The organism is Streptosporangium fragile (assembly GCF_039534445.1).
GTDB lineage: Bacteria > Actinomycetota > Actinomycetes > Streptosporangiales > Streptosporangiaceae > Streptosporangium > Streptosporangium fragile.
The window spans coordinates 53,933-111,603 of record NZ_BAAAVI010000002.1; the positions used below are offsets into that span (position 1 = coordinate 53,933).

General features: G+C 71.2%; 50 protein-coding genes, 1 tRNA gene and 1 pseudogene (1 of these 52 cut by a window edge). 39 read left to right on the top strand and 13 right to left on the bottom strand.

Annotation, left to right across the window (positions count from 1 at the left end):
* Positions 1-356: 356 nt before the first annotated feature.
* A complete protein-coding gene (locus tag ABD841_RS01965) occupies positions 357-704 on the bottom strand; it encodes a hypothetical protein (RefSeq protein ID WP_344967157.1) in 348 nt (115 codons plus the stop codon).
* A 218-nt stretch (positions 705-922) separates the two neighbouring features.
* Between ABD841_RS01965 and ABD841_RS40730 the strand changes: the two are divergent.
* Positions 923-1,250 (top strand): annotated as a pseudogene (locus tag ABD841_RS40730) (IS982 family transposase); the annotation flags it as partial.
* Positions 1,251-1,309: 59 nt separating this feature from the next.
* Here ABD841_RS40730 and ABD841_RS01970 read toward each other — a convergent pair.
* Positions 1,310-2,305, bottom strand: coding sequence for a hypothetical protein (locus ABD841_RS01970; protein ID WP_344967159.1), 996 nt, complete (start codon positions 2,303-2,305; stop codon positions 1,310-1,312).
* 86 nt (positions 2,306-2,391) lie between these two features.
* On the opposite strand from ABD841_RS01970, the gene ABD841_RS01975 reads away from it, so the two are divergent.
* Positions 2,392-3,027 (top strand): MerR family transcriptional regulator, encoded by a 636-nt coding sequence (locus tag ABD841_RS01975; protein ID WP_344967161.1) that lies wholly within the window; start codon positions 2,392-2,394, stop codon positions 3,025-3,027.
* 94 nt (positions 3,028-3,121) lie between these two features.
* Here ABD841_RS01975 and ABD841_RS01980 read toward each other — a convergent pair whose 3' ends face one another.
* Positions 3,122-3,754: a TIGR03085 family metal-binding protein gene (locus tag ABD841_RS01980; protein ID WP_344967163.1), complete on the bottom strand. Its 633-nt coding sequence runs from the start codon at positions 3,752-3,754 to the stop codon at positions 3,122-3,124.
* Between the two features lie 247 nt (positions 3,755-4,001).
* Between ABD841_RS01980 and ABD841_RS01985 the strand changes: the two genes are divergently transcribed.
* From ABD841_RS01985 to ABD841_RS02060, 16 genes are all read left to right on the top strand, one after another.
* Positions 4,002-5,789, top strand: a complete 1,788-nt coding sequence (locus ABD841_RS01985; protein WP_344967466.1) for an ABC transporter ATP-binding protein — start codon at positions 4,002-4,004, stop codon at positions 5,787-5,789.
* Between the two features lie 165 nt (positions 5,790-5,954).
* Positions 5,955-7,733 carry an ABC transporter ATP-binding protein gene (locus tag ABD841_RS01990; protein WP_425581932.1) on the top strand — a complete coding sequence of 593 codons (1,779 nt, stop codon included), beginning with the start codon at positions 5,955-5,957 and terminating at the stop codon, positions 7,731-7,733.
* Positions 7,734-7,892: 159 nt separating this feature from the next.
* Positions 7,893-8,855 carry a polyphosphate kinase 2 gene (gene ppk2, locus ABD841_RS01995; protein WP_344967167.1) on the top strand — a complete coding sequence of 321 codons (963 nt, stop codon included), beginning with the start codon at positions 7,893-7,895 and terminating at the stop codon, positions 8,853-8,855.
* 55 nt (positions 8,856-8,910) lie between these two features.
* Entirely contained in the window at positions 8,911-9,258 is a 348-nt protein-coding gene (gene hisI / locus ABD841_RS02000; RefSeq protein WP_344967169.1) for a phosphoribosyl-AMP cyclohydrolase, read from the top strand.
* Complete coding sequence (locus ABD841_RS02005) at positions 9,255-9,854, top strand: Trp biosynthesis-associated membrane protein (RefSeq protein WP_344967171.1); 600 nt, start codon at positions 9,255-9,257, stop codon at positions 9,852-9,854. Before hisI ends, ABD841_RS02005 begins: the two co-directional genes overlap by 4 nt.
* A gap of 91 nt (positions 9,855-9,945) precedes the next feature.
* Positions 9,946-10,509: a DUF4190 domain-containing protein gene (locus ABD841_RS02010; protein WP_344967173.1), complete on the top strand. Its 564-nt coding sequence runs from the start codon at positions 9,946-9,948 to the stop codon at positions 10,507-10,509.
* Between the two features lie 104 nt (positions 10,510-10,613).
* Complete coding sequence (locus tag ABD841_RS02015) at positions 10,614-11,045, top strand: DUF2752 domain-containing protein (RefSeq protein ID WP_344967175.1); 432 nt, start codon at positions 10,614-10,616, stop codon at positions 11,043-11,045.
* A 169-nt stretch (positions 11,046-11,214) separates the two neighbouring features.
* Positions 11,215-12,024, top strand: a complete 810-nt coding sequence (gene trpC, locus ABD841_RS02020) for an indole-3-glycerol phosphate synthase TrpC (RefSeq protein ID WP_344967177.1) — start codon at positions 11,215-11,217, stop codon at positions 12,022-12,024.
* Between the two features lie 29 nt (positions 12,025-12,053).
* The gene (gene trpB / locus ABD841_RS02025; protein ID WP_344967468.1) at positions 12,054-13,274 is read left to right on the top strand and encodes a tryptophan synthase subunit beta; all 1,221 of its coding nucleotides are present in this window, start codon (positions 12,054-12,056) and stop codon (positions 13,272-13,274) included.
* A 68-nt stretch (positions 13,275-13,342) separates the two neighbouring features.
* Positions 13,343-14,137, top strand: coding sequence for a tryptophan synthase subunit alpha (gene trpA, locus ABD841_RS02030; RefSeq protein WP_344967179.1), 795 nt, complete (start codon positions 13,343-13,345; stop codon positions 14,135-14,137).
* A gap of 241 nt (positions 14,138-14,378) precedes the next feature.
* Complete coding sequence (locus ABD841_RS02035; RefSeq protein WP_344967181.1) at positions 14,379-14,891, top strand: MauE/DoxX family redox-associated membrane protein; 513 nt, start codon at positions 14,379-14,381, stop codon at positions 14,889-14,891.
* A 1-nt stretch (position 14,892) separates the two neighbouring features.
* Positions 14,893-15,657, top strand: a complete 765-nt coding sequence (locus ABD841_RS02040) for a DsbA family protein (protein ID WP_344967183.1) — start codon at positions 14,893-14,895, stop codon at positions 15,655-15,657.
* 26 nt (positions 15,658-15,683) lie between these two features.
* Positions 15,684-16,871, top strand: a complete 1,188-nt coding sequence (gene lgt / locus ABD841_RS02045; protein WP_344967185.1) for a prolipoprotein diacylglyceryl transferase — start codon at positions 15,684-15,686, stop codon at positions 16,869-16,871.
* Entirely contained in the window at positions 16,868-17,587 is a 720-nt protein-coding gene (locus ABD841_RS02050; RefSeq protein ID WP_344967187.1) for a VIT1/CCC1 transporter family protein, read from the top strand. Before lgt ends, ABD841_RS02050 begins: the two co-directional genes overlap by 4 nt.
* A 37-nt stretch (positions 17,588-17,624) precedes the next feature.
* Positions 17,625-18,434 carry a death domain-containing protein gene (locus ABD841_RS02055; protein WP_344967189.1) on the top strand — a complete coding sequence of 270 codons (810 nt, stop codon included), beginning with the start codon at positions 17,625-17,627 and terminating at the stop codon, positions 18,432-18,434.
* A 38-nt stretch (positions 18,435-18,472) separates the two neighbouring features.
* The gene (locus tag ABD841_RS02060; RefSeq protein WP_344967191.1) at positions 18,473-19,093 is read left to right on the top strand and encodes a hypothetical protein; all 621 of its coding nucleotides are present in this window, start codon (positions 18,473-18,475) and stop codon (positions 19,091-19,093) included.
* 110 nt (positions 19,094-19,203) lie between these two features.
* Here ABD841_RS02060 and ABD841_RS02065 read toward each other — a convergent pair whose 3' ends face one another.
* On the bottom strand, positions 19,204-20,925 hold the full coding sequence (locus ABD841_RS02065) for a bis-aminopropyl spermidine synthase family protein (protein ID WP_344967193.1): 1,722 nt from the start codon (positions 20,923-20,925) through the stop codon (positions 19,204-19,206).
* Positions 20,926-21,145: 220 nt separating this feature from the next.
* Between ABD841_RS02065 and gltB the strand changes: the two genes are divergently transcribed.
* The 3 genes from gltB (at position 21,146) to ABD841_RS02080 (ending at position 29,017) form a co-directional block, all read left to right on the top strand.
* The gene (gene gltB, locus ABD841_RS02070) at positions 21,146-25,651 is read left to right on the top strand and encodes a glutamate synthase large subunit (protein WP_344967195.1); all 4,506 of its coding nucleotides are present in this window, start codon (positions 21,146-21,148) and stop codon (positions 25,649-25,651) included.
* A gap of 14 nt (positions 25,652-25,665) precedes the next feature.
* Complete coding sequence (locus ABD841_RS02075; RefSeq protein ID WP_344967197.1) at positions 25,666-27,144, top strand: glutamate synthase subunit beta; 1,479 nt, start codon at positions 25,666-25,668, stop codon at positions 27,142-27,144.
* Positions 27,145-27,337: 193 nt separating this feature from the next.
* The gene (locus tag ABD841_RS02080; protein ID WP_344967199.1) at positions 27,338-29,017 is read left to right on the top strand and encodes a S8 family peptidase; all 1,680 of its coding nucleotides are present in this window, start codon (positions 27,338-27,340) and stop codon (positions 29,015-29,017) included.
* 61 nt (positions 29,018-29,078) lie between these two features.
* Here ABD841_RS02080 and ABD841_RS02085 read toward each other — a convergent pair whose 3' ends face one another.
* On the bottom strand, positions 29,079-31,346 hold the full coding sequence (locus ABD841_RS02085; protein ID WP_344967201.1) for an ArnT family glycosyltransferase: 2,268 nt from the start codon (positions 31,344-31,346) through the stop codon (positions 29,079-29,081).
* A gap of 196 nt (positions 31,347-31,542) precedes the next feature.
* On the opposite strand from ABD841_RS02085, the gene ABD841_RS02090 reads away from it, so the two are divergent.
* The 3 genes from ABD841_RS02090 (at position 31,543) to pyk (ending at position 34,075) form a co-directional block, all read left to right on the top strand.
* Entirely contained in the window at positions 31,543-31,962 is a 420-nt protein-coding gene (locus ABD841_RS02090) for a hypothetical protein (RefSeq protein WP_344967203.1), read from the top strand.
* 211 nt (positions 31,963-32,173) lie between these two features.
* Positions 32,174-32,566: a DUF2784 domain-containing protein gene (locus tag ABD841_RS02095; protein WP_344967205.1), complete on the top strand. Its 393-nt coding sequence runs from the start codon at positions 32,174-32,176 to the stop codon at positions 32,564-32,566.
* Between the two features lie 78 nt (positions 32,567-32,644).
* Entirely contained in the window at positions 32,645-34,075 is a 1,431-nt protein-coding gene (pyk, locus tag ABD841_RS02100; protein WP_344967207.1) for a pyruvate kinase, read from the top strand.
* A gap of 225 nt (positions 34,076-34,300) precedes the next feature.
* Here pyk and ABD841_RS02105 read toward each other — a convergent pair whose 3' ends face one another.
* Positions 34,301-34,879 carry a GNAT family N-acetyltransferase gene (locus ABD841_RS02105; RefSeq protein ID WP_344967209.1) on the bottom strand — a complete coding sequence of 193 codons (579 nt, stop codon included), beginning with the start codon at positions 34,877-34,879 and terminating at the stop codon, positions 34,301-34,303.
* A 286-nt stretch (positions 34,880-35,165) separates the two neighbouring features.
* A tRNA-Leu gene (locus ABD841_RS02110) sits at positions 35,166-35,240 on the bottom strand.
* A gap of 134 nt (positions 35,241-35,374) precedes the next feature.
* Between ABD841_RS02110 and ABD841_RS02115 the strand changes: the two genes are divergently transcribed.
* The 6 genes from ABD841_RS02115 to ABD841_RS02140 all read left to right on the top strand — a co-directional run bounded on the left by ABD841_RS02115 (position 35,375) and on the right by ABD841_RS02140 (position 41,578).
* Complete coding sequence (locus tag ABD841_RS02115; RefSeq protein WP_344967211.1) at positions 35,375-35,962, top strand: ANTAR domain-containing response regulator; 588 nt, start codon at positions 35,375-35,377, stop codon at positions 35,960-35,962.
* Positions 35,963-36,474: 512 nt separating this feature from the next.
* Positions 36,475-37,632 carry a branched-chain amino acid ABC transporter substrate-binding protein gene (locus ABD841_RS02120; protein WP_344967470.1) on the top strand — a complete coding sequence of 386 codons (1,158 nt, stop codon included), beginning with the start codon at positions 36,475-36,477 and terminating at the stop codon, positions 37,630-37,632.
* 161 nt (positions 37,633-37,793) lie between these two features.
* Positions 37,794-38,786, top strand: coding sequence for a branched-chain amino acid ABC transporter permease (locus ABD841_RS02125; RefSeq protein WP_425581933.1), 993 nt, complete (start codon positions 37,794-37,796; stop codon positions 38,784-38,786).
* On the top strand, positions 38,783-40,006 hold the full coding sequence (locus tag ABD841_RS02130) for a branched-chain amino acid ABC transporter permease (RefSeq protein WP_344967213.1): 1,224 nt from the start codon (positions 38,783-38,785) through the stop codon (positions 40,004-40,006). Before ABD841_RS02125 ends, ABD841_RS02130 begins: the two co-directional genes overlap by 4 nt.
* On the top strand, positions 40,003-40,836 hold the full coding sequence (locus ABD841_RS02135) for an ABC transporter ATP-binding protein (RefSeq protein ID WP_425581934.1): 834 nt from the start codon (positions 40,003-40,005) through the stop codon (positions 40,834-40,836). Before ABD841_RS02130 ends, ABD841_RS02135 begins: the two co-directional genes overlap by 4 nt.
* Entirely contained in the window at positions 40,826-41,578 is a 753-nt protein-coding gene (locus ABD841_RS02140; RefSeq protein WP_344967215.1) for an ABC transporter ATP-binding protein, read from the top strand. The genes ABD841_RS02135 and ABD841_RS02140 overlap by 11 nt, the downstream gene beginning before the upstream one ends.
* Positions 41,579-41,807: 229 nt before the next feature.
* Here the strand turns inward: ABD841_RS02140 and ABD841_RS02145 are convergent, their stop codons facing one another.
* Positions 41,808-42,383 carry a DUF4352 domain-containing protein gene (locus ABD841_RS02145; RefSeq protein WP_344967217.1) on the bottom strand — a complete coding sequence of 192 codons (576 nt, stop codon included), beginning with the start codon at positions 42,381-42,383 and terminating at the stop codon, positions 41,808-41,810.
* A 386-nt stretch (positions 42,384-42,769) separates the two neighbouring features.
* Between ABD841_RS02145 and ABD841_RS02150 the strand changes: the two genes are divergently transcribed.
* The 3 genes from ABD841_RS02150 to ABD841_RS02160 are packed head-to-tail and all read left to right on the top strand — an operon-like array spanning position 42,770 to position 45,269.
* Positions 42,770-43,651, top strand: coding sequence for a transporter substrate-binding domain-containing protein (locus ABD841_RS02150; RefSeq protein WP_344967219.1), 882 nt, complete (start codon positions 42,770-42,772; stop codon positions 43,649-43,651).
* An 11-nt stretch (positions 43,652-43,662) separates the two neighbouring features.
* On the top strand, positions 43,663-44,505 hold the full coding sequence (locus ABD841_RS02155) for an amino acid ABC transporter permease (RefSeq protein ID WP_344967221.1): 843 nt from the start codon (positions 43,663-43,665) through the stop codon (positions 44,503-44,505).
* A complete protein-coding gene (locus ABD841_RS02160; protein WP_425581937.1) occupies positions 44,505-45,269 on the top strand; it encodes an amino acid ABC transporter ATP-binding protein in 765 nt (254 codons plus the stop codon). The genes ABD841_RS02155 and ABD841_RS02160 overlap by 1 nt, the downstream gene beginning before the upstream one ends.
* Before the next feature lie 443 nt (positions 45,270-45,712).
* Here ABD841_RS02160 and ABD841_RS02165 read toward each other — a convergent pair whose 3' ends face one another.
* Positions 45,713-46,057: a PaaI family thioesterase gene (locus ABD841_RS02165; RefSeq protein WP_344967476.1), complete on the bottom strand. Its 345-nt coding sequence runs from the start codon at positions 46,055-46,057 to the stop codon at positions 45,713-45,715.
* A gap of 146 nt (positions 46,058-46,203) precedes the next feature.
* Here ABD841_RS02165 and polA point away from each other — a divergent pair, with 146 nt between their 5' ends.
* The 5 genes from polA (at position 46,204) to coaE (ending at position 53,631) form a co-directional block, all read left to right on the top strand.
* On the top strand, positions 46,204-48,927 hold the full coding sequence (gene polA, locus ABD841_RS02170; protein ID WP_344967225.1) for a DNA polymerase I: 2,724 nt from the start codon (positions 46,204-46,206) through the stop codon (positions 48,925-48,927).
* A 107-nt stretch (positions 48,928-49,034) separates the two neighbouring features.
* Positions 49,035-50,117, top strand: coding sequence for a polysaccharide deacetylase family protein (locus ABD841_RS02175; protein WP_344967227.1), 1,083 nt, complete (start codon positions 49,035-49,037; stop codon positions 50,115-50,117).
* Positions 50,118-50,339: 222 nt separating this feature from the next.
* Entirely contained in the window at positions 50,340-51,830 is a 1,491-nt protein-coding gene (gene rpsA, locus ABD841_RS02180) for a 30S ribosomal protein S1 (protein WP_344967229.1), read from the top strand.
* 403 nt (positions 51,831-52,233) lie between these two features.
* Positions 52,234-52,689, top strand: coding sequence for a GNAT family N-acetyltransferase (locus ABD841_RS02185; protein ID WP_344967231.1), 456 nt, complete (start codon positions 52,234-52,236; stop codon positions 52,687-52,689).
* A gap of 342 nt (positions 52,690-53,031) precedes the next feature.
* Positions 53,032-53,631, top strand: a complete 600-nt coding sequence (gene coaE, locus ABD841_RS02190; protein WP_344967233.1) for a dephospho-CoA kinase — start codon at positions 53,032-53,034, stop codon at positions 53,629-53,631.
* 196 nt (positions 53,632-53,827) lie between these two features.
* Here coaE and ABD841_RS02195 read toward each other — a convergent pair whose 3' ends face one another.
* Complete coding sequence (locus tag ABD841_RS02195; RefSeq protein WP_344967235.1) at positions 53,828-54,085, bottom strand: DUF397 domain-containing protein; 258 nt, start codon at positions 54,083-54,085, stop codon at positions 53,828-53,830.
* 198 nt (positions 54,086-54,283) lie between these two features.
* Between ABD841_RS02195 and ABD841_RS02200 the strand changes: the two genes are divergently transcribed.
* The gene (locus ABD841_RS02200) at positions 54,284-54,541 is read left to right on the top strand and encodes a hypothetical protein (protein ID WP_344967237.1); all 258 of its coding nucleotides are present in this window, start codon (positions 54,284-54,286) and stop codon (positions 54,539-54,541) included.
* 423 nt (positions 54,542-54,964) lie between these two features.
* Here the strand turns inward: ABD841_RS02200 and ABD841_RS02205 are convergent, their stop codons facing one another.
* From ABD841_RS02205 to ABD841_RS02215, 3 genes are all read right to left on the bottom strand, one after another.
* Positions 54,965-56,431, bottom strand: coding sequence for an FG-GAP and VCBS repeat-containing protein (locus tag ABD841_RS02205; protein WP_344967239.1), 1,467 nt, complete (start codon positions 56,429-56,431; stop codon positions 54,965-54,967).
* Positions 56,432-56,670: 239 nt separating this feature from the next.
* Positions 56,671-57,441 carry a sporulation protein gene (locus ABD841_RS02210; protein ID WP_344967241.1) on the bottom strand — a complete coding sequence of 257 codons (771 nt, stop codon included), beginning with the start codon at positions 57,439-57,441 and terminating at the stop codon, positions 56,671-56,673.
* Positions 57,442-57,480: 39 nt separating this feature from the next.
* Positions 57,481-57,671: the 3' portion of an SPFH domain-containing protein gene (locus ABD841_RS02215; RefSeq protein ID WP_344967244.1), read on the bottom strand. Its footprint extends 1,057 nt past the window's final position; only the last 191 of its 1,248 coding nucleotides appear in the window; the start codon falls outside the window, past its right edge — the gene reads right to left on this strand; it ends in the stop codon at positions 57,481-57,483.

Consider the following 57,671-nt stretch of genomic DNA (forward strand, 5'->3'; position numbering starts at 1 on the left):
GAAGGCGGCGGTGGACGAAGGCGGCGGTGGACGAAGGCGGCGGTGGACGAAGGCGGCGGTGGACGAAGGCGGCGTCATACGGCCCCAGCCCGCATGTGGCCTTCCGGCGCAGGTCACAGTGCATGTGCCCGGCCGCCCGGAGGACGCGTACCAGCGCGCGTCTCCGGCGCGAACAGCGCTCGACGGCGCTCCATCGAGGACGGGGACGCGCTCCCCGTCCGGGACCGGCTCTCCGATCCACTCACCCCGTACGCCCTTGGGCCTGGCCCCGCCTCACCCGCCGCGAGACCGGAACACAGGGGTTTCAGCGGACTTCCGGGGTAGCGGGCGGATCAGTGGAGGGAATCCGACATGGATCACTGCGTGATGGCGCAGGAGACATTCGCGACGGCCTGGAATGACGCCCCGCCCTCGTTTTCGACCAGCAGGAAGTGGCGCCAAGTCTTCGGAGTCCAACCGCTTGTGGTGATAGCCGATCGTATGACCTGGGCCTTGACCGGCTGCGTCGAGCCTACGAACTCGTAGTTTCCGGCGATCGCCTGCTTGCCTGCGGGGCAGTCGACCACCACGTAGTCAGTCTGTCCGGGCTGGATGGTCTTCGACCCATAGATCAGCTCGAATCCCCGCATCACCGGCTCGTCATCCGCCACCGCGCTGCCGCCGGTGAGGAGGCTGGTGAGAACCGCACCGGTGAGAGCCGCCATGACCAGTGCCGATCCCTGCCGCATACTCATCATGTGAACCTTTCGTTCCGGAAGTGATGGCGGAACGACCGTAGTTTCCGAGAACGCGGACGAGCGTCAGACGAAGGGATGATCTTTGGTCACTCTGGCGGATGACCATCGTCACCTTCGGGGGGTGTCCGAGGCCTTTCCGTACCTGCCTGGCCAGTCGGGCTACGACGAGCGCCTGCGAACCGCGCCGCCCCGGCTCGCCGATCGCCGCCGACGCGGGGTGTATCTCCGCCGAGCTGGACCGATATCCGGCCGCACGGGGCATACGGCTGCCGCGGCCGTCCCATCGCGGTCGCGCCCCGTCCCGGCGGGTCGCTTCTCGAACCTGTCCGCCGGTTCATCGCGTCGGTCGACGACACCCTCGAAGGCCGACGCGATCTCGAACCGCACGGCGGGCGCGGCCCTTCGGGGGCGGCCGTCCGCGTCGCCCGGCGCATTCCGGTCCTGACCGCTGTGATCTGGCACAACCGCGCCACCGGTTGGCCGGTCACCCGCCCGCTGATCGTCTGTGGCCACCGACCGGACTGCGAACTTGCCCGTCTACAGAGGTGGGAGCCCCGGTCGGGCGGGCGTTGTCAGCGGTGCGTGGTTCCCGTCTCCGGGGCGGTTCCGGCTCTTTCGAGGGCCGGGGCCGGATCGGGGCCGGGAGCCGGGGGCGTGGGCTGTGCCGTCGCGGCGGCGGGACGCGAGGGGGCCGGAAGGCGCAGGGAGAGCAGTGCCGCGACGGCGACCCCGGCGAGGAGCAGGCCCGCCGCGCCGAGCGTGGCGCCGTCGGGGCGGAGCAGCGGCTGGCCGCGCAGCGCCTGCCAGGTCACCAGGGCCAGCAGGGCCGCGTAGCCGCCCCCGGCGACGAGTACCAGCCGCAGCCGGACGACCTCCTCGCGCAGCGGCGCCAGGAGCATGGCGACCAGCGGCAGCACCTGGATGGCGTGCATGCCGACGAAGTGCGGGATGCGCAGGTCGCCGCCGGTGGTGCTCCAGTCGGCCAGCGGCAGGCCCGGCCCGCCGTCGGGGACGCCGACGCTGTGCGCGCCGATGACAGTGGTGGCGGTGTCCGCGAGCTGGGCGGCGGTCGGCGCGGTCATCAGGTAGCCCAGGCCGATGCCGACGGTGGAGATGACCAGCGCGAGGCGGATCGCCCAGGTCTGGGACGGGCTCGCCTGGCGCTCGCGCAGCACCAGGACCGCCGCCGCGATGTTGGCGATCATGAGGGTGACGACGGTGACGCCCATGATCGTGTACAGGGTGGAGTCGAGGGGGGTGGCGAAGTTGAAGTGGCTGCGTCGCCCCCGGGCGGCCTGGGCCGTGATGAGCAGCACCTCGGCGGTGCCCGTGACCGCCAGGACGGTACCGAGCAACCGGCCCGTGCGGGGTGCCCGTCGTCGCAACGACAGCAGCCAGGCCCAGGTGAGCGTGTAGATCCCGAACGAGACGGCGAACTTCAGCGGTTTCGCCCAGACGGGCATGCCGTCGAGCGTGCGGTCATCCAGCAGCAGCCCGGCGAGGGCGACGACCGCGATGACGGCCATGATCGCGGACGAGAACAGGAGGGGGCGATGGAGACGGATCATCGAGAGGGCTCTCTTATAGATAATGGATTTATCCATTATCTATAACTAGACTGTGGGGGAGCGCAAGAGGAGGCCGGGCTGTGCGGATGGCGGAACTGAGCCGGGTGACGGGTGTCTCCGTGCCGATGATCAAATACTATCTGCGGGAGGGCCTGCTCCCCAGCGGGGAGCGGACCGGTCCCAACCAGGCGCAGTACGGTCGGGAGCACGTCCGCCGGCTCAATCTGGTGCGCGCCATGGCCGAGTACAGCGGTCTGTCGCTGGCGGAGATCGCCGAGCTGCTGGAGGGGCTCGAACGGCCGGAGCTGAGCCTGTACGACCGGCTCGGCCTCGCCCAGTGCACCGTCACGTCCAGGCGCGAGCCCGGCGAGGGCGAGGGGTGGGAGCGGGCCGCGCGCGAGGCCCGGGAGCTGATCGCCCGGCACGGGTGGCGGCACTCCCCGGACAGCCAGGCCATGCGCGCCGTCACCGGCGTGCTGCTCACCCTCCGCACCCTGGGGTACGACGGCGTCTTCGCCCGCCTCGACGAGTACGCCGAGGCGGCGGCGCGCACCGCGCGGGCCGACGTGGCGGCCCTGGCCGACGAATCGGACCTGGAGCGGATGATCGAGCTGGTCGTGGTGGGCACCCTGCTCGGCGACACCCTGATCGCCGCCCTGCGCCGGATCGCGCAGGGCAACATCTCGGCCGAGATGCTCGGCGAGAAGCTCGAGGAGTGCTGAGGGCGAGGCTTTTCCCCGGGAGCCTCCGGAGTTTTCCCCGGGAGCCCCCGGAGTTCTCTTCGGGAGCCCCCGGAGGGGGCGGGGCCCTGTGGCGTCAGACGCCCAGCGGGGCGTCCATCAGCCGGGCCACGGCCTGCTCGTCGCCGCTCACGTCGACCCTCGCGTGCGCCTGGCGGCCGAAGCAGAACAGCAGCAGCTCCCCGGCCCTGCCGGTCACCTCGACCTGCGGGGCGTCCCCGGGCCCGCCGATGGCGACGCCGCCGCCGATGCGGTGCATGACGACACGTGCCGGAGACTTGCGCAGGAACACCCTGTTGCCGGCGCGGACCTGCTTCCAGAAGGTCTGCTCCAGGTCGGCGGGCAGCTCGCGCGGTTCCCAGACCCGCTGCGCGCGACGGACGTCCTCGTGGTGGATGAAGTACTCCGTCGTGTTGACCACCTGGTCCAGGCCGGGGATCAGGCGGTAGATCCCGCCGGGGCCGGAGCGCACCAGCTCGACGAGACCGTCGTAGCCGTGCCTGGCCTTCATCGATTCCTGAACCGAGGCCGTGTAGCCCGCCAGGGGCGCCAGGAGGATGCCGCCGAGGGCGTCGGGACGGCTCTCCCGGAGGACGAGGTGGGCGGCGAGGTCGAAGGTGGTCCAGCCCTCGCAGAGGGTGGGGGCGTCCGGGCCGAGCCGGGCGAACAGGTCGCTGAGGGCGGCGCGTTCGGCGCGGGCGTGATTCATCGAATACCTCCGGTGTGGCGACCCGGCTGCGGAACCCCGGCCCGGGAGACCGGAGTCCCCGGTCTCGGCCGAGGAAGGACGTCGGCCGCCGATCCTCGCAAGATTGTTGCACAGGCAACCAGGAAGATCATCGGAACCGGCCAGGTTGGGGAATAAGAATGTGATGGGACGTGATAGGCACTTATGTAGCAATGTTTCCCTTCGAAAGGACAGCCCCCGCGTGGCGACCAAAGTGACTTCCGCAGTCATGCGCCAGGGGCTCCGGCTCCTCGGGCTGGCCATCCGGACGGAGAAGGGGATCTTCGCCGCCGCGGCCCTGTCCAGCACCCTGTACGGCGTGATGACCGTCGCCTCGGCCTGGGCGCTGGGCTGGGCCACGGAGAACCTCGTGCTCCCCGCCTTCCAGCGGGGCGAGATCGCGACCGGCACCATGCTCCTCGGCACGTTCCTGATCCTCGGGACGGCGCTGCTGAAGGCGCTGGGCGTGTCCGGGCGGAGATACTTCGCCGGGGTCATGCAGTACCGGATGCAGGCCCGCTCCCGCCGAGACGTCACCCGGCAGTACCTCAGGCTCCCCCTGGCCTGGCACCACCGGCACCCGACCGGCCAGCTGCTCTCCAACGCCAACGCCGACGTCGAGGCCGCCTGGGCGCCGCTCGCCCCGCTGCCGATGGCGGTCGGCGTGGTCGTCATGCTGGTCACCGCCGCGGTGGCGCTGGTGCTCACCGACCCGGTCCTCGCCCTGGTCGGCTTCCTGATCTTCCCGGCGATCGCCGTGCTCAACCTGGTCTACCAGCGCAGGCTCAACCCCCTGGCCACCCGCGCCCAGCAACTGCGCGCCGAGGTCAGCGAGATCGCCCACGAGAGCTTCGACGGCGCCCTGGTCGTCAAGACCCTCGGCCGCGAGGACGAGGAGACCGCCCGGTTCCTGGCCAAGGCCCACGAGCTGCGCGACGCCAACATCGCCGTCGGCCGGATCCGCGGCCTGTTCGACCCGGTGCTGGAGGCGCTGCCCACCCTGGGCGTGCTCGCCGTACTGCTGATCGGCGCGGCCCGGCTGGAGAGCGGGGCCATCACCTCCGGCGTCCTCGTCCAGGTCGCCTACCTGTTCACCCTGCTGGCCTTCCCGATCCGCGCGCTCGGCTGGGTCCTCGCCGAACTGCCCCGCGCCGTCGTCGGCCACGAGCGGGTCACGGCCGTGCTGGAGGCCACCGGGTCCATGGAGCACGGCTCCGTCGCGCTGCCCGGTACCGAGCCGGCCCGGCTGGAGGTCCGCGACCTCGGGTACGCCTACGGCGACTTCCCGGTCCTGCGCGACGTCAGCCTCGCCGTCGAGCCCGGCCGCACCGTCGCCCTGGTCGGCCCCACCGGCTCCGGCAAGTCCACGCTCACCCAGACCCTCGTCCGCCTGGTCGACCCGGTACGGGGGGCCGTGCTCGTCGACGGGGTCGACCTGCGCGACGTCGCCCGCGGCGGGGTCAGCGACGCGGTCGCACTGGTGCCGCAGCAGACGTTCCTGTTCGACGACACCGTGCGCGGCAACGTCACCCTCGGCCTGCCGGTCGGCGACGACGAGGTCTGGGCGGCGCTGCGCCTGGCCCAGGCCGAGGGTTTCGTCAGCGCTCTGCCCTCCGGCCTGGACACCCGGGTCGGCGAGCGCGGCGCCACCCTGTCCGGCGGCCAGCGCCAGCGGATCGCGCTGGCCCGCGCGCTGGTGCGCCGCCCGCGCCTGCTGATCCTGGACGACGCCACCTCCAGCGTCGACCCGCAGGTCGAGGCCAAGATCCTGTACGGCCTGCGGGACGCCGTCCAGGCCGCGACCGTGGTCGTCGTCGCCTACCGGATGGCCACCATCACCCTGGCCGACGAGGTCGTCTACCTGCACCACGGCCGGGTCGTCGACCGGGGCGCCCACGAGGAGCTGCTCGCCCGCTGCGAGGGCTACCGCAACCTGGTCACCGCCTACGAACGGCAGGAGGCCGAGCGCGAGGCGCTCGGCGCCGACGAGTACGAGGAAGAAGAGGCCATCGCGTAACATCCTCCCCGCCCGAAGGGACGGCGGGGGAGTCCGGCGGCGACCGCCCCACGAAGACACGAAGACACGAAGAGAAGAGGAGCCGACGGTGAGGGAGCACAACCGGCCGCGGAGCCGCCGCGCCGGCGCGACGGGCATCCGGAACGACGCGCCGCTGGGCGGTCGGTGCCGGTGAACTCGCTCCAGGGTGTCGAACGCTCCGCGCTGGCCACCGTCCGGCGCGGCCTCTCGCTCACGCCGGAGTTCCGCAGGGGGATCGCCGTGACCCTCGTGCTGGCCGTGCTGGCCACGGGGGGCAGGGTGATCGTGCCGATCGCCGTCCAGCAGACCGTCGACACCGGCCTCGCCGGCCCGGTCCCCGACCTGGCCCACATCCGCGCCACCGTGCTGCTGTGCGCCGCCGCCGTGGTGCTCACCGCGCTGTGCGCGTACCTGATGAACGTCCGCCTCTACCGGGCCACCGAGTCCTCCCTCGCCACGCTCCGGGTGCGCGGCTTCCGGCACGTGCACGACCTGTCGGTGCTCACCCAGAACTCCGAGCGGCGCGGCGCCCTCGTCTCCCGGGTCACCGGCGACATCGACCAGATCAGCACCTTCATGCAGTGGGGCGGGCTGATGCTCATCGTCGCCCTCGGCCAGCTGCTGGTCGCCACCGCGCTGATGGTCGTCTACTCCTGGCAGCTCGCCCTGCTGGTGTGGGCCTGCTTCCTGCCGCTCATGGTCATGCTGCCGCGCTTCCAGCGCTGGCTCTCGGGCGCCTACACGCAGGTCCGGGAGCGTACCGGCGACCTGCTCTCGGCGGTCAGCGAGTCGGTGGTGGGCGCGGCGGTGATCAGGGCCCACGGCGCGGAGCACCGTACGGCCGAGCGGCTCGACGCCGCGATCGAGGCGAACAAGGCGGCGCAGGCCCGCACGCAGCGGATCGTCGCGACGGTGTTCCCGCTGACCGACATCGTGGCGGCCGTGGCCCTGGCCGCGGTGGTGCTGCTCGGGGTGCGGCTGGGCCTCGACGGCGACATCACCGCCGGGGAACTGGTCGCCTTCCTGTTCGTGATCACGCTGTTCATCTCGCCGATGCAGATCGCCACCGAGGTGCTCAACGAGGCGCAGAACGCGGTCGCCGGCTGGCGGCGCATCCTCGGCGTGCTCGACACCCCGCCCGACGTGGCCGACCCGGGGCCGGAGGGCGTCGAGCTGCCGCGCGGCCCCATCTCGGTCTCCTTCGAGGACGTCGGGTTCGCCTACCCCGGGGGCACGCCGGTGCTGCACGACGTCACCGTGGACATCCCGCCGCGCTCGCGGATCGCCGTGGTGGGGGAGACCGGATCGGGCAAGACGACCTTCGCCAAGCTGCTCACCCGCCTGATGGACCCGGTCTCCGGCCGGGTCCTCATCGACGGGCACGACCTGCGGACCGTCCGGTTCTCCTCGCTGCGGCGGCGGATCGTCATGGTCCCCCAGGACGGCTTCCTGTTCGACGGCACCCTGGCGGAGAACATCCGCTTCGGCCGCCCCTCCGCCACCGACGACGAGATCCGGCTGGCCATGACGGAGCTGGGCCTGACCGACTGGCTGGAGGGGCTCCCCGCCGACCTGGACACCCCGGTCGGCCAGCGCGGCGAGTCGCTGTCGGCGGGGGAACGCCAGCTCGTCGCGCTCGCCCGAGCCTACCTGGCCGACCCCGACCTGCTGCTGCTGGACGAGGCCACCTCCGCGGTCGACCCGGCCACGGAGGTGCGGCTGGCCCGCGCGCTGGAGGGGGTCACCCGGGGCCGCACCGCCGTCTCCATCGCCCACCGGCTGTCCACCGCCGAGGCGGCCGACGAGGTGTTCGTCTTCGAGCGGGGCCGCATCGTCCAGCGCGGCCCGCACGCCGAGCTCGTCCGGCAACCCGGTGTCTACGCGGATCTGCACGCCTCATGGGTCTCCGCGGCCCATTCCTGACGGAACCCGGCCCGCGCGAACCCGGGGGAGGGATCACGCGGGCCGGGCCGTCTCCGGACGACCCGGGGATTAGCGGGTCCTCTTCGAGGTAGGGACGGGGTAGGGCGGTTTTCCCGCCGTGGGAGGGCGGTCCGCCCGTCCGGGAGAAAGCAGGGGGCGATGACAGAGGTGCTGGGTGAGGACCCGGAGGCGCAGGTTCCGCGGTTCCCCGTGCTGGATCCGCAGTCCGCTGCCGCCCGCAGCGAGCTGCTCGACGACCTGCCGAACCTGCGGGTCCTGGACGACGACGATGACGATCCGGTCCTGGTCCGCCTGGACGGGTCCCCGGTCGACACCTGGCGGGAGAAATACCCCTACTCCGAGCGCATGGACCGGCCGGAGTACGACCGGCTCAAGCGGCTGCTCCAGATCGAGCTGCTCAAACTCCAGTACTGGATCAAGGACACCGGCGGGCGCCTGGTGATCCTCTTCGAGGGGCGCGACGCGGCCGGCAAGGGCGGCACGATCAAGCGCTTCATGGAGCACCTCAACCCGCGCGGCGCCACCGTGGTCGCGCTGGAGAAGCCGAGCGAGCGCGAGAGCACCCAGTGGTACTTCCAGCGCTACGTCTCCCACCTGCCGGCCGCGGGGGAGATGGTCTTCTTCGACCGCTCCTGGTACAACCGCGCCGGGGTGGAGCGGGTGATGGGCTTCTGCACCCCGGAGGACTACCTGCAGTTCATGGAGCAGACACCCGAGTTCGAGCGCATGCTCGTCCGCGACGGCATCCACCTGGTCAAGTTCTGGTTCTCGGTCTCGCGCTCCGAGCAGCGCACCAGGTTCGTGATCCGCCAGGTCGACCCGGTGCGCCAGTGGAAGCTCTCGCCGATGGACCTGCAGTCGCTGGACAAGTGGGAGCAGTACACCCAGGCCAAGGAGGACATGTTCCTGCACACCGACACGGAGGAGGCCCCGTGGACGGTGATCAAGAGCAACGACAAGAAGCGCGCCCGGATCGAGGCCATGCGCCACGTGCTCAGCCTGTTCGAGTACGAGGACAAGGACCACGAGGTCGTCGGCGTCCCCGACCCCAACATCGTCGTGCACGCCGCCGACGTGCTCGACGACGACCGCGCCCACTGAGCGCCCACGCCGGGCCGGACGCCGCACCGTTCCCCGGTTGCGGCAGAATTGCCGCATGTCCCTTGACCCCGCCATCGCGGCCCGGCTGAAGCGCACCGCCGACGGGCTGGTGCCCGCCGTCGTCCAGCAGTACGACACCGGTGAGGTGCTCATGCTCGCCTGGATGGACGACGAGGCGCTGCATCGCACGCTCACCACCGGCCGGGCCACCTACTGGTCGCGCAGCCGCGGGGCCTACTGGGTCAAGGGTGACACCTCCGGCCACGTCCAGCACGTCAAGTCCGTCGCCCTCGACTGCGACGGCGACACGATCCTGCTCAAGGTCGACCAGGTGGGCGCCGCCTGCCACACCGGCGACCGGACCTGCTTCGACGCGGCGCCGCTGGCGGTGACCGGGGGGTGACCGCCGGGCGCGAGCTGTGGACCTGGGCGGCCGCCTGCACGGCAGGCGCCGCGCTCGTGCTGCTCGCCTCCGGGCGTGAGTGGTTCACCGTGACGTACGGGACGCGGCAGGTGCCGGTCTCCGCCGCGGAACTGGCCCCCGCGCTCGGCCCCGCGGCCTGGGCCTCCCTCGCCGCGGTGGTCGCCGTGCTCGCGACGAGCGGGATCTGGCGCAGGTCCGTCGGTGTGGTGATGGCGCTCTGCGGAGCCGGAGTGATCGCCGGATCGTGGTGGGGGAGCGGCATGGGCGCGGCGCTGCGGATCTCCGCGGAGCAGGTGCCGGTGGCCGCGGGCGTCACCCCGCAGGTCGCCTCGGTCCTGGCCTGGCCGGTCGTCTCCTCCGCGGGCGGCCTGCTCCTGGTGGCCGGCGGCGTGGTGGCGGCCCTGCGGGGCGCCCGCTGGCCCGGCATGTCCGACCGCTACGACCGATCCGGGACGGGCGCCGGCGGTGCGGCCTCCTCCTCCGGCGCCTCCGGCGCCCTCGGTGAGCGGGCGCTGTGGGACGCCCTCGACCGCGGCACCGATCCCACGGCCGGTCCGGACGACGAGGACCGCTGACGGCCGCGATCCCGTAGGCGTGCGCGAATCCCCTCGGCGGAGGGCTGTTTTCGCTAAGATTCCGCCTTCAACGGGATAATTGGAGTCATTCATGAGCTATGACAATCAGCCGGGCGGCTACCAGCAACCCCCGGGAGGTGGTGGCTACGGTTCCCCCGGCGGTTACGGCTCATCCGGTGGCTACGGCTCCCCCGGTGGTTACGGGCCGCCGCCCGGCGGCCACGACCCGTACGGTGGTTATGGGCCGCCGCCCGGCGGCCACGACCCGTACGGTGGTTACGGCGGTCCCCCGCCCCCGCCTCCGCCCCAGCGCAACAACGGCATGGCCGTCGCCGCCCTCATCCTGGGCATCGCCGGCCTGTTCTTCTGCGGTCTCCCCTCGGTCGTGGGCGTCGTGCTCGGCCACGTCTCGCTGGGGCAGATCAAGCGGACGGGCGAGGACGGCCGGCCGATGGCCCTCACCGGCCTGGTCCTGTCCTATGTCGGAGTCGCCCTGTGGCTGATTCTGGTGCTGGGATGGGCGGTCACGTTCGGGGTGATCTTCGACTCGGCCCTCAACCCGGATCCGGACTACGGGTACGACATACCCGAGGTGCACGAGGATCCCGAGGTGTTCGACCTCCCGACGACCGAGGCGACCGCGCCGGGTCTGTGACCGGCACGTCGGCCGCGTACCCGGGCGGCTCCCGGACCGGGAGCCGCCCGGCTTGAGTATCGTGGCCGTCGGGGGAGACGTCGGCGGAGGGGGTCCGAGACGCCATGGTGACGGGGAAGACCGCCGGTCCGCGCGCGTCGCGGGCGCGGGCGATGCTGGCGCCTCTCGGCACCGCGCTGGCGGCGGGCGCCGCGGTCGCGTTCGTGGGGGCGGTCGACCCCAACGAGCCCGGCCACTACCCGACCTGCCCGTTCCTGGCGCTCACCGGGCTCTACTGCCCGGGCTGCGGCGGCCTGCGGGCCGTCCACGCTCTGGTCCACGGCGACCCGGCCACGGCCGTGGGGCTCAACCCGGTCGTGGTGGTCATGATCCCGGTGCTGGCCGTATTCTGGGCGTACTGGGCGCTGCGCTCCTGGCGCGGGGGACCGCCCATCGGGAAATCCGTACGGCCGGTCTATGTTTGGCTATTCCTGGCCTTAATGATCGTCTTTTGGATAGTGCGAAATCTTCCTTTCGGGGAATTCCTGGCCCCGTAGTCGCCTATAGGTCTCACCCGGTGGCAGGGCGACCCCGGTCGGGCCGATAGCATCGGCGGGACAAGGGCAATCGATCGGGAGGGGCCTTACTCGTGAGCGAGCGGAGTGAGCGAACCATGAGCATGGCAACGTTCGCGAACCTGGCCTCCGAGCTTCGCGAGGAGGGCAAGTGAGCGTGCTGGAGGAGATCCTCGAAGGGGTCCGCGCCGATCTCGCCCAGCGGCAGGAGAACGTGTCGCTGGCCGAGCTCAAGGAGCGGGCCCAGCGGGCGCCCGCCCCCCGCGACGCCTACGCGGCGCTGGGCGGCGACCAGGTGGCGGTGATCGCCGAGGTCAAGCGGTCCAGCCCGTCCAAGGGGGCGCTGGCGGCGATCGCCGACCCCGCCGCGCTGGCGGGCGACTACGAGTCCGGTGGCGCCCACGTCATCAGCGTGCTGACCGAGAGGCGCCGTTTCGGCGGCAGTCTCGACGACCTGGCCGCCGTGCGCGCCGTGGTCGACATCCCCATCCTGCGCAAGGACTTCATCGTCACCTCCTACCAGCTCTGGGAGGCCCGTGCCTACGGCGCCGACCTGGCGCTGCTGATCGTGGCCGCGCTCGACCAGAACGCGCTGGTCTCCCTCATCGAGCGGGCCGAGTCGATCGGGCTGGCCCCGCTGGTCGAGGTGCACACCGAGGAGGAGCTCGACCGGGCGCTCGCCGCCGGAGCCAGGATCATCGGTGTCAACGCGCGGAACCTCAAGACCCTCGAGGTGGACCGCGAGGTGTTCGCCAAGCTGGCCCCCAAGATCCCCGACGGCATCATCAAGATCGCTGAGTCGGGCGTGCGCGGCCCCCACGACCTGCTCGCCTACGCCAGGGCCGGCGCCGACGCCGTCCTGGTCGGCGAGAGCCTGGTCACCGGCAAGGACCCCCGGGCAGCCGTGGTCGACCTGGTCACCGCCGGCGCCCACCCCGCATCCCGACCTGAGGGGCAGTAAGCGAAGTGACAACGCAAGACGGAACCGTCCTGACCGCCGCGGACCTCGCCGGGAACGGTGTCCACGGTGACGATCCGGACACCCACGGCAAGTTCGGCGTGTTCGGCGGGCGTTACGTGCCCGAGGCGCTGATCCCCGCCCTCGACGAGGTCGCCGCCGAGTACGACAAGGCGAAGAACGACGCCGAGTTCATCCGCGAGTTCGACCACCTGCTGCGCACCTACGCCGGCCGGCCGACCACGCTGACCGAGGTCCCCCGCTTCTCCGAGCAGGCGGGCGGCGCCCGGATCATCCTCAAGCGCGAGGACCTGACCCACACGGGCGCGCACAAGATCAACAACGTGCTCGGCCAGGCCCTGCTGACCAAGCGCCTGGGCAAGACGCGGGTGATCGCCGAGACCGGCGCCGGCCAGCACGGTGTCGCCACCGCCACCGCCGCCGCCCTGATGGGCCTGGAGTGCGTCATCTACATGGGGGCCGTCGACTGCGAGCGCCAGGCGCTCAACGTCGCCCGCATGAAGCTGCTCGGCGCCACCGTCGTCCCGGTCACCAACGGCAGCCAGACCCTCAAGGACGCGATCAACGAGGCCTTCCGCGACTGGGTCGCCAACGTCGACCACACCCACTACCTCTTCGGCACCATCGCCGGGCCGCACCCGTTCCCGGAGATCGTCCGCGACTTCGCCCGCATCATCGGCGTCGAGGCCCGGCGCCAGATGCTGGAGCTCACCGGCAAGCTGCCGGACGCGGTCGCCGCGGCCGTCGGCGGCGGTTCCAACGCGATCGGCATCTTCCACGCCTTCATCGAGGACGAGAACGTCCAGCTGCACGGCTTCGAGGCCGGCGGCCGCGGCCTGGAGAGCGGCGAGCACGCCCTGACCCTCACCGCGGGCTCCGTCGGAGTGCTGCACGGCTCGCGCACCTACGTGCTGCAGGACGACGAGGGTCAGACGGTCGAGTCGCACTCGATCTCCGCCGGCCTCGACTACCCGGGCGTCGGCCCCGAGCACGCCTGGCTCAAGGACAGCGGCCGCGCCACCTACCACGGCATCACCGACGCCGAGGCGATGGAGGCCTTCGCGCTGCTCGCCCGGACCGAGGGCATCATCCCGGCGATCGAGTCCTCGCACGCGCTCGCCGGCGCCCTCAAGCTCGGCCGCGAGATGGGCCCCGGGGCCACCATCCTGGTCAACCTGTCCGGCCGGGGCGACAAGGACATGGGCACCGCGATGAAGTACTTCAACCTCTGACGACCGACTCGCCTCCCCTCCGGGACCACCGGAGGGGACGGAGGCCACGACCCGCAACGGAACCAACGATGACGACTCTTCAGACGGTGTTCGCCAAGGCGAAGGCGGACGACCGCGCCGCCCTCATCGGATACCTCCCCGCTGGATTCCCCAGCAAGGACGGCGCGATCGCGGTCGCCACCGCCATGGTGGAGGCGGGCTGCGACGTGATCGAGATCGGCCTGCCGTACTCGGACCCGCTCATGGACGGTCCGACGATCCAGGACGCCGTCCACCGGTCCCTGACCAACGGCACCCGCATCGCCGACGTGCTGCGCACGGTCGAGGGCGTGGCCAAGACGGGCGCCGCCACCCTGGTCATGACGTACTGGAACCCGATCGACCGCTACGGCGCCGACCGCTTCGCCCGCGACCTGGCGAACGCGGGCGGGGTGGGCACCATCACGCCCGACCTGACCCCCGAGGAGGCCGGGCCCTGGCGCGCGGCCAGCGCCGGGGCCGGGATCGACACGGTCTTCCTCGTCGCGCCCAGCTCCACCGAGGCCCGTATCAAGGCCGTCGTCGACAGTTGCACCGGCTTCGTCTACGCCGCCTCGCTGATGGGCGTCACCGGGGCGCGCGAGCAGGTCGGCGCCGCCGCGCACGGCCTGGTCGAGCGGACCCGCCGGCACACCTCCCTGCCGGTCTGCGTCGGCCTCGGCGTCGGCACCGGCAAGCAGGCCGCGGAGGTGGCCGGCTACGCCGACGGTGTGATCGTGGGCTCGGCGTTCATCCGCCGTGTCCTGGACGCCCCCGACGAGGCCTCCGCCCTGGCCTCGGTCCGCGAGCTGGGCGCCGAACTCGCGGCCGGCGTCCGCGCCTGACCGGTGTTCTCCGGATGCGGCCGCCCGGAAAGGGCGGCCGCGTTCTCGTTTCTCCCTGCCTGTCCCCCCACCCGGCCGGCTTATCCGACGCTTATCGCGCCCGTGATGGGGTTTCCTTGAATATCGTGCACCCCGCCGGAGACGTCCGCGCCGAGGCCCTGGAAAGGAGAAGTTGGCGCTCGTGACTTCTGAGAAGCCCGCGTCCGAGAGGCCGCGAAAGGTGATTTCGGCGCTACCCTGGGTGACGACCGTCTCGCGGCTGATTATGGCGGGCGTGCTGATCGTCGCCGGCTGGGGCAAGATCGGAACGCCGGTTCTCTCGGTCCAGGCGGTCGAGGCATACGAACTGCTCCCGGAATCGCTCGCCAGGGTGGTCGGCTACGGCCTGCCCATCCTGGAGATCGTGGTGGGGGTGTTGCTGGTTGTCGGGCTGCTCACCCGCGTCGCGGGCGTCGTCTCGGCGCTGCTGATGCTCGCGTTCGTCATCGGCATCGCCTCGGCGTGGGCGCGCGGGCTGCGGATCGACTGCGGCTGCTTCGGCGGCGGCGGTCAGCTCGCCGCGGGGGAGGAGCCCGCCTACCTCGTCGACATCCTGCGAGACTTCGGTCTCTTCGCGCTCGGTGTGGTCATCGCCTGGTTCCCGCCGGGACGCTTCGCACTCGACTCCGCGCTGGGGCTGACCCCGGATCGGGGACCGGACGACGACACCGAGATCATCGAGGACGAGGAGCCACCTGAGAAGGAGAACGACTGACATGGGCAAGGCCGCGCGGGACCAATCGGCGCGTGAACGGATCAAGGCGCAGCGCGAGCAGCAGCGGCGCAAGGACAAGGCCAGGCGGATCACGACGATAGCGGCCGCGGCCGTGGTCGCGATCGCCGCGGTCGGGGCCGGATGGTGGTACGCCGCCCAGAGCAGCAAGTCCGAGCAGGCGACCGCCGCGCTGGCGCCGATCACCGTGACCGCGGACGGGGCCGTGGTCATGGCCAAGGCCGGCGTGGAGAAGCCGGTCCTCGACGTCTACGAGGACTTCCAGTGCCCCGCCTGCAAGTCGCTCGAGGAGGCCAGCGGTCCCACGATCAAGAACCTGGCGGCCGAGGGCAAGGCCAAGGTGGTCTTCCACCCGATCACGATCTTCCCGGAGCAGATGAACAACGGCATCACCCGGGGCAACTCCGTCCGGGCCGGCGTCGCCTCCCGCTGCATCGCCGGCGGCACCCCCTGGATGCAGTTCCACGACAAGGTGTTCAAGGAGCAGCCCCTCGAGAACGTCGAGGGATTCAAGATCTCCGACCTGGTCGAGTGGGGCAAGGAGGCGGGCGTCACCGACCCGAACTTCGAAAAGTGCGTGACCGGTCAGGAGAAGGCGGCTCAGCACACCGCCTACAGCCAGAAGATCCTCGACACCCAGAAGCTCCAGGGCACTCCCACGCTGAAGCTGAACGGCACCGAGGTCCCCAATGACGTGGCCTTCTCGCCGTCGGGGCTGCGCCAGGCCGTTCTTGATGCCGCCAAGTAGCCCGCGACACGGTAACGTCACCTGACATGCCCCTCGCCTCGATTCCCAGCCCCTCGCAGGGGGTCTGGTATCTCTTCGATGTGGTCCCCATCCGGGCCTACGCACTCTGCATCGTGCTCGGCGTCGTCGCCGCCGTGATCATCGGTGAGCGCCGCTGGCGCGCCCGCGGCGGTGAGCCCGGGACCATCGTGGACCTCGCCGTGTGGGCCGTGCCGTTCGGCCTGGTCGGTGGACGGCTGTACCACGTCATCACCGACTGGCAACTCTACTTCGGACCCGACGCCCCCAATGAGCCGATCGAGGCGCTGTTCATTTGGAACGGCGGTCTGGGCATCTGGGGTGCCATCGCGCTCGGCGCCCTGGGCGTCTGGTTCGGCTGCCGGGCCAGGGGGATCTCCCTGTCCGCGGTGGCCGACACCGTCGCCCCCGGCGTCGCGGTGGCCCAGGCCATCGGCCGCTGGGGCAACTACTTCAACCAGGAGCTGTTCGGCAGCCCGACCGACCTGCCGTGGGGTCTGGAGATCGACCCCGACCGGCCGGGCACGGTGCCGGGGGAAGACACCTACCACCCCACGTTCCTGTACGAATCGATCTGGGACCTGGGCCTGGCCCTCGTCCTGATCTGGGCGGGGCGCAGGTTCGCGCTCCGCCACGGCCGGGTGTTCGCCCTCTACGTCGCGGGTTACACCGTGGGCCGCTTCTGGATCGAGGGCCTGCGCGTCGACGCCGCCCACCACATCCTGGGCCTGCGCCTCAACCAGTGGACCTCGATCATCGTGTTCCTGGGGGCCGTGGCCTACTTCTGGTACGCCAGGAACAAGACCGGCGAGGAGAAGGTCCGGGCCACGCCCGACCTCGCCGCGGACCTCGGCGACCCGGCCGACCCGGCCCACCCGGCCGACCAGGCCGACGACTCGGAGAAGGCCGACCCCGAGGCGGGCACCGAGGCGGACGCCGTCGAGGACGCCGTCGAGGACGCCGTCGAGGACGACGGCCCCGGGGGCGACGCCGAGGCGGAGGCCCGCGCCGGGGAGCCGCGCGCCTCGCTTGGTACGCTCGCAGGCGAGGGCCCGGCCGACCCGGCGCATCCGGCGGACCAGGCCGAGCCCGGCGAGAACGACGACGAGCCCGGCGCGGCCCCCGCGGCGGACGGTGACCACCGCGAGGAGACCGCGGAGAAGGCCACGGCCGAGGGCGAGAAAGAGAGACGATGAGTGCAGGCGGCGCGGGGAGCCGCGCCGAGATCCACCATCAGCACCGTGACGTCAACGGCGGCTGGCTGCGGCCGTCGGTGTTCGGCGCGATGGACGGCCTCGTCTCCAACTTCGCCCTCATCGCGGGCGTCGCCGGCGGCACCGACAGCACCAAGGTCATCGTGCTCGCCGGCGTCGCCGGGCTGGCCGCCGGCGCGTTCTCCATGGCCGGCGGCGAGTACGTCTCGGTGGCCAGCCAGCGTGAGCTCGCCCTGGCCGAGATCGACGTCGAGCGGCGCGAGCTCGAACGCCACCCCGAGGCCGAGCAGGAGGAGCTGGCCAAGCTCTACGAGGACCGCGGCGTCGAGCCCGCCGTGGCGGCCGAGGTGGCCCGGCAGATCTCACGGGATCCCGACAAGGCCCTGGAGGTGCACACCGAGGCCGAGCTCGGCGTCACCCCCCGGGACCTGCCCTCGCCCAAGGTCGCCGCGGTCTCCTCGTTCCTGTCCTTCAGCGTGGGCGCGATCCTGCCGCTCCTGCCGTACCTGCTCGGGGTCACCAGCCTGGTGGTCTCGGCGGTGCTCTCCTGCCTCGCCCTGTTCGGCGCGGGCGCGCTGGTCTCCCGGGTCACCGCGCGCAGCTGGTGGTACAGCGGGCTGCGCCAGCTCTTCGTCGGGGCGCTCGCCGCCGGCCTGACCTTCGCCCTGGGCAACCTCCTGGGAGGGACCGGACTGTGACCATCCCCACGTGTGGGCTTCCGGGAGAGGCCGGACTGTGACCACCCCCGCGCGCAAGCGCCGTCGCTCCTCCGGCAAGACGCAGGAGTGGAGCATCCCCCTGCTGGAGGAATGGGGCCTGACCCCGACGCAGCAGCGGCTGCTGGCGGTCCTCGCCTCGGTGGCCGGTGTGCTGGTCGCCGCGGTGGGGCTCACGTTCGCGATCGAGGCGATCGGCAACGACTACACGCCCGAGCGGGCCACCGCCGCGGCCGTCGTCACTCAGCCGCGGCCCGACACCTACCGGGCCTGGCCCTCGTCGAAGGTGTTCGCGCCGATCGCGGAGAGCAAGGCCGACCCCAAGCCGATGACGCTCAAGGACCTCTTCTCCGCCAAGACGCTCAAGGAGGGCGGTGTCACGCTGCGGTTGGCCGGCACCGGGCTGGAGACCGACTGCGCGGCGGCGGTCTGGGGCCGGGAACTCGTCGACCTGCTCGCCCAGGGCGGCTGCACCCAGGCGGCCCGGGGCGCCTACGTCAGCGCCGACGGCCGCTACGTCGCCCAGTACACCCTGTTCAACCTCCGCGACACCGCCTCGGCCGACACGCTCGTCAAGGAACTGACCACCCTGTACCGCGGCGGCTGGGTCCAGCCGCTGGAGGCGGGCCGGGCGGTCTTCCCGTCCGGCGGCCACACCGAGTCCAGCGGCCATGCCATGGGTCACTACGCGGCCCTGGTCTGGATCGGCCGGGCCGACGGCGCCGAGCCCGGCCCCAAGGACGACTTCGTCTCGCTCTCCCTGACGGTCCGCGGCGCGGAGAAGGCGGTCTTCCGGCGCGTCGTCGCCGCCTCCGAGGGCTCGTCGTAGCCTCCGGCGCGCCCTCCGTCGCAGTAGGCTCACTCGTCATGCGCAAGTGGATCGCCGTCGTCGCCGTGCTGGTCGTGGTCGCCGGGGTGGCGGCCTTCCTGTGGCTGGGGGGTGACGCGTCCGCCGCGCGCCCGGCCACCTTCCGCGCCGAGCCCAGCACGGCCCACTACGCGCCGATCGCCACCCGCGCCCTCGACCCCGACCCCCTGACCGTCGCCGAGATGTTCCCGGGCGCCTCGGTGAGCGCCGGTGAGGTCACGCTGGGCCGCAAGGGCACCGAGGCCCTCGACGACTGCGCCGAGGTCGTGTGGGGGAGCGCCCAGGACGCGCTGGCCGGGTGCACGCAGGTGCTCCGCGCCCACTACGCCACCGCGGACGGCACCGTCTCCGGGCAGTTCCTCATCTTCAACCTCGCCGACTCCGCCGCCGCGGACCGGCTCGTGGCGGCGTTCAAGGGTGACGGCTTCGTCCGGCCCGCCCCCGGCACGCCCGAGGGCTTCGACGGCTCGCGCGGCTGGGCCCAGGCTCGCGCCCTGGGCCACTACGTCACGCTGAGCTGGGTCGGCCCGGCCGTTCCCGGGGCCAAGGTGGACCTCACCTACCCGCAGGTGGCGGTCGACGGCCTCGGCCTGGTCATCCAGCGCCGCCTGCTGCGCTGACGGATCTCCGGCCCGTCCGGGAGGCCCGCGCGTCCCGGAGCCCGAGAACCCTCCCGGAGGCCCGCGCCCGCGCGCGGGCCCGCCGGTTCGCCCGGACCGGCCGGGCCGCCTCAGGCCGGCGCCGGACCGGCCGGATCCGTCGCGTCCGCGGAGCGGGCCGTCGCGTCGAGGGAACGGGTCACCGCGGCCGGCAGCTCGCGCAGGCGGTGGGCGGGCAGTTCGAGCACGGTGACGTCGCCCGCCCAGGGGGCGGCGGCGGCGACGGCCGCGCGGGCCTGCTTCTTGGTCAGCCCGCTCCCGGCCCTGGTCAGAGCCTCGCGCCAGGTGTTGGCGAGCTTGCCGTGGGCGTTGTCCAGGATGTGGCGCAGGATCCGGCCCGCGTCCGTCGCGGGGACCGGCGACCGTACGGCGCGTACCGTCCGGCCCTCGGTGGTGAGCTCGTAGACGGCGGAGAGCAGGTCGGCGGGGAGCCTTTCGGGCGGCGCGGCGAGCGTGGCGCGGACCTCGCGGGCGCGGGTGGCCAGCAGCAGCCGGGGCAGCGCGGCCTCCAGCCCGGCCGGCACGGCGACCGCCACCCGCTCCGGGTCGCCGGCGTGGGGCTTGGCCAGCCAGGTCGCCAGCCGCGTCCGGGGCACCCTGGGCAGCACCTCGCGGGGCCACTCGCCGACCAGCACCTGCGGGGCGAACCCGTCCTCGGGGGCGCCGGGTGCGGCGCCGGGCGCCCCGGGGGAGCCGGCCGACTCCACCGACTGCGGGCCCTGCGTGTAGATGGCGGTGCCGGGGGACTCGACCCGGGCGGCCACGGCCGGCCAGGTCTTGGTGGTGGGCCGCAGGACGTACAGGTCGGCGGCCGAGCCGATGGCCTCCGCGCCGAGGTAGCGGTTGAAGTCGGGGTAGACGGCCTCGCTGAGGAGGTTCAGCCGGGACAGGGCCTGCTGCACTTTCAGGGCGAGGGCGGGGGTGCGCTCACTCGCGCCGTACGCCAGCAGGATCCGGCCCTGTTCACGGTCGCGCAGCCCTTCCGCGCCCCGGGCGACGAACAGCGCGACGCCCTCGGGGGTGTAGGGCGGGTCGGTGATCGCCAGGTCGGCCCAGCCCCGGGCGGAGCCGGGCAGCCCCAGGCGCAGGTCGGCCCAGCGGGTGCGCACGGGCAGGCCGAGCCGGTCGGCGTGGCCGGCGATGTAGGCGAGGATGCGCTCGTCCACGTCGACGACGGTGACCTCGATGCCGGGGTGGAGCATGGCGGTGGCCAGCGAGGTCAGGTCGTGGTCGCCGACGCACAGCAGGCGGGCACCGTCCAGCCAGAACCGGGCGTCCATCAGCAGCGCCCGCCGGACCACGGTCTCGCCGGTCGCGGCCACGTGGTCCAGCGTGTGGCGCCCGCGCGGGGCCTTGGCGATCAGCTCGTCCATGCGCGCGACCAGGTCCGCGTGGCCGGGGAGCAGGTGCGCCACCGGGTCGGCGGGTGTGAGACTCCTCACTTCCGCGGCGGCCGGAGGGGCCGGGAGGCGGAACCGGTCGCCGGACCGCTCCAGCTCCGGTTCCACCGTGCGCAGCAGCGCCTCGACGGTCCGCCGGGAGGTCGCGGTCTCGCGGACGAGGTCGGCGAGGGTCCACCAGCGGCCGTCACCCAGCGCGGCCAGCGCGCCGCGCAGCCGCCGGCCGTCCACGCCCGCCCGCGCGAGCAGCTCCGCCGTCGCGTCGTGGGGAACGCCCGGCTCCGTAGGGCTTTTCGCGTCATTCGCGTCATGGGACCTCGCCGACACGCCCGGGGTGCTCGGCGTGCCCGCGGTGGTGGCGCCGGTCGATCCGGCGGGGCTGCTCGATTCCATTGGCCCACCTTAGAGCCGGGACCTGCGACGTCGTGCCGTCACGGCGCGCGGCCCGGAATGTGGTGCGACCGCCAGGTGTTAAACGAACCGGGCGAAATCAGCGCTATCCAGACCGGGTAGGCAGGTATCCGACAGGGTACGGTAATCTCTACCCACCACGCAGCAGGGCCAACGTCGTCCCTTGCTTGTTCCAGCGAAGCAAGACGACGGGAGGGATTCAATGCCTGCTGCCCACCTCGGCTTTCCCGAGCCTCAGGGCCTGTACCACCCCGCGCACGAGCACGACGCCTGTGGTGTCGCCATGGTCGCGGATGTGGCCGGACGCCGCAGCCACGACATCGTCGCGAAGGCTCTGACCGCGCTGTGCAACCTTGACCACCGGGGGGCCCAGGGTAGCGAACCGGACACCGGCGACGGCGCCGGCATCCTGACGCAGATCCCCGACGCCTTCTTCCGCGCGGTGGTGGACTTCCCGCTGCCCGAGGCGGGCTCCTACGCCGTCGGCACGGCCTTCCTGCCGGTCGACTCCGAGGCCCGCGCGACCGGTGTGCGGATGATCGAGGAGATCGCGGCGGAGGAGGGCCTGACGGTCCTCGGCTGGCGCGACGTCCCGACCGACGCGGCGCTCCCCGGGCCCAGCGCCCGCGCCGTGATGCCGTTCTTCCGGCAGCTCTTCGTCGCCTCCCCGAACGGCGAGAGCGGGCTCGCGCTGGACCGGCTGGCCTTCTGCCTGCGCAAGCGGGCCGAGCACGAGGTGGACGTCTACTTCCCCTCGCTGAGCTCCCGGACGATCGTCTACAAGGGCATGCTCACCCCGATGCAGGTCGAGCGGTTCTTCCCCGACCTGACCGACGAGCGCTACGAGAGCGCGATCTCGCTGGTCCACTCGCGCTTCTCGACCAACACCTTCCCGTCGTGGCCGCTGGCGCACCCGTACCGCTACATCGCCCACAACGGTGAGATCAACACGGTCAAGGGCAACCGCAACTGGATGCGCGCCCGCGAGGCCATGCTGGCGACCGCCAACATCCCGGGCGACCTGTCGCGGCTCTTCCCGATCTGCGACCCGGACGGCTCCGACACCGCGTCCTTCGACGAGACGCTGGAGCTGCTCCACCTCGCCGGGCGCAAGCTGCCGCACGCGGTGCTGATGATGATCCCCGAGGCGTGGGAGAACCACACCGAGATGGACCCCGCGCGGCGGGCGTTCTACGAGTTCCACTCCACCCTCATGGAGGCGTGGGACGGCCCGGCCTCGATCACCTTCTCCGACGGCACCCTGGTCGGCGCGGTCCTCGACCGCAACGGCCTGCGCCCCGGGCGGTTCTGGGTCACCGCCGACGGTCTGGTCGTGCTGGCCTCCGAGGCGGGCGTGCTCGACATCGCCCCCGAGGACGTGGTCCGCAAGGGCCGCCTGCAGCCGGGCAGGATGTTCCTGATCGACACCGCGCTCGGCAAGATCATCGAGGATGACGAGATCAAGGCGGAGCTCGCGGCCGAGCTGCCCTACGAGGACTGGCTCCACGCCGGGCTGATCCGCTTCGAGGAACTGCCGGCCCGCGCGCACGAGGTCCCGACCCACGAGGCGCTGATCAAGCGGCAGCAGACCTTCGGCTACACCGAGGAGGAGCTGCGGATCATCCTGTCGCCGATGGCGACCACGGGCGCCGAGCCGATCGGCTCCATGGGCACCGACACCCCCGTCGCCGTGCTCAGCGAGAAGCCCCGGCTGCTGTTCGACTACTTCAGCCAGCTGTTCGCGCAGGTCACCAACCCGCCGCTGGACGCGATCCGTGAGGAGCTCGTCACCTCGCTGGCCAGCACCCTCGGCCCCGAGGGCAACCTGCTCGACCCGGGCCCGGCCTCCTGCCGGCAGCTCGTGCTGCCCTACCCGGTGATCGACAACGACGAGCTCGCCAAGATCATCCACATCAACGACGAGGGCGCGCTGCCGGGCTTCCAGCCGTACGTGGTCTCCGGCCTGTACGAGGTCGCGGGCGGGGGCGAGGCGCTGCTGCGCCGCCTGGCGGAGATCCGCACCGAGGTCTCCGGGGCGATCCGGGGCGGGGCGCGGATCATCGTGCTCTCCGACCGCGGCTCCTCCGGCACGCTGGCGCCGATCCCGTCGCTGCTGCTCACCGGCGCGGTCCACCACCACCTGATCGCCGAGAAGACCCGCACCCGGGTCGGCCTGGTCATCGAGACCGGTGAGGCCCGCGAGGCGCACCACATGGCGCTCCTCATCGGCTACGGCGCGGGCGCCGTCAACCCGTACCTCGCCATCGAGACCGTCGAGGACATGGTCGACTCCGGCGCGCTGGCGGTCGACCGGCACAAGGCCGTGCGCAACCTCATCAAGGCGTACGGCAAGGGCGTGCTGAAGATCATGTCCAAGATGGGCGTGTCCACGGTCGCCTCCTACACCGGGGCCCAGATCTTCGAGGCGCTCGGCCTGGGCAAGGAGGTCATCGACTCCTGCTTCACGGGCACCACGTCCCGGCTGGGCGGCGTCGGCTTCGACGTCCTCGCCCGGGAGGTGGCGCTGCGCCACCGGCGGGCCTACCCGCGCGCCGAGAACGCCCACCGCCGCCTGGAGGTCGGCGGTGAGTACCAGTGGCGCCGCGAGGGCGAGCCGCACCTGTTCAACCCCGAGACCGTCTTCAAGCTGCAGCACGCCACGCGCTCGCGCCGCTACGAGATCTTCAAGGAGTACACGAACCTCGTGGACTCCCAGGCGGAGAAGCTCATGACGCTGCGCGGCCTGTTCAGGTTGAAGGAGGGCGTCCGGCCGCCGGTCCCGATCGACGAGGTCGAGCCGGTCAGCGAGATCGTCAAGCGGTTCTCCACCGGCGCCATGTCGTACGGCTCCATCTCGGTGGAGGCGCACGAGACCCTCGCCGTGGCCATGAACCGGCTGGGCGGCAAGTCCAACACCGGTGAGGGCGGCGAGGACCCCGAGCGGCTCTACGACCCCGCCCGCCGCTCGGCCATCAAGCAGGTGGCCTCCGGCCGGTTCGGCGTGACCTCGGAGTACCTGGTCAACGCCGACGACCTGCAGATCAAGATGGCCCAGGGCGCCAAGCCCGGCGAGGGCGGCCAGCTGCCCGGTCACAAGGTCTACCCGTGGATCGCCAAGACCCGGCACTCCACCCCGGGCGTCGGCCTCATCTCGCCGCCGCCGCACCACGACATCTACTCCATCGAGGACCTGGCCCAGCTCATCCACGACCTGAAGAACTCCAACCCGGCCGCCCGCGTGCACGTCAAGCTCGTGGCCGAGGTCGGGGTGGGCACGGTCGCGGCGGGCGTGTCCAAGGCCCACGCGGACGTCGTGCTGATCTCCGGTCACGACGGCGGCACCGGTGCCTCCCCGCTGACCTCGCTCAAGCACGCGGGCGCCCCCTGGGAGCTCGGCCTGGCCGAGACGCAGCAGACGCTGCTGCTCAACGGCCTGCGCGACCGCATCGTGGTGCAGGTGGACGGCCAGCTCAAGACCGGCCGTGACGTGGTCATCGCGGCGCTGCTGGGCGCGGAGGAGTACGGTTTCGCCACCGCTCCGCTGGTCGTCTCCGGCTGCGTGATGATGCGCGTGTGCCACCTGGACACCTGCCCGGTGGGAGTCGCCACCCAGAACCCCGAGCTGCGCAAGCGCTTCAGCGGCAAGCCCGAGTTCGTGGTCAACTTCTTCGAGTTCATCGCCGAGGAGATCCGCGAGTATCTCGCCGCGCTGGGCTTCCGGAGCCTGGACGAGGCGATCGGCCACGCCGAGCTGCTGGACACCACCGTGGCCGAGAACCACTGGAAGGCGGCCGGCCTGGACCTGGCGCCGATCCTGCACCAGCCCGAGCTGCCCGCCGGCGCCGCGCTGCGCCGTACGGTGGAGCAGGACCACGGCCTGGACAAGGCGCTGGACAACACGCTGATCCAGCTCGCCGAGGGCGCTCTCAACCAGGGCACCCGGGTCACGCTCGACCTGCCCATCCGCAACGTCAACCGCACGGTCGGCACCATGCTCGGCCACGAGGTGACCAAGCGGTACGGCGGCGCCGGCCTGCCCGACGACACCATCGACATCCGCTTCACCGGCTCGGCGGGCAACTCCTTCGGCGCCTTCGTGCCCCGGGGGATCACGCTGCGGTTGACCGGCGACGCCAACGACTACGTGGGCAAGGGCCTGTCCGGAGGGCGGATCGCGATCCGGCCGCACGAGGAGGCGCCGCTCGAGGGCCACATCATCGCCGGCAACGTCGCCCTGTACGGCGCGACCTCCGGTGAGGCCTTCATCCGCGGCGTCGTGGGGGAGCGGTTCTGCGTCCGCAACTCCGGCGCCACCGCGGTGGTCGAGGGCGTCGGCGACCACGGCTGTGAGTACATGACGGGCGGGAAGGTGGTCGTCCTCGGCCCGACCGGCCGGAACTTCGCGGCGGGCATGTCCGGCGGCGTCGCCTACCTGCTCGACCTCGACCTCGCGCGGGTCAACCGCGAGATGGTGGAGATCGAGGAGCTGACCGAGGACGAGTCCGAGGCGCTCCGCGACCTCGTCGAGGACCACCTGACGGAGACCGGCTCCACGGTCGCCAAGGCGCTCCTCGCCGACTGGGACCCGTCCCGGTTCAGCAAGATCATGCCGACGGACTACAAGCGGGTCCTGCAGGCCGCCGAGTCGGCGCGGCTGGAGGGCCGCGACATCGACGAGGCCGTCATGACCGCCGCGGTTCAGGGATAAGGGAGGTACGACCGATGGCAGACCCCAAGGGTTTCCTCACGCACGGGCGCGAGCTGCCGGCGCGCCGCCCGGTGGACGTGCGCATCCGGGACTGGAAGGAGGTCTACGAGGACTTCCCCCGGCCCGCGCTGACCAAGCAGGCCGCCCGGTGCATGGACTGCGGCATCCCCTTCTGTCACAACGGCTGCCCGCTGGGCAACCTGATCCCCGAGTGGAACGACCTGGTCTACCGGGACGACTGGCGGGAGGCCATCGAGCGCCTGCACGCCACCAACAACTTCCCGGAGTTCACCGGCCGGCTGTGCCCGGCTCCCTGTGAGGCGGCGTGCGTGCTCGGGATCAACTCCGACCCGGTCGCGATCAAGCGGGTCGAGGTGGAGATCATCGACCGCGCCTTCGCGGAGGGCTGGGTCACCCCGCAGCCGCCGGCGTCCAAGACCGGTAAGCGGGTCGCGGTCGTCGGCTCGGGCCCCGCGGGCCTGGCCGCCGCCCAGCAGCTCACCCGGGCGGGGCACGATGTGGTGGTGTTCGAGCGCGCCGACCGGATCGGCGGCCTGCTGCGCTACGGCATCCCCGAGTTCAAGATGGAGAAGCGGCACATCGACCGCCGGCTGGACCAGATGCGGGCCGAGGGCACCGAGTTCCGCACCGGCGTCAACGTCGGCGTCGACATCACCGCCGCGCAGCTCCGCGAGGAGTTCGACGCGGTGGTCCTGGCCGGCGGCGCCACCCAGTGGCGGGACCTGCCCGTGGCCGGGCGGAACCTCAAGGGCATCTACCAGGCGATGGAGTACCTGCCGCCGGCCAACAAGGTCCAGGAGGGCGACTTCCCGGTCTCGCCGATCAGCGCCGAGGGCAAGCACGTCGTCGTGATCGGCGGCGGCGACACCGGTGCGGACTGCATCGGCACCGCGATCCGGCAGGGGGCCGCGTCGGTCACCCAGCTGGAGATCATGCCCCGGCCTCCGGCGGCCCGTCCCGGCAGCCAGCCGTGGCCCACGTTCCCCATCCTGTTCAAGATGGAGAGCGCCCACGAGGAACTGGCCGACGGCGGCGGCGACCGGGTCTACGCGGTCTCCACCACCGAGTTCGTCGGCGACGCCGACGGCAACGTCCGGGCGCTGCGCCTGGTCGAGGTGGAGGGCCCGCAGACCGGGTTCAAGCCGGTGCCCGGCACCGAGCGGGAGATCCCGGCCGAGCTGGTCACGCTGTCGATGGGCTTCGTCGGGCCGGAGAAGAAGGGCCTGCTGGAGGACCTCGCCGAGGCCGCCGGGGACGGGTTCTTCGACGCCCGGGGCAACGTCGCCAGGGACAAGGGTTACATGTCGTCGGTGGAGGGCGTCTTCGTCGCCGGTGACATGGGCCGCGGCCAGTCGCTGATCGTCTGGGCGATCGCCGAGGGCCGGTCGGCCGCCGCCGCGGTCGACCGCTACCTCACGGGCCAGACGGCCCTGCCGGTCGCGATCCCGCCGACCGCCCGGCCGCTGGTCTGAGGGGTCCGAAGACCGCGCTGATCGCCGGGTCGCCCGGCTGAGCACGTCACAGGCCGTTCCTGGGTATCCTCCAGGAACGGCCTGTTTCGTCCGCCAGTAAACGTAAAAATGCGGATAGGCGGCGTTCAAGTTGCTTTGTCACGTGCATCGCTGAAGGATGCTTGTTCGTGATCAGATACGGCATGGAGGGTCGATGAACCGCGGGATCAAGCGCCTGACAGGCGGGGCGACGGTGCTGGCTCTGGCGGCGACCCTCACGGCGGGGGCGCTGAGTGGCGGAGCCGCGGCCCTCGCCGACCAGACCCGCGAGTACCTCGTCTTCTACGCCGACGGCGCCCGGGACCGGGCCCTCACCGCGATCGGCGCGAGCGGCGGCACCGTCCTGTCCGCCGAGCCCAGGCTCGGCTACGTCGTCGCCCGCGGCCCCGGCTCCCGCTTCCTGGAGAGCCTGGCGGGCAGCGACGCCGTCGAGGGCGTGTCCTCCGACCGCCGGATCGGCCGGGCCACCTCGGTCCGCGCCGCCGCCCCCGCCCGGCCCGCCGCCTCGCCTTCCCGGGACCGCGCCTCCGACATCCGGACGGTCACCGTCGTCGCCGACGAGCCGCTGGCAGACCGGCAGTGGGACATGAAGATGATCGGCGCCACCGCCGACGGCTCCTACGCCACCGCGCCCGGGGACAGGAAGGTGCTCGTCGGCGTCATCGACACCGGCGTGGACGGCAAGCACCCCGACATCGCGCCCAACTTCAACCGCGAGCTGAGCCGCAACTTCGTCGTCGACCGGCCCAAGGACCCCAACGGCAAGCTCCTCGACGGCCCCTGCGAGTTCAAGGACTGCAAGGACCCGGCCGACTGGGACGACGACGGCCACGGCACCCACGTGGCCAGCACCATCGCCTCCCCGATCAACGGGCTGGGCATGGCCGGTGTCGCCCCCCAGGTCTCCCTGGTCAACCTGCGCGCCGGCCAGGACTCCGGCCTGTTCTTCCTCAAGCCGAGCATGGACGCGCTCACCTACGCCGCCGACGCCGGCATCGACGTGGTCAACATGAGCTTCTACGTCGACCCGTGGCTGTTCAACTGCAAGGCCAACCCGGCCGACTCCAAGGCCGAGCAACTGGAGCAGCGCGGCGTCATCACCGGCATGCAGCGCGCCCTCGACTACGCCCGCAAGCGCGGTGTCACCCTCATCGGTGCCATCGGCAACAACGCCACCGACCTCGGCAAGCCGAAGAAGGACACCAACAGCCCCGACTACCCCAAGGAGACCGAGCGCACCCGCAAGGTCGACAACTCCTGCCTCAGCATGCCGACCGAGGGCAAGGGCGTCATCTCGGTCTCGGCCGTCGGCCCGACCAAGCGCAAGGCGTACTACTCCGACTACGGCATCGAGCAGACCGACCTGTCGGCCCCCGGCGGGGACGAGTTCGACGGGGGCAAGGAGTACGACGCCACCAAGGGCATCCTGGCCGCCGCCCCCCAGCACGTGCTCCGCGCCAAGGGGCTTCTCACCCAGGACGGCACGCCGAGGAGCGAGTCGGTCATCCGGGACTGCAGCAACGGCACCTGCGCCTACTACCAGTACCTCGTCGGCACCTCCATGGCCGCCCCGCACGCCACGGGCGTCGCCGCCATCCTGATCAGCCGCTTCGGCAAGCCCGGCAAGGGCGGCCTCACCATGCGGCCCGCGGACGTCCAGCGCCTGCTCTACTCCACCGCCGAGCGGAAGGCCTGCCCCTCGCCGCGCAAGTACACCTACGACATCGAACTGCTGGCGAAGGAATCGCACAAGTGCGAGGGGGCGAAGTCGCGCAACGGCTTCTACGGCCACGGCATCGTCGACGCCGCCAAGGCCGCCACCGTCACCCGCTGACCGGGTCCCGCCGCCACCCCCGCCGCCATCCCGGCCGCCGACCTCTCCCGTCGGCCGGGCCTCACCCGCCGCAGCGGTAGAGGTCGGAGACCCCGTCGAGCTCCACCGCGGCGCAGTTCTCCCCGATCCAGGCCAGGCGGGGGTCGGCGTCGGCGCCCTGGCCGGTGAAGCCGGAGAGCTGGACGAACCGCAGCTCGCCCGCCGCCACCAGGCGCCGGAGCTCCGGCAGGTCCACGGCCTGGTCGGTGGCGTTGTAGCCGCCCATCGCGATCACATCCTCGCCCGTCGCGACGATGTACGGCGCGGCGCCGGTCGCGGACAGGGTGGCCAGCAGGATCCGGGCGTCCTCCCGGTGGGCCGTGGCGTACTCCAGCACGCTCCGCTGCGCGCCGGTGAGCGTACCGGTGGCCACCCCCCAGGTCGACAGCCCGTCCCCGGCCCCGCCCCGGCGCCCCGGGGGCGGGAACGCCCCTCCGCCGTCCCGCGGCCCCGCACGGCCGGTTCCGCCGGCGTCCGCGCCGTCCTGCCCGGTCCCGCTGGAATCCGTGCGATTCTGGACGCTTCCGCTGGAACCTGTCCCGTTCTGTCCGGTTCCGCGCGGACCCGTCGTGCCGGAGCGGGCGCCGTCCGTGCCCGTGCCGTTCTGCCCGGCCGCGCCGGGGTCCCGGCCTGCCCAGCCGGCCCCGTCCCGGTCGCGGCCGGGCAGGCCCCCGCCCCGTCCCGGGCCCGCGCCGCCGCCGAAGCCCGTCTCGGGGCCCGCGGTCGGGTTGACCCCACCGGTGGAGCCCGGCCCGTCGAGGGGCTCGGCCGCCGACCAGGCCGCCGGAGCGGTCAGCACCGACACGGCGGCCAGCACCGCCGCGACCGTCGAGACCCGCAGGGCGCCGCGGCGGGACGCGCGCAGCAGGAAGCGTCCCGCGAGCAGCCCGGCCACCCCCAGCGCCCCGGTCACCCCCACCGCCGGGGCCGGCCAGGCGGCCCAGTCGGGCGTCCGCCGGACGAGCACGAAGGCCCACAGCGCGGTCACGCCCACCGCCGCCGGAAGCAGCGCCCACGCCGTCCCCAGCGGGCGCAGGTACAGCCGCCACATGGTCACCGCCCCCGCCCCGCTCAGCGCCGCCACGGCCGGGCCCAGCTGCGTCGTGTAGTACGGGTGGAAGATCCCCTCGGCGAAGCTGAAGACCGCCCAGCACAGCACCAGCCAGCCGCCCCACAGCACCCACCCCGACCGGGCGGCTCCGGCCGCCGCGGCGCCGTACCGCCTCCCCTCCTCGCCGGGACCGGTCAGCCGTCCCCGGGTGGCGGTCATCACCGCGGCCGCGACCAGGGCCACCGCGCAGAACGGGAGCAACCAGCTGATCTGCCCGGCCACCTGGTCGTTGAAGAGCCGGTCCCAGCCCGGATCGCCGCCCATGCTCGGCCCCGCGTTGCCCAGGCCCGTCCCCGCCCCGTCCCGGGTGCCCAGCACCCGGCCCAGGCCGTTGTAGCCGATCAGCAGGTCCCAGGCGCTGCCGTCCCGGCTGCCCCCGATGTAGGGCTTGTCGCCGGGCCACAGGTCGACCGCCAGCACCCACGCCGACGACGTCACCAGCGTCGCCGCGCCCGCCGCGACCGCGTGCCCGAGCCGCCGCAGCGACGGCCCGGCCGCGAGACAGGCCCCGAACAGGGCGGGCGCCACCACCCAGGCCTGCAGCATCTTCGTGGTGAACGCCGCCCCCACCAGCGCCCCGGCCGCCACCAGCCACCCCCGGGACCGGTCCCGCCCGCCGGGCACCGGGCCGCTCGACGTCCCCGCGCCCGCCGCGTGCCCACCCGGGACCGGATCCGCCCAGGCGTCCCCGACGGCGGCCCGCGTCACCGCGTAGGCCGCGCACACCAGCAGCAGCACCAGCAGCGTGTCCGGGTTGTCGTTGCGGTTCACCGCCACGGTGATCGGCGTCAGCGCCAGCACCAGGGCCGCGATCGAGGCCGCGGCGGGACCCGCCCAGCGCAGCACCGCCCGGTGCAGCACCGCGATGGCCAGCACCCCCTCCACCGCCTGCGGCAGGATCAGCGCCCAGCCGTGGTAGCCGAACAGCCGCACCGACAGCGCCTGCACCCACAGCGCGCCCGGCGGCTTGTCCACCGTCGAGACGCCCAGCGGATCGAAGGCGCCGAAGAAGAAGTTCGACCAACTCCGGCTCATCGAGCGGGCCGCCGCGGCGTAGTACGAGTTGCCGTACCCGACCGAGTCCAGCGCCCAGCCGTACAGCACCCCGCCGAGCACGCACGCCGCCACCAGCGCCCACCTCGACCACCGCGGTTCCCTGTGCACATCCACGAACGACACCCTCCGGAGAGCTCCTCAACACCCTCTTGGCGCTCCATGAAGATCCGATGAGAACGCCGCCCGGCCACGGGACGCCGCACAAGCCGGGCGCCGTGCAGGTTCAAGAACGGATCAAGAGCCGGATGGGAGGCGGGAACGAGGGGAAGGACCGCTCACGAGTACGGTCGCCGTCTGCCGAGGCACGTTGTGAGGAACCATGAGGATGCTGACCCGTCTGCACCAGCTGCCGCCCCGCGTCGCGGCCGGTGTGGTCATTCTGAACTCGGGACTGACCAAGAGATCCGCCGATGCGGAGACCGCCGCCGGACTGCACGGGATGGCCGCGGGTACCTACCCGTTCCTGAAGGACAAGGACGCCCAGGAGTTCGTCAGGCTGCTGTCCAAGGTGGAGATCGCCCTCGGCACGGCGCTGCTGATCCCGGCGGTGCCCTCGCTGGTGGCGGGTGCCGCGCTGACCGCCTTCGCCGGCGGCCTGATCGGCCTCTACCTCAAGACGCCCGGCATGCGGGAGGAGGGCAGCCTGCGCCCGTCCCAGCAGGGCATCGGCATCGTCAAGGACGTCTGGCTGCTGGGCATCGGCACCGGGCTGGTCCTGGAGGAGCTCACCGGCGACTGACTCCCGCCGATCGCCGAGTCCCGCCGGATCGCCGTCCCGGGCCGGGCGCGGCGGATCCGTGAGGGCGGCGGGGCCCGCGCTCCCGCGGTGCCCGGCCGCCCCCGGCGGGGAGAGGCCGGGGCGGGCGCGGCGGGGTCCGTGGCCGGGGGAGACCGGATCGTCCCCGCGTGGACGGGTGGCCGGGAACGCGGCGGGGATCTACCGTCGGATCATGGGCTATCGCCTCATCGGGGAAGCCGCGATGGCGGTGCATTTCCTCTTCCTGGCGTTCATGGCCGTCGGCGGGTTCCTCGCCTGGCGGTGGCCGCGGCTGATCTGGGCGCATCTGGCCGTGGCGGCGTGGGGTGTGCTGTCCCTGGCGACCGGCGTGGAGTGCCCGCTGACCGTCGTCGAGGACTGGGGCAGGCGCAACGCGGGGCAGCAGGGGCTGCAACCCGGCGGCTTCATCGACCACTACATCGAGGGCGTCGTCTACCCCGGGGAGTACACCGCCCAGGCCCGCCTCGCCGTCATGCTCCTCGTGTTCATCTCCTGGGCCGGCTACCTCCGCCTGGTCCGCCGGCGTTCGAGGGCCGGTTCGCCGCACCCGGTGCACCGGGGGTAGCGTTATGTCACCGAATTTTTCCTCGGCGCTCCGGGCAACGTCACGACCAAGTGGTCTGTACCAATTAGGGTGGGATCCGTGACTCGTCGCGCGAAAATCGTTTGCACTCTCGGCCCCGCCACCTCCTCTCCCGAACGCATCCGCGAACTGATCGCGGCAGGGATGGACGTGGCCCGTTTCAACCTCAGCCACGGCAGCCACGAGCTGCACAAAGAGGTCTACGACAGGGTGAGGGAGGCTGCCGACGAGCTCGGACGTGGCGTGGGCGTGCTGGCCGACCTCCAGGGGCCCAAGATCCGTGTCGGCAAGTTCGAGGAGGGGCCCGTCCGGCTCGGTTTCGGGGACGTCTTCACGATCACCACGGAGGAGGTCGCCGGCGACCGCGAGCAGGTCTCCACGACCTACCAGGGCCTGCCCAAGGACGTCCGCCCGGGAGACAGCATCCTGGTCGACGACGGCCGGGTCCGCCTGGAGGTCACCCGGATCGACGGCCCGCGCGTCACCACCCGCGTGATCATCGGCGGCATGATCTCCGACAACAAGGGCCTCAACCTGCCCGGCGTGAACGTCAGCGCCCCGGTCCTGACCGACAAGGACGAGACCGACCTGCGCTGGGCGCTGCGCACCGGCTTCGACCTGGTCGCGCTCTCCTTCGTCCGGCGCCCCTCCGACGCCGACGTGGTGCGCAACATCATGGAGCAGGAGGGCATCCGCCTCCCGTTGCTGGCCAAGATCGAGAAGCCGCAGGCCGTGGAGCGGCTCCCCGAGATCATCGAGGCCTTCGACGGCATCATGGTCGCCCGCGGCGACCTCGGCGTCGAGCTGCCCCTGGAGGAGGTGCCCATCGTGCAGAAGCGCGCCATCGAGCTCTGCCGCGAGAAGGCCCGCCCCGTCATCGTCGCCACCCAGATGCTCGAATCGATGATCACGGCCCCGCGGCCCACCCGGGCCGAGGCTTCCGACGTCGCCTACTCGGTCGCGGACGGCACCGACGCGATCATGCTCTCCGGCGAGACCTCGGTCGGCAACTACCCGATCGAGGCCGTCGAGACCATGAGCCGCATCGCCCGGGCGGCGGAGAAGGCCTCGCTGGAGGCCACCCACAGCCTCGACCGGCTTCCGGAGACCACCGGCGGCGCCATCGCCCGCGCCGCGGCCGAGGTCGGCGCCATCGTCGGCGCCAAGGCCCTGGTGGCGTTCACCATGTCCGGCGAGACGGCGCGCCGCCTGGCCCGCTACCGTTCGCCGATCCCGCTGCTGGCCTTCACCTCCGCCCCGCACGTCCGCAACCAGCTCGCGCTGACCTGGGGCGTGGAGACCTTCGAGGTGCCGTTCGTGCACCACACCGACGACATGGTGCGCCAGGTCGAGGCCTCGCTGCTGTCCAACGCCCGGCTGGAGAAGGGCGACAAGGTCGTCATCGTCGCCGGCTCGCCCCCCGGCACGGCCGGCTCCACCAACGCGCTCCGCGTCCACACCATCGGCGCGGCGGTCGCCCACCCCGCCTGACCGGTCCCGGCCGTGTGGGGGCACCGCCGCGGCGGTGCCCCCACACGCGCACGGGCCCCGCGGGTTTCGGCGGCCGCAGCTTGGCGGTGCACGAGGTGTCCCCATACGCGCGGGCCCCGCCGGGGTGGCCCCGTCACCGGCCCCGGTGCCCCGCACGCGCACGGGCCCTCCGCACGCCCGCGCTCCCCGTACGCGGACCGGGGCCGCCCCCGGGGCCGCGGTGCCTCAGGCCTGCCGGTACTCCCAGGTTCGCAACAGCAGCCGCCGTCCCTTCTCCTCGGCCGGCACGGGCGGCGCGTCCGTCAGGCGGTACCCCGTCGCGCGGGCCACCGCGGCGCTCGCCGCGTTCTCGTCCTCGATCTTCAGCCGCAGCCGCGACACCCCGACCGTGCCGAGGGCGAACTCCGTCATCATGCGCACGGCCCGGCTCGCCAGCCCCCGCCCCCGGTGGGCGGCCCCCACGCTGTAACCGATCTCCGCGACGTCCGGGTCCGGTCCGCTCAGCATCAGCAGCACCTCACCGGCGGGCTCGCCCCCGTCCACGGTGATCGCCAGTTGCACCCGCTCCCCGGCGGCCCGGCTCCGCCTGGCCCGCTCCAGGTAGGCCCGCGCGGCCTCCAGATCGAACGGGGAGACCAGCGGCGTCCAGTACGCCACCTCGGGATCGTCGAACAGTCCGGCCATCGCGGCCAGGTCGTCGTCCGCCCACTCCCGCAGCACCACCCCGTCGCCGCGCAGCCGCACTTCCGCCGGAAGGCGCACCAGGGCGTCTTCCCGTGCTCCCCGGCCGTTTCCCGTCGTCACACCGTCACCTTCCGATCGCCGCCTTCTCCCGGCAACCTACTCGCCCGCCCGCGCTCGCCGGGACGGGGTACGGCCGTACGGCGGGCGGCGGCCGGACCGCCGGGGGAACGGCGAGAGAAGGCCGGGCAGGACGTCAGGGACGTGATGAGGCCGGCGGGTCTGCCTCCGCGCACGGGCGGGGCGTCCTTGCGCCGGCCCGCCGGCCCGCGGGCCCGGCGGCTCCCGGCCACGGGGTGGCCGGGAGAACGGAAAAGCCGCCCGGCCGTGCGGCCGGGCGGCCGAAGTGTGCCCCGGGTGGGACTCGAACCCACACTGTACGGGTTTTGAATCCGCTCCCTCATGCCAATTGGGGTACCGGGGCAGGGATTCGGACTTGCCTGAATCCACCCAGACTTCTTCCGTGCAGCATAGCCAATAACGATCATTGACCGGAACCGGCGTGGTCCCAATCTAGCGGACGTCGGTACTCTCTTGCTCGTGAGTACGCAGCGGCGAGTGGTGATCGCAGAAGACGAGGCGCTGATCCGCCTCGACCTGAAGGAGATGCTTGAGGAGGAGGGGTATGCCGTCGTCGCGGAGGCCGCTGACGGGGAGGCCGCGGTCAAGCTGGCGATGGAGCACCGGCCGGACCTGGTGATCCTGGATGTGAAGATGCCCATCCTGGACGGGATCTCGGCCGCCGAACAGATCGTGTCGCAGCGGGTCGCGCCGTGCCTCATCCTGACGGCCTTCTCCCAGCGCGACCTGGTCGAGCGCGCCAGGGACGCCGGTGCGATGGCGTACCTGGTCAAGCCGTTCACCAAGTCCGACCTGGTGCCCGCGATCGAGATGGCGGTCAGCAGGCACCAGGAGATCGCCGCGCTGGAGCGTGAGGTCGGCACGCTCTCGGAGCGGCTGGAGACCCGCAAGCTGGTGGAGCGGGCCAAGGGGCTGCTGATGGAGCGCCACGGGTGGAGCGAGCCGCAGGCGTTCCGGTGGATCCAGAAGGCGTCCATGGACCGCAGGCTGAGCATGCGCCAGGTGGCGCAGATCGTGGTCTCCGACACGCCCGCCGCCCCCGAGGGCGATTCCCCGGAGTCCTGACCGGACCCGCCCCGGTTCCCCCGGCTGGGGCCACCGCCTCCCGTCCGGTTCCCGCCCGGGCCGCGCGCCGAGCGCCTCCGGCCGTCCGGCCGGCTCCCGCCGGGCCGGCCCCACCATCCTCACCTCCCATCGCTTCCGCCACGCCGCCATCGCGACGCGGGCGTCCGGCGGTCCGGTGCGCAAGATCTTTGAAATGTCGGAGAAGGCCGGTTTCCACGGGGATGGCGTGGGCTTCCGGGCACTGGGAGTGATCTCCGTTATGGACATGACCTTGCCAGTGACCACGGCTTTTGTGTCTGATAGCCGAAAAGGATCGGTGTAATAACGAAGCGGTAACGGAGGGTCGTCCTGTATCGACCCGTGACATCCGCTAGCTGTACTAACCGACACAACCCCTGGCCACCTCGCCAGGGGAGGTCATCTGTGAACTCGGTCCTGACGAGGGACTGGGCGAAAGGAAGGCAACCTTGCGGCCTAAGACTGCACGCCTCGGTGGAGTGCTTGCCGCCGGTGTGGCGCTCACCCTCGGTCTCGCCGCCTGCGGTGGCGGTGGCACCGAAGGGTCTCCGGCGGACGGCGGTGCCACTGGTGCCGCTCCTGGTACGGTCAAGCTTGGTTTCATGGGCGACCTGACCGGCCCGAACGCCGGCATTGTCATCCCGCCCCGCAACGGCGCGAAGCTCGTCATCGACGAGTACAACAAGACGAACCCCGCCGTGAAGATCGAGCTTGTCGAGTACGACAGCCAGGGTGACCCCTCCAAGGCCGTCGCCCTGGCCCAGCAGGCGATCAAGACCGACAAGATCGTCGGGCTGATCGGCCCTGCTTTCTCCGGTGAATCCGCTCAGGTGGGACCGGTGCTTGAGGAGGCGCAGCTGCCGAGCATCTCGGCCTCCGCCACCAATGCCAAGCTGTCGGAGAACGGCTGGAAGTTCTGGCACCGCGTGCTCCCGAGCGACAGTGTTCAGGGCCCCGGCATCGGCGAGTTCATCGCGACGGGTCTCGCCGCCAAGAAGGTCTTCGTCATCGACGACAAGTCCGAGTACGGCAAGCCGCTGGCCGACGCCGTCCGGACCACGCTCCAGGGCAAGGGCGTCACGCTGGAGAACGACTCGCTCGACCCGACCGAGAGCGACTTCTCCTCCGTCGTGAACAAGGTCGCCGCGGCCAAGCCCGACGCGGTCTTCTTCGGCGGTTACTACGCCGCGGGCGGCAACCTGCTCAAGCAGCTCCGCGACAAGGGCGTGAAGGACGCCAAGTTCCTGTCCGGCGACGGCTCGCTGGACAAGGGCCTGATCGACGGCGCCGGCGCCGCCAACGCCGAGGGCGCCCTGGTCGGCTGCCCGTGCTACATCGCCACCCCGGACGTCACCGACGCCAAGGTGAAGTCCTTCGCCGACTCCTACAAGGCCGCCTTCAACGCCGACCCGGCGATCTACGCGGCCGAGGGTTACGACGCGGCGACCGTCTTCGTGGAGGCGATCAAGGCGGGCAACACCACGCCTGACAAGATCAACCAGTTCATCGGCACGGTCGACCTGGCGGGTGTCTCCAAGCAGGTCAAGTTCGAGGCCAACGGCGAGGTCGCGGCCAAGGACATCTACATCTACCAGGTCAAGAACGGTGTCATCGGCCTGCTCGGCAAGGCCAACGAGGCCAAGCTGGGGTAGCCGGAGGCTTGGAGGAGAGTAGGTAGTCGACACGCGGAGAGCGGGAACGCCGCGATGCGTTCCCGCTCTTCTCATACTTCCACCAGAGTCCACGAGGTTCTGATCGGAGGCGGTGTGCTACCGGAAGTGCAGGCGACCCCCGCTAGAAGTGGTAAACCCTAGTGTTCAATGACTCCCTCGCCCAGCTGTGGCGAGCCTTCAGTGATCAATTCTGGCCGGCGACCATCGACGGTCTGTCCTTCGGCTCGATCTACGCCCTGATCGCGCTCGGCTACACCATGGTGTACGGCGTGCTGCGATTGATCAACTTCGCACACTCCGAAGTGTTCATGATCGGAACCTTCGGTGCGATGTTCGTGCCCTTCGTCCTGGGCATCAACACCCCGCTCACCGGCGTCGCGCTGGCCGGGATCATCCTGGCGATGATCCTGGCGGGCATGCTCGCCTCGGCGGGCACCGCGGTCGCCCTGGAGCGGATCGCGTACCGGCCGCTGCGCCGGCGCGGCGCGTCCCGGCTGGCGGCCCTGATCTCGGCGATCGGCGCCTCCATCTTCCTGCAGGAGCTGTTCGCCCTCCTGGTGATCCCGAAGGTCTTCAACCGCCCCGAGCAGGGCCGGATCCAGATGGGTCTGCCCCGGCTGATGGAGCGGACCGAGCTCTTCTCGATCTTCGGCCACACCGTCCGGGTCGACCAGGTGTTCGTCATCGTCGCCGCGATCGCCATGATGATCGCACTCGACGCCCTCGTGAACCGTACGAAGATCGGCCGGGGTATTCGCGCCACCGCGCAGAACCCCGAGGCGGCCGTTCTGATGGGTGTCAACATCGACAACATCGTCCGGATGACGTTCCTCATCGGCGGAGCCATGGCCGGTGTGGCGGGTGCGCTCTACCTCATCTCGTACGAGAACACGAACTACTACATCGGGTTCCTGTTCGGCATCAAGGCGTTCACCGCGGCGGTCCTGGGCGGCATCGGCAACCTGCGCGGTGCCCTGGTCGGCGGTGTCGTGCTGGGTCTGGTGGAGAACTACGGAGCCATCTTCTTCGGCTCCGACTGGAAACACGTGATCTCCTTCACCATCCTCGTCCTGGTCCTGATGTTCCGTCCCACCGGAATCCTCGGTGAATCACTCCAGCAGGCGCGCGCATGAAGCAGAAGAATTCCCTGGAAAGCGTCCCGAAGGGGATCGCCTACCGGCTCGGCCGGAGGCTTGGCGATCTGCTTGTCCCCGTCGTCCATCTGTTCGGCCTCATCGGTCGCCGGCTCGGTCACGCCGGCGACGTCGTGCGGGACCGCTGGGCGGTCACCCCGGGCTGGCAGCGCTGGATCGTCTACGTGCTCCTGATCGTCGGCGCCCTGCTGCTGCCGTCGGAGAGCCTGGCGCCCATCATGTCGCCCTACACCGACTGGGCGAGCATCCTGTTCTTCCCGATCGGGACGTACGTGCTCCTGGCCATCGGCCTGAACGTGGTGGTCGGCCAGGCCGGCCTGCTCGACCTGGGCTTCGTCGCGTTCTACGCGGTGGGCGGCTACGCGATGGCGCTGATCGGCACCCGGCTGGGCTGGAACTTCTGGCTGATCATGCTGGTGGGCATCGGGATCTGCGCCCTGTCCGGCATCACGCTGGGCGCGCCGACGCTGCGGCTGCGCGGCGACTACCTGGCGATCGTCACGCTGGGCTTCGGTGAGATCATCCGCATCACCGCCCGGAACACCGACGAGATCGGCGGCCCGAACGGTATCCGCGGCATCCCGCACCCGCCGAGCATCGAGGGTATCGAGCTCTTCGGCATCGACATCTTCAAGTACGGCGTGCTGGACCCGCGGCCCTACTACTACCTGCTGGTCGCCCTGGCCGTCATCGTGATCATCCTGGTGAAGCGCTGGGAGAAGAGCCGTGTCGGGCGCGCCTGGGCGGCGATCCGCGAGGACGAGGACGCGGCCGAGGTCATGGGCGTGCCGACGTTCCGCTTCAAGATGCTCGCCTTCGCCATCGGAGCCTCGATCGGCGGCGCCATGGGCGTGCTGTGGGCCGGGAAGGTCATCTCGATCAACCCGAACGACTTCCAGTTCCTGCTCTCGGCGACGATCCTGGCCGCCGTGGTCATGGGTGGCGCGGGCAATCTGCCCGGTGTCATGCTGGGTGCGTTCGTGGTGGCCTGGCTGCCCGAGCGCTTCCGCGGCCTGCAGGAGTACCGCATGCTGATCTTCGGTGCGGTTCTCGTGGCGCTGATGATCTTCCGTCCGGAGGGGCTGCTGCCGTCGCGCCAGCGCAAGGCGGAGCTGAAAGAGGGGTCAGGCGGAATGGGTACGCTCGGAGCCGAGGTCCCCGGGCCGGAGTCGAGGGGCGAGGAGGTGGCTTCCAAGTGAGCGCCGGAGTGAACCCGGAGGCCGGGGGCGCCTCGAAGGCGCCGGCGAGGCAGATCGGCGGTGCCATGCTGGAGCTGAACGACCTCGTCATGCGGTTCGGCGGCGTCACGGCCCTGCGCGACGTCAACCTCACCGTCAACGAGGGGGAGATCTTCGCGCTGATCGGCCCGAACGGCGCCGGCAAGACCACGGTCTTCAACGTGGTGACCGGCGTCTACCAGCCGACCGAGGGCGAGGTCCGCTTCCAGGGCGAGAGGATCAGCGGCGTCAAGCGCTTCAAGATCACCAAGCGCGGTATCGCCCGCACGTTCCAGAACATCCGCCTCTTCCACAACATGACGGCCATCGACAACGTCATGGTGGGCGCGGACGCGCACCACAGGGCCGGCATGGTCAGCGTCGCGCTGGGGCTGCCCTGGCACCGCAGGGCGGAGAAGGACGGCCGGAAGCTCGCGATGGAGCTGCTCGACTTCGTCGGCATCTCGCACCGCGCGCACGACCACGCCAAGAACCTGCCCTACGGCGACCAGCGCCGCCTGGAGATCGCCCGCGCGCTGGCGACCAACCCGAAGCTGCTGCTGCTGGACGAGCCCGCGGCCGGTATGAACCCGGCGGAGAAGGTGGCCCTGCAGCGGCTGATCCGGGACATCCGTGACGCCGGCCGGACGATCCTGATCATCGAGCACGACATGAGCCTCATCATGGGCATCAGCGACCGCATCGCGGTGCTGGACTTCGGCCAGAAGATCGCCGATGGCCTGCCGGACGAGGTGCGGAACGACCCCCGGGTCGTCGAGGCGTATTTGGGAGCTCCCTCAGATGCTTCTTGAGGTCAACGACATTCACGTCCACTACGGCAAGATCGAGGCGCTCAAGGGCGTCTCGGTCGAGGTCAACGATGGCGAGATCGTCACGCTCATCGGGGCGAACGGGGCGGGCAAGACCACGACCCTGAAGACGATCTCGGGCCTGCGCGGCCTGTCGTCGGGGCGCGTCCTCTTCGAGGGCAGGGACATCAGCAGGATGCCCGGCCACCTGCGCGTCATCGCCGGCCTGGGGCAGGCTCCCGAGGGCCGGGGCGTGTTCCCCGGCATGACGGTGCACGACAACCTGCTCATGGGCGCCTACACGCGCTCGGGCGACTTCAGCGCCGAGCTGGCCGAGGCGTACGAGCTGTTCCCCCGCCTGGCGGAGCGCAGGAACCAGCCGGCCGGCACGATGTCCGGCGGTGAGCAGCAGATGCTCGCCATCGGCCGGGCGCTGATGGCCAAGCCGAAGGTGCTGCTGCTGGACGAGCCGTCGATGGGGCTGGCGCCGCTGCTGGTGCAGCAGATCTTCTCCATCATCGAGGAGATCAACCGTCGCGGCACCACGGTGCTCCTGGTGGAGCAGAACGCCCAGCAGGCGTTGAAGCTCGCCCACCGGGCGTACGTCCTGGAGACCGGGAGGGTGGTCAAGAGCGCGCCCGCCGACGAGCTGCTCAACGACCCCGACGTGCAGGCCGCCTACCTCGGCGGCGGGCACGGCGCCCCCCCGGAGACGCAGCCCGGCGCGCCGGACGTCACCTCGTGACCGGCCGCGGGGGGACCGCGCCGTAGTCGCCGCCTCGCGGGGAGGGCAAGCCTCGGCCGCCCCGCGAGGCGGGCGGTGACGCCGGCTGACGGCCGGACCACGCGCGGCGGCCGCGCGCGCCCGGGGCCCGCACCGTCCTTTCCCCGTCCGGTTCCCGCCCGCCGGGGAAACCTTTCCGGGGGCGTGCGGGACGAGCGCGTCCGGCCGGGCCCGGGTGAGGAGGTGACCGTCAGGGCAGGGGGACCTCGGCCCCGTCGGTGCCACCGCCCACCCCGAGGGGCGGATCGCCGAACAGCCTGATCGCCCTGACCTTCGCCTCCTGGGGGATGTCGAACCACAGGTCCATCTCGATCCTGACCTCGGCGCCCAGCGGGAGCGTGTCGGGCTGGCGCTTGATGGCCTGGGCGAACTTGTCGACGGCGTAGGCCGTGCCGTCGGCGGTGACGAGCCGCTGCCGCTTGGCCTCGAAACGGGAGTTGGTCCGGCCCGGGTTCTCCACGACGATCCGGACGACCACGTACTGGCCCTTGGCCTGCCACTCGGCATGGCTGCCGAAGAAGCCCTCCAGGCCCTTCTGCAGGCCGATCACGTGGAACCGGGTGTCGCCGTCGTTCACCGGGGCGGCGCCGACGGGTATCTCCCCGGGCCGCACCGGCCGGGCCGGGAGCGGGTACGTCGGGGTCGGCGTGGCGGGCGGGGACGCGGTCGCCGGGGCCGCGCCCGTTCCCGGCGTACCCGTCCCCGTGCAGCCGGTCAGGGCGGTGACGGCGAGGGCGGCGCCGGTGAGCAGAATGAGGTTGCGCACATCGGGCAAGGTAACCGAGGGGATTCCGGGGATCAACGCTTCGTGGTGCCCGCTCCGGCGGGCGCGGTGGGGCGGGGCCCCGGCGCCGGGAGGAGCGCGCGGTCCCGCCGGCCCGGTGGTCCACCTCGTGCCGCGGACAGCGGGTACCGTACCGGACGCGGTGCGTCACCTGCCCGGGGCCGGGGCCCGGGTCTTCACGCCGGAGGAATTCGATGAACACACGACCCCTGCTTCCTTCCGGAAGCGGGTATCGAGCAGGAAGCCTCAGACGTGGTTGTTGTCCGAATTGTGTCGTAGTGGTGATCTGCGTGACTATGCAGGTGATGCAGCATGACCTGCACTGAGGTATCCATACAAGACGCGACATTGACCCTAAGGAGGCCTTTGTGGGCCTGAGTTTTGTTTCCCGTCGTGCGCTCACGGTGGGCGCCGTGGTCGTCGCCGGTGCGCTCGGCCTGTCGGCCTGTGGAGGTGGCGAGTCCACCACGGCGAGCCCGAGCGATGGTGCCTCGGCGAGCGCCCCCGCGGCCGCTCCCGGTGTGAAGCTGGTCAAGCCCGGCAAGCTCACGACGTGCACCAGCCTGCCGTACGCGCCGTTCCAGTTCACCGACACCTCCTCCGGCAAGGTCGTGGGCTTCGACGTCGACCTGGTCGACCTGGCCGCCAAGAAGCTCGGTGTGACCCAGGAGATCGTGGACGTCAAGTTCGACGTGATCAAGAGCGGCGCCGCCCTCAACGGAGGCACCTGCGACATCGCCGCGGCCGGTATGACCATCACCGAGGAGCGCAAGGCGAACCTCGACTTCACCAGCCCGTACTTCGACGAGGTGCTCGCGGTCTTCGCCAAGAAGGGCTCCGGGGTCAAGACCCTGGACGACGTGAAGGCCAAGAACCTGAAGCTGGGCGTGCAGACCGGCACCACCAGCCTCGACCTGGCCAAGGAGAAGGGCTTCACGCCGACCGAGTTCGACGACGCGGGCAAGCAGATCCTGGCCCTGCAGTCCGGCCAGGTCGACGTGGTCCTGCAGGACCTGCCGGTCGTCAACGACTGGCTGAAGACCAAGCCGCAGATCGCCGAGCAGTTCGAGCTCGGCGAGACCATCAACAGCGGCAACCAGTACGGTTTCGCGGTCAGGAAGGGGGGGAACCCCGAACTGCTCAAGACCGTGAACGACGCCCTGGCCCAGGCCATCAGCGACGGCTCGTGGGCCGCCTCCTACAAGAAGTGGATCGGCTCGGACCCGGTTTCCACGCCCGCTCCCAAGTGATCTGAAAGCGTATGTCCACCATCAAGAGCGAGCCCTCCGCAGCCGCGGCCCGCGGCGGCGGGGGGCTCAGCCCGCGTAAACGCCGCCGGGTGATCCTCGGCGTCCAGTACGCGATCGTCATCGGCGTCATCGGCCTCATCGCGGCGACCGTCGACTGGCCCACGATCCGGGAGCACTTCCTGGACGTGGACGCGGCCAGGCAGATGCTGCCCACGCTTTTCACGGTCGCGCTGAAGAACACGGTCATCTACACCCTCAGCGCGTACGTGATCGGCTTCCTGCTCGGCCTGCTGCTGGCCCTGATGCGGATGTCGTCCGCGGCCCCGTACCGCTGGGCCGCCCTCGTCTATGTCGAGATCTTCCGCGGCCTGCCGGCGCTGCTGGTCCTCATGCTGATCGGGTTCGGCATCCCGATCGCCTTCCAGGGCCTGCAGTTCCCCGGCGACGTCTACGGCAAGGTCGCCATCGGACTCGGCCTCGTCGCCGCCGCCTACATGGCGGAGACCTTCCGGGCCGGCCTGCAGGCCGTCCCGCGCGGCCAGATGGAGGCGGCCAGGTCGCTCGGCATGTCGCACTCCCGCGCGATGGTGTCGGTCGTCATCCCGCAGGCGCTGCGCCTGGTGATCCCGCCGCTGACCAACGAGCTGATCCTGCTGTTCAAGGACTCCTCGCTGGTCTCCGCGCTCGGCATCACCGCCGCGACGATCGAGCTCACCAAGCTCGGCTCCGACGCGGCGATCAACAGCGCCGACGCCACGCCCTTCGTGGTGGCCGGTCTGACGTACCTGATCATCACTGTGCCGCTGGGCTTCGTCGTGCGCCGCCTCGAGGCCCGCCAGACGAGGGGACGGTGATCCGGGTGCTGGCCCAGTCCGCGGTCGAGATCCGCAACCTGCACAAGTCGTTCGGACACCTGGAGGTGCTCAAGGGGATCGACTTCTCCGTCGACACCGGCCAGGTCGTCTGCGTCATCGGCCCCTCCGGCTCGGGCAAGTCCACGCTGCTGCGCTGCGTGAACCTGCTGGAGCAGCCCACGGCGGGCCAGGTGATCGTGGAGGGCGTCGAGCTCACCCACCCCGACGTCGACATCGACGCCGCCCGCCGCCGCGTCGGCATGGTCTTCCAGCAGTTCAACCTGTTCCCGCACATGACCGCGCTGCAGAACGTGATGATCGCCCAGCAGCGGGTCCTCAAGCGGGGGAGGGCGGAGGCGGAGCGGATCGCCAGGGAGAACCTGGACAAGGTCGGCGTCGGCAACAAGGCCGGCTCCTACCCGGCCCAGCTCTCCGGCGGCCAGCAGCAGCGCGTGGCCATCGCCCGCGCGCTGGCCATGAGCCCGGCGCTGATGCTCTTCGACGAGCCCACCTCGGCGCTCGACCCCGAGCTCGTCGGCGACGTGCTCACGGTCATGCGCAAGCTCGCCGAGGAGGGGATGACCATGCTCGTGGTCACCCACGAGATGGCCTTCGCCCGGGACGTGGCCGACCGGGTGGTCTTCATGGACGGCGGCGTGATCGTCGAGGACGGCCCCGCCGAGCAGGTGATCGGCAGCCCGAAGCACGAGCGCACCAAGACCTTCCTGCGCCGCGTGCTCGACCCGACGCACCACGAGATCTGAGCGCCGCCCCGCGCGGGGCCGGTCCCCGGAGCGACCCGCCGCACGGCCCGCGTCCACCCGGCGCGGGCCGTGCCGCCTCAGAGGGCCTGGGAGGCGCTGAGAGCGCCGTACGCCGTCGCGGACCTCTGGCCTGCTGTCTTTGGTCGGGAGGGCGTCGCGAGACGTCTGAGGGCCGCCAGGGGCGTCACGAGGCCGCGGCCGAGAGACCGGGGCGAAGCGCCGGGGAGGGCCGGGTGGATCGGGCCGGGGAGGGCCGGGTGGATCCCGGCCGCCCCGCCGATCCGACGAGCCCGGGGGCGGCCTTTGGCGCCGTACAGAGCTTCCCCGACCCTGCACGTTTTCTACTCGGCCGCCCCACGGGCATCGTCGTCACCCAACGTAGCGGACCTGTTGCTTCGGGAGGGCAAAAAAGCGGTCCGAGTATGATCGAATCCGAGATGTGATCAGATGTCGCGGAGCATGCACGTCAGGCGGGAGGTGCACACCCGCCGTCCCTGCTCGTCGGTGATCTCGATGTCGTAGGTGGCGATCGTCCGGCCGCCGTGGATCCGGGTCGCCACGCCGGTGACCAGCCCCGAGGTGGCCGACCGGTGGTGGGTGGCGTTGATCTCGATGCCGACGGCGCCGCGCCCGGGGCCCGCGTGGATGGCCGCGCCGGTCGAGCCCAGGGTCTCGGCGAGCACGCATGAGGCGCCCCCGTGCAGCAGTCCGTAGGGCTGGATGTTGCCCTCGACGGGCATCGTGCCCACCACCCGCTCGGCCGTGGCCTCGGTGATCTCGATGCCCATGCGCTCGACGAGCGTGTTCCGGTGGGCGGCGCCGATCAGCTCTTCGAAACGGGCGGCGGCCTCGTCGGGGTCTGCCATGGTCAAGGGGATGCCTCCTGTCATGCGAGGGACGGTTTTCTGTCGCACCAGGAGACTAGGCTTCCGTTGTGCCGAAGAGTGAAGTGACCCCCGACCGCCCGTGCCTCCTGCTGCTCGATGGGCACTCACTGGCTTATCGGGCGTTCTACGCGCTGCCCGAGGAGAACTTCTCCACGACGACGGGCCAGAAGACCAACGCCGTCTACGGCTTCACCTCGATGCTGGTCAACGTGCTCCGCGACGAGCGGCCGACCCACGTGGCGGTCTGCTTCGACCGCTCGGAGCCCACGTTCCGCCACGAGGAGTACGCCGAGTACAAGGCGAACCGCAGCGCGAGCCCCGACAGCTTCCGCAGCCAGATGAGCCTTGTCCACGAGATGCTCGACGCCCTGCGCGTGCCGCACCTGTCGCTGCCGGGCTACGAGGCCGACGACCTGATCGCCACCCTCGCCACGCGGGCCGCCGCGCAGGGCATGAACGTGCTGGTCGTCACCGGCGACCGCGACGCGCTCCAGCTGGTCGACGAGCGCGTCACCGTGCTGATGACCCGCGTCGGGATCAGCAACATGACCCGCTTCACGCCCGAGGCCGTCATGGAGAAGTACGAGCTCACCCCGGCGCAGTATCCCGACTTCGCCGCCATCCGCGGCGACTCCAGCGACAACCTCAAGAACATCCCCGGCGTGGGGGAGAAGACCGCCGCCAAGTGGATCCGCGAGTTCGGCTCGCTGGAGGAGCTGGTCAACCGGGTCGACGAGGTCAAGGGCAAGGTCGGCGAGAAGCTCCGCGACCACCTCGACCAGGTGCTCATGAACCGCCGCCTGACCCAGCTGATCCGCGACGTCCCGCTGGAGCAGGAGGTCTCCGCGCTGACGGTCGGCCCCGCCGACCGCGACGAGATCAACAAGATCCTCGACACGCTGGAATTCCGCGGCGAGATCCGCGACCGGCTGTTCAAGGTCGTCGGCTCGCCGGAGACCGAGAGCGACGAGGGCTTCGAGGTCGAGGTGGCCGTCCTCGGCCCCGGCGAGGTGGCGCCCTGGCTGCGGGCGCTGCCCGCGGGCCGCGCCGGCCTGGCCTTCAAGGGCGAGTACGCCAAGGGCACCGGCCGCCTCGACAGCATCGCCGTCGCCGCGCCCGCCGGGGGAGCCGGGACGTCCCGGGCCGCCGCGTTCATCGACCCCACCGCGCTGACCGAGGCCGACGAGGCGGCCCTGCGCGGGTGGCTGGCCGACCCGGCCAGGCCCAAGGCGGTGCACGACGCCAAGGGCCCGATGCTGGCCCTGTGGGCGCACGGCATGGAGCTGTGCGGCCTCACCTGTGACACGGCGCTGGCGGCCTACCTGGCGATGCCCGGGCAGCGCGCCTTCCCGCTGGAGGAGCTCGCCCGGGTCTACCTCGGCCGCGAGCTGCGCACCGAGGCCGAGACCGGCGGCCAGACCAGCCTCTTCGAGGACGAGAACGACGACGCGGCCCGCGAGCTGGGCCTGCGGGCACTGGCCGTGGCCGAGCTCGCCGACGCGCTGGAGGCGTTCCTGGAGCCGCGCGGCGGCACCCGCCTGCTGCGCGACGTGGAGCTGCCGCTCGTCACCGTGCTGGCCGAGATGGAGCGGGCCGGCATCGCCGCCGACCGCGAATACCTCGGCGGCCTGGAGGCCGAGTTCGGCGCCGCGGTCAAGCAGGCCGTCGAGGCGGCGCACGCGTCGGTGGGCGAGCAGTTCAACCTGGGCTCGCCCAAGCAGCTGCAGGAGATCCTCTTCGTCAAGCTCAACCTGCCCAAGACCAAGAGGACCAAGACCGGCTACACCACCGACGCCGAGGCGCTGGCCTGGCTGGCCGCCCAGACCGAGCACGAGCTTCCGACGATCATGCTCAGGCACCGCGACCAGGCCAAGCTGAAGGTCACGGTCGAGGGCCTGATCAAGGAGATCGCCGACGACGGCCGCATCCACACCACGTTCAACCAGACGGTGGCGGCCACCGGGCGGCTCAGCTCGGAGAAGCCGAACCTGCAGAACATCCCGATCCGCACCGCCGAGGGCCGCCGCATCCGGCAGGGCTTCGTGGTCGGCGCAGGCGGTCCCGGCGGGGCCTTCGAGACCCTGCTGACGGCCGACTACAGCCAGATCGAGCTGCGCATCATGGCGCACCTGTCCGGCGACGAGTCGCTGATCGCGGCCTTCGAGTCCGGCCACGACTTCCACAAGGCCACCGCGGCGCGGGTCTTCGACATCGAGCCCGAGCAGGTCACCGGGGAGATGCGGGCCAAGATCAAGGCGATGAACTACGGCCTGGCCTACGGCCTGTCCGACTACGGCCTGGCGGCCCAGCTCGGCATCCCGGTCGCCGAGGCCGGGGCGCTGAAGGAGGAGTACTTCCAGGAGTTCGGCGGCGTCCGCGACTTCCTCCACGCGATCGTCGCGCGGGCCAGGAACGACGGCTACACCGAGACCATCCTGGGCCGGCGCCGCTACCTGCCCGACCTCAACAGCGACAACCGCCAGCGCCGGGAGATCGCCGAGCGGATGGCGCTCAACGCCCCCATCCAGGGCTCGGCGGCCGACATCATCAAGGTCGCCATGCTCAACGTGCGCGACGCGCTGAAGGAGGCCTCGCTCGGCTCCCGGATGCTCCTGCAGGTCCACGACGAGCTCGTGTTCGAGGTCGCCGCCGGCGAGCTGGAGACCCTGCGCGAGCTGGTCGTCGGCCGGATGAACGCGGCCTACTCGCTGCGCGTCCCGCTGGAGGTCTCGGTGGGCGTCGGCCGCACCTGGGAGGACGCCGGGCACTGAGGGATTGCCCGGGGCTGTCCAAGTCTGTTCTAGGCTTGTGAGGCATCGGAAAGCTCGACGGGCACGGGAGTTTTGTGCGGAGTCCAATCCCCCTCACGCGGATCATCATGCTCGCCAATGTGGTGGTCGTCGCGACGGCGGTGGTGGTGCTCCTGGTGCTCCCCACCGCGCCCTCGTCCTCCGGCCGGCCCATGGCCGGCAAGGTGACCGGCAGCCCGCCGCCGTCGTCCTCGTCGCCCTCGCCGACGCCCGCCCTGCCCTCGGCCGAGTTACCGCCGCCGGTCACCGCCTCGCCGGAGTTCGCCCGGCAGGTGGAGGCCAACGAGGCGGGGATGGTCCCGATCCTGATGTACCACCGGATCATGAAGAAGCGACTGGCGTCGATCGACCGCACGCCGGCCCAGGTACGCAAGGAGATGGAGAAGCTCGCCAGGGACGGCTACGTGCCGATCACCGCGCGGGAGTTCGTCACCGGGAAGATCGACATCCCGGCGGGCAAGCACCCGGTGGTGCTGACCTTCGACGACGGCCACCACAGCCACTTCGCGCTGGGGGCCGACGGCATGCCGGTCAAGGACACCGCGGTCGGCATCATCTACCAGGTCGCCAAGAAGTATCCGGACTTCCGGCCGGTGGCGACCTTCTGGGTCAACCGCCAGCCGTTCGGCCTGCAGAACCCGCAGGACCAGGCCCGGGCGGTGCGGTGGCTGACCGCGCGGGGCTTCGAGGTGGCCAACCACACCTGGAGCCACCCCTACCTGCCCGGGCTGCCGAAGCAGAAGATCGCCGAGCAGATCGTCCGGATCGAGCGGCTGCTCGACAAGCTCGGCGGCCCGGCCTCCGAGACCCTCGCGCTGCCGTTCGGCGCGATGCCGCGCAAGCGGTCCACCGTGCAGGCCGGCAAGTGGGGCGGGAGTTCCTTCGCGTTCAAGGGCGTCTTCCTGGCCGGGGCGGAGCCGTCGGTCTCGCCGTTCGTCAAGGGTTTCGACCGGCGCTCCATCCAGCGCATCCAGAGCAACGGCAAGAAGGGCGAGTGCCGCAGGTGGTGCTCGCAGTACTGGCTCGAATGGCTCGACAAGCACCCCCGCCAGCGGTACACGGCCGACGGCGATCCCGAACGCATCTCCATACCACGCGGGCTTCGGGGTAATATCAGATCCGACCGGAGGCGTCAGATCAACGCTTACTGAGCGAGATCGTCATTCCCCTGGTCTGCGGACGCGTAGTCTCGTCGGATTGACCACACCCGTCTGGTCTCATATGCTGATCGCTGCGTTGTGGGCTCGCGCGTGTCTCGGACGGAGTGGGCTCGCGCTCGATCACGCCGATGCCAATCCCTTCGGCTGAACGGTAAGAGGCCTGCCGCGCGTTCGCCACATCGACATCTGTCCGCGTTCGGAGCAACTCCACACATGACGAGCAGCACTGAGGCCACCTCGAGCACCCCGCAGGTAGCGGTCAACGACATCGGCTCTGAGGAAGAGTTCCTCGCAGCGATCGACCTGACCATCAAGTACTTCAACGACGGCGACATCGTCGAGGGCACCGTCGTCAAGGTCGATCGAGACGAAGTTTTGCTCGACATCGGCTACAAGACCGAGGGTGTCATCCCCTCGCGTGAGCTCTCGATCAAGCACGATGTCGACCCGGCGGAGGTCGTCGAGGTTGGCGAGCACGTCGAGGCCCTCGTCCTCCAGAAGGAGGACAAGGAAGGCCGCCTGATCCTGTCCAAGAAGCGCGCCCAGTACGAGCGCGCCTGGGGCACGATCGAGAAGATCAAGGATGAGGACGGCATCGTCACCGGCACCGTCATCGAGGTCGTCAAGGGCGGTCTCATCCTCGACATCGGCCTGCGCGGCTTCCTCCCGGCCTCCCTGGTCGAGATGCGGCGCGTGCGCGACCTCCAGCCGTACGTGGGCCGCGAGCTCGAGGCGAAGATCATCGAGCTTGACAAGAACCGCAACAACGTCGTCCTCTCCCGCCGCGCCTGGCTGGAGCAGACCCAGTCCGAGGTTCGCCAGACGTTCCTCAACACCCTGCAGAAGGGCCAGGTCCGCAAGGGCGTCGTCTCCTCGATCGTCAACTTCGGCGCGTTCGTCGACCTCGGCGGCGTCGACGGTCTGGTGCACGTCTCCGAGCTGTCCTGGAAGCACATCGACCACCCGTCCGAGGTCGTCGAGGTCGGCCAGGAAGTCACCGTCGAGGTCCTCGACGTCGACATGGAGCGCGAGCGCGTCTCCCTGTCGCTCAAGGCCACGCAGGAAGACCCCTGGCAGCAGTTCGCCCGCACCCACCAGATCGGGCAGGTCGTCCCGGGCCGCGTCACCAAGCTGGTGCCGTTCGGTGCGTTCGTCCGCGTCGAGGAGGGCATCGAGGGCCTGGTCCACATCTCCGAGCTGGCCGAGCGCCACGTCGAGATCCCCGAGCAGGTCGTCCAGGTCGGCGACGAGATCTTCGTGAAGATCATCGACATCGACCTGGAGCGTCGCCGGATCTCGCTCTCGCTCAAGCAGGCGAACGAGACCGCTCTCGGCGCCGACGTCGAGTTCGACCCCACGCTGTACGGCATGGCGGCGACCTACGACGAGTCGGGCAACTACATCTACCCCGAGGGCTTCGACTCCGAGACCGGCGAGTGGCTCGAGGGCTTCGACCGCCAGCGCGAGGAGTGGGAGCGGCAGTACGCCGAGGCCCAGAACCGCTTCGAGGCCCACAAGCGGCAGATCGAGGAGGCTCGCCGGGCCGAGGCCGAGGCGGGCGAGGCCGCCCCGACGTCCTACTCGGGTGAGACCCCGTCCACCGGTTCCGGCTCCAGCGGCTCCGCCGCCCCGGCGTCCGGCGCCCTCGCCTCCGACGAGGCTCTCGCGGCCCTGCGCGAGAAGCTCGCGGGCGGCCAGAGCTGACCCCGGCGAGACGGTAACAAAGGTAGATAAAAGATCCACGGAAAGGGCCCCGCTCCGGCGGGGCCCTTTCCGCGTTCTCACCCACCTCCGGGGGCGGATGCCCTGTCCCCCGGGATTCCACCGGCCGATTCGGCTTCGCCCCGCATTACCCGCGTACCCGCGTACCCGCGTACCCGCGTACCCGCGTGACTGCGTGACCCGCGTGTCCGGCGTCCCACGACGCACCGGACGCCGACCGGTGAGGAGCGGCGGGGACCGTCGCGGCGGAGTCCTCCGGGAGGGAGCGGACATCAGGATCTTCCGGCTGCGCCGCCCGCGACCCCGGCGGGGGCGTACGGCGGTGACGCCCACGGGCCCGGAGGCCACCGGCCCGTGCCGTTCGCCGAGGGCTTAAGGTGATCTCGTGACGGTGATCGAGCGGGCGGAGCCCGGCGACGCGGGGGAGATCCTGACCGTGCAGCGCGCCGCCTACGTGGGCGAGGCGCAACTGTACGGGGACCCGTTCATCCCGCCGCTGGTGGAGTCGGCCGACCAGGTCCGCATGGCCGTCACGGCGACGACCGTGCTGGTGGCCCGGGAACGGACGAGAGTCGTGGGCGCGATCCGCGGCCGGATGGCCGGCACCACCTGCCTGGTCGGCCGTCTGGTGGTCGCCCCCGACATGCAGGGCAGGGGCATTGGCGGCGCACTGCTGGCGGCCCTGCACCGGGAGGCCGCCGACGCGCTGGCGTTCGACCTGTTCACCGGGCACCTGTCCGAGGCCAACCTGCGGCTCTACTGCCGCCACGGCTACCGCGAGACCCACCGGGAACGGATGAGCGACCACCTGACCCTCGTCCACATGCGCCGGGAACCGTAGGGAGCGCCGCCCGGCAGGGGAGCCCTCGGGGGCGTTCACACCGGTGGGAGGACGTCGGGGAAGCACCGTCCGGCGAGAGGTCGCGGGAGCGGTCACACGAGTCCGGAGCCCCGGAGCCGGTAAGAGACCGCGGGACCGTTCACCCGTGAGGGGAGCCGGGAGCGCAATCGTGTTCACACGGGGGCGTGGTCGGCTTGCGGGCGCGTGGGAGACACGGGACCGGTCGGCGCCCGAGGGTCTCCGGGCGAGGCCGCACGCGGGCCTCAGGCCCCCGGCGTCGATCCGGAGAAGAAGCTCGCCCGGGGCTCGGGAGCGCGGGCCGCACCGCGTATGCTGCGGATCATGTTGAAGGTGGGGCTTACCGGCGGGATCGGCTCGGGCAAGAGCGAGGTCTCGCGGCGGCTGGGCGCCCGGGGCGCCATGGTCATCGACGCCGACAAGATCGCCCGTGAGGTGGTCGAGCCGGGCACCGGCGGGCTCGCGCGGGTGGTCTCCGTCTTCGGTCCCGAGGTGCTTCGCGAGGACGGCTCGCTCAACCGGGAGAAGCTGGGCTCCATCGTCTTCGCCGACCCCGAGAAGCTCGCCTCCCTCAACGCCATCGTCCACCCCCTGGTCGGCGCCCGGGTCGCCGAACTCCAGGCTCAGGCCGCCTCCGGGACCGTCGTCGTCTACGACGTCCCGCTGCTCGCGGAGAACAACCTGGCCCCCATGTACGACGTGGTGATCGTCGTGGACGCCTCCGGCGACGTGCGCCTGGCCCGCCTGGTCGGGCTGCGCGGCATGAGCGAGCAGGACGCCAGGGCCAGGATCGCCGCCCAGGCGACCCGCGAGGAGCGTCTGAAGGTCGCCGACATCGTCGTCCCCAACGAGGGCACCCTGGAGGACCTGGAGGCCCGCGTGGACGAGGTCTGGGCCGAGCTGACCGCCCGCGTCGCGACCTGAGCGTGGAGGACGCCGCCTGGGGCTCGTGAGCCCGCTGATCCGTGTCGGAGAGACGCGGTTCCTCCTCGCGGCGAGTGACGAGCCTGTGCCGCGACCGGCACCCGACCGCTGGAACGATCGGGTGCGTTTGACCCTCGGGGAAGGTGAAATCTCCGGCTGTGTGTCCGGAACCGAGAGCCGGGAGTGGTTCTGCGGGTCAGTCGAAGTGGCCCGATTTCACGGCGTCGAGGAAGGTGCGCCATTCGCCCGGGGTGAAGGCGAGGGCCGGGCCGGTGGGGTTCTTGCTGTCGCGTACGGCGACGACTCCGGGAAGGCTCTGGGCGACCTCGACGCAGTTCCGCCGCTCCCGCCGCTGAGGGAGCTTTTCTTCCGGGCGGCCCCCCGAAAGGTCAAGGCCGGTCAGGTCTGCTGCTTCCGGCGGCGTCAGCTTAACTGCGGGCACCCTGTAGGTCAAGCCTTTGTCCGGGAGATTCCAAGGCACTGAATGGGAAATTCTCCCGGTTAATGGATCCATTGTGGCAGGCGTTTTTCCGGCGCCTGTCAATCGTAGGGACGGCGGTGATCCGATGGGCGCCGAGGCGGTTTCCGCGCTCGGTCTGCTGGGCTGTGTCGATCTGCCCGGAGTGGCCGAGACGGTTCGTTCGGCGCGGCGATGACCGGTGCGCGGGGCGACGGCGAAGGCGCGCCGGGCCCCGGGACGATCGCCGTCCTGATCACCCGGTACGGCAGGCACTGGCTCGTCTCCGAGGCCGTCGGAGGCGGCTACTACGCCGTGCGCCGCAACGGCCTGTCCGAGGAGATCCTCCGCAGGAGGGGTCTGTCCAATGTGCTGTGCGCGGCCGTCCCCGGAGAAATGGCGCGCCTCCTGGCGGCCGAGAGGGAGCGCGAGAATCGACCACTGGGAAAATGACGTGCGGGCCGGGGGCCGGGTGGTCGGGAAAGCTCGTTTATCGGGTGCGGTTGCGTTTTCTCGCGTACCGATGGCGTGGTGGGTGAACGAATCATCGTCCTCGGCCGTTCGAACGCCTGCTGAACTCTGTTTCGTGGAGTTGCAGAGGCTTTGAGGACCAAGCCGGTTCCGGCCGGGTAACCGTCGATCGGACGCGGTCGATACCGGATCTTCTTCGACCCTCGCTTGGCTGTGCGTACCAGCCGGTCCGGGCCCGCTACGGCGAGGTCGGCCAACCCACCCCGGTTGGGCAACGACCACACGCCTCCACCGCCTTTGAGCTCAGGTGGGTTTCCCCGGCCCGCCCGCCGCACCCGGCGTGCGTGTCTCCACGCGCGCCGGGTGTCGGTCGGTGACCGGGCCGCGTCGGCCGGGTCCACGGTGTCAGCGCAGCAGGTGGGCGCCGAAGCGGCCCCCGGGCGTGCCCATGGAGACGTCGAGGCCGCGGACGACCTGCGCGATGGTGGCGGAGACGTCGGCGGTGCCGTGCAGGACCGCGAGCATGCCGCGGCCCTCGTACTTGCCGGGGGTGCCGATGATGACCTCGGCCTTGCCGTCGCCGGTGACGTCGAGGATCGAGACGGCCTCGCCGAAGTTGTCACCGGCGAAGGACTGCTCGCCGATCGGGTCGGCGGCCGGGGCGGGCGCGCCGGGGGAGGCGATGCCGTCCTGACTGATGATCCGCACCCCGGAGATGACCGGGCCGGTGGGCGAGCCCGGGATCAGCGCGACGGTGCCGGCCTTGTCCTGGCCGGAGACGGCGGCGTGCGGGTTGCCGACGGCGATCTCGGCCGCGCCGTCGCCGTTGACGTCGCCCACGGCCAGGTTCCGGCTGTGTTCGGTGGCGGGGTGCAGCCAGGACAGGCCGGTGGCGGAGAAGTTCGGGCGCGCGGACAGGCCGGAGGCCGATCCGTACCAGACCTGCAGCGCGCCGGTGCCGGGGGTGGCCATGACCACGTCGGGGCGCCCGTCGCCGTTGACGTCGCCCACGGCCACCTCCGAGTCGAGCTGCGGGCAGGCCGTGGCGGTCAGCGTGGGCGGGGTGCAGGTGGCCGGCGAGCCGAGCTCGGTGACGGTCAGCGGGGAGCGCTGTGGGTCCTCGATCAGCCACAGATAGCCCCGCTCTCCCGTGGCGGAGGAGAACCTGCTGCCGAGCAGCGCCGTCTCCAGTTTGCCGTCGCCGTCGACGTCCCCGTGGTCCTGGGAGCGGAAGGCCACCGTACTGCCGGGGATCTGGTTGATCGCATACTCCGCGGTGCGGTTGTACCACCCGCCGATCCCCACCGACCATCCGCTTCCCCGTACGCCGAGGAGGTCGACGCCTGCCTGGTCGTCGGCCTGTCCGACGATCAACCCGCCGGAGAGCCGCGTGCCGCCGATACGACGTTCGATCGTGGTGATCCCCGCCGGGGTCCAGGAGCGGGCCTCCACGTCGTGGGAGCCGGCGAAGACGAGGTCGGTCCGGCCGTCGGCGTCGACGTCGGAGGCGGCCAGTCCCAGGCCCCACCCGGTGCAGGGCCGGGGCGCGCCCGAGATGGTCCCGGTGGCGCAGCCGGGCTTCGGCCGGAACGTCTGGTGCCCGGTGAATCCGCCGGGCCCGCCGTACAGCACGCCGGCCAGGCCGGTGTGCTGGGTTCCCAGGTAGCCGGGGAAGGTGGGCACGCCGACGGCCAGGTCGTTGTAGCCGTCGCCGTTGACGTCGGTGTTCTTCACGACCGGGGCCGCCTGCGCGGGACCGGCAAGGCCGAGGGGGCCGGCCGGGACGGTCAGGGCCGCGGCCAGGGCGAGCACCGCCGCGGACCGGCCGGCACCGGCGGCCGCCCGGCGGAACGAAACAGAGTCTTTGATCACCTGCCCAGCGAACCCGGAACGTGTCCCAGGACTTCTGGGCCGGTGCCCCGGTCTGCCGGGAGGGATGTCACGGCGGACCGGGACCGGGCCCGGCGGCGGGTTCCGTTGTTCAAGGGCGTCGGCCGTTGCCATGGTCACGCGGATTTTCATGGTGAGGGGCGTCAGGTCATATGGCTGCATTTGGTAAACAAAAAACGGGTGTGCCCCGATAACCAGGGCACACCCGTGCGCGAAAAAGGTCAGAACCAGCCGCGCTTGTGGGCCATCGACTGCAGGCCCGCGCGCAGGGACTGCTCCACCTGGCCGGGGTGGTCGGTGTAACGGACGGTGAAACGGCTGTAGGTGTCGTGGCTGGAGCCGAAGCTGCCGCGCTTGTCGGCCTCCAGGATGACGTCCATCGCCTGCGGTCCGGCGATGAAGGTGAGCTCCAGCTCGTTGAAGTGGCGGTGGTACTCGCCGCCGGCGTAGTACTCGATCTCCTGGAAGAACGGCATGTGCGAGCCGTGCAGGGTGCCGCGCTCCAGGTCGGCCTTCTTGAAGCGGAAGCCCATGTTGTCGAGCGCGCCGAGCAGGTGGTCCTGGGCGGGCAGCGGGTTGACGAACAGCGGGTCGAGGTCGCCCTTGTCGAGCGCGCCGGCCAGGGCGAGCTCGGTGGAGACGCCGAGCTGCATGCCGCGCAGCGGGTAGCCGCCGATGGCGCTGATCGGGGTCTCCCAGGGGACCTGGATCTCGAAGGGGGCCGACTGGGGGGCGCCCGCGGCGAGGTGGAACGGTCCGGTGATCTGCTGGCGCAGGAAGCTGTAGGTCGTCTTGTACTCGTTGTCGCCGCTCTCGACCTCGACGACGGCGGTGAAGTCGATGAAGATGCCCTCCACCTTGTAGTCGGAGCCGCCGCCGCGGAAGTTCACCTGTCCCCGCAGCATCTCACCGGGACGTACTTGCGAGTTCTGCAGGACCGTGTCGACCTCGACACCGGCCCCGAACGCGGCCATCAGCTTGCGGAACACCATGGGGACTCCCAGGAGGTAGGGACTTTTCGAAAAGGACTGTCAGTGTGACTGAACGGAGGAGTTGGCCTGGCCGTTCCCGCCGGCGAGCTGGGGCAGGATCTGGGCCAGGAGCATGGTGGACAGGGCGGAGGTGTCGCCGGAGGCACCGGCGGTGCGGACGACGACGGGGCGCGGGGCGTTCTCGGCCAGCTTGGCGCCCACGTCGAGCCGTCGGCGGGCCAGCTCGTACT

Coding starts and splice junctions, on each gene's coding strand:
- ABD841_RS01965 (WP_344967157.1), bottom strand. CDS start 704: ATGGCGGCTCTCACCGGTGCGGTTCTCACCAGCCTCCTCACCGGCGGC.
- ABD841_RS01970 (WP_344967159.1), bottom strand. CDS start 2,305: ATGATCCGTCTCCATCGCCCCCTCCTGTTCTCGTCCGCGATCATGGCC.
- ABD841_RS01975 (WP_344967161.1), top strand. CDS start 2,392: ATGGCGGAACTGAGCCGGGTGACGGGTGTCTCCGTGCCGATGATCAAA.
- ABD841_RS01980 (WP_344967163.1), bottom strand. CDS start 3,754: ATGAATCACGCCCGCGCCGAACGCGCCGCCCTCAGCGACCTGTTCGCC.
- ABD841_RS01985 (WP_344967466.1), top strand. CDS start 4,002: ATGCGCCAGGGGCTCCGGCTCCTCGGGCTGGCCATCCGGACGGAGAAG.
- ppk2 (WP_344967167.1), top strand. CDS start 7,893: ATGACAGAGGTGCTGGGTGAGGACCCGGAGGCGCAGGTTCCGCGGTTC.
- hisI (WP_344967169.1), top strand. CDS start 8,911: ATGTCCCTTGACCCCGCCATCGCGGCCCGGCTGAAGCGCACCGCCGAC.
- ABD841_RS02010 (WP_344967173.1), top strand. CDS start 9,946: ATGAGCTATGACAATCAGCCGGGCGGCTACCAGCAACCCCCGGGAGGT.
- ABD841_RS02015 (WP_344967175.1), top strand. CDS start 10,614: ATGGTGACGGGGAAGACCGCCGGTCCGCGCGCGTCGCGGGCGCGGGCG.
- trpA (WP_344967179.1), top strand. CDS start 13,343: ATGACGACTCTTCAGACGGTGTTCGCCAAGGCGAAGGCGGACGACCGC.
- ABD841_RS02040 (WP_344967183.1), top strand. CDS start 14,893: ATGGGCAAGGCCGCGCGGGACCAATCGGCGCGTGAACGGATCAAGGCG.
- lgt (WP_344967185.1), top strand. CDS start 15,684: ATGCCCCTCGCCTCGATTCCCAGCCCCTCGCAGGGGGTCTGGTATCTC.
- ABD841_RS02050 (WP_344967187.1), top strand. CDS start 16,868: ATGAGTGCAGGCGGCGCGGGGAGCCGCGCCGAGATCCACCATCAGCAC.
- ABD841_RS02060 (WP_344967191.1), top strand. CDS start 18,473: ATGCGCAAGTGGATCGCCGTCGTCGCCGTGCTGGTCGTGGTCGCCGGG.
- ABD841_RS02065 (WP_344967193.1), bottom strand. CDS start 20,925: ATGGAATCGAGCAGCCCCGCCGGATCGACCGGCGCCACCACCGCGGGC.
- gltB (WP_344967195.1), top strand. CDS start 21,146: ATGCCTGCTGCCCACCTCGGCTTTCCCGAGCCTCAGGGCCTGTACCAC.
- ABD841_RS02075 (WP_344967197.1), top strand. CDS start 25,666: ATGGCAGACCCCAAGGGTTTCCTCACGCACGGGCGCGAGCTGCCGGCG.
- ABD841_RS02080 (WP_344967199.1), top strand. CDS start 27,338: ATGAACCGCGGGATCAAGCGCCTGACAGGCGGGGCGACGGTGCTGGCT.
- ABD841_RS02090 (WP_344967203.1), top strand. CDS start 31,543: ATGAGGATGCTGACCCGTCTGCACCAGCTGCCGCCCCGCGTCGCGGCC.
- ABD841_RS02095 (WP_344967205.1), top strand. CDS start 32,174: ATGGGCTATCGCCTCATCGGGGAAGCCGCGATGGCGGTGCATTTCCTC.
- ABD841_RS02130 (WP_344967213.1), top strand. CDS start 38,783: ATGAAGCAGAAGAATTCCCTGGAAAGCGTCCCGAAGGGGATCGCCTAC.
- ABD841_RS02140 (WP_344967215.1), top strand. CDS start 40,826: ATGCTTCTTGAGGTCAACGACATTCACGTCCACTACGGCAAGATCGAG.
- ABD841_RS02155 (WP_344967221.1), top strand. CDS start 43,663: ATGTCCACCATCAAGAGCGAGCCCTCCGCAGCCGCGGCCCGCGGCGGC.
- ABD841_RS02165 (WP_344967476.1), bottom strand. CDS start 46,057: ATGGGCATCGAGATCACCGAGGCCACGGCCGAGCGGGTGGTGGGCACG.
- ABD841_RS02175 (WP_344967227.1), top strand. CDS start 49,035: ATGCTCGCCAATGTGGTGGTCGTCGCGACGGCGGTGGTGGTGCTCCTG.
- rpsA (WP_344967229.1), top strand. CDS start 50,340: ATGACGAGCAGCACTGAGGCCACCTCGAGCACCCCGCAGGTAGCGGTC.
- coaE (WP_344967233.1), top strand. CDS start 53,032: ATGTTGAAGGTGGGGCTTACCGGCGGGATCGGCTCGGGCAAGAGCGAG.
- ABD841_RS02200 (WP_344967237.1), top strand. CDS start 54,284: ATGACCGGTGCGCGGGGCGACGGCGAAGGCGCGCCGGGCCCCGGGACG.
- ABD841_RS02210 (WP_344967241.1), bottom strand. CDS start 57,441: ATGGTGTTCCGCAAGCTGATGGCCGCGTTCGGGGCCGGTGTCGAGGTC.